Below are 55639 nucleotides of genomic sequence, written 5' to 3'. Positions count from 1 at the left end.
GACCGAGGTCGCCAGCGTGTTGCCGATCACGTTGGTGGCGCTGCGGCCCATGTCGAGGAAAGTGTCGATGCCCATGATCATCAACAGGCCCGCCTCCGGGATGTTGAACTGCGCCAAGGTCGAGGCGATCACGACGAGGGAGGCACGCGGCACGCCGGCGACGCCCTTGGAGGTGATCATCAGCGTCGCCAGCATCGCGAGCTGGGTGCCGAGCGGCATGTCGATGTGATAGCTCTGCGCGATGAAGATGCTCGCGAAGGTGCAGTACATCATCGTGCCGTCGAGGTTGAAGGAATAGCCCAGCGGCAGCACGAAGCTCGAGATCCGTGACGAGGCGCCGAAGCGGTTCAGCCCCTCCAGCGTCTTCGGATAGGCCGCCTCCGAACTCGCAGTCGAGAACGCGATCATCAAGGGTTCGCGGATCAGCTTCAGGAGATGGCTGTAGCGCGGCCCGATCACGATGAAGCCGACGATAACCAGAATGGCCCACAGGATCATCAGCGAGAGATAGAAGCCGCCCATGAAGACGACGAGCTTCCAGAGCACGGCGAGGCCGTTCTTGGCGACGGTGGCGGTGATCGCAGCCCACACCGCGAGCGGTGCGAACAGCATCACGTAGCTCGTCACCTTCAGCATGATGTGGCCGACGTCGTCGATCATCGCGAGGATCGACTTGGAACGCTCCGGCATCGCGCCCATCGCCACCGAGAAGAACACGGCGAAGATCACGATCTGCAGGATCTCGTTCTGCGCCATCGCGTCCGCGATCGAGGTCGGGATCAGATGGGTCAGGAATTTCTCGATCGAGAAGGCCGAGACGGGCAGGCCGGTCGATTGCCCCGCCGCGGGCAGAGTGCCCGGGAAGTTCGCGCCAGGCTGCAGCAGATTGACCATGATCAGGCCGAGCAGCAGCGAGATGAAAGACGCGCTGACGAACCAGCCCATGGTCTTGGCGAAGATGCGGCCGAGCTTGGCGCCGGAGCCCATATGGGCGATGCCGCCGACCAGCGTCGCGAACACCAGGGGCGCGATGATCATCTTGATCAGGCGCAGGAACATCATGGCGATCAGGTTGATGGCGGAGGCCCACTCGGCGCGCGTATCGGGCAGGAAGTTGTAGATCGCCGATCCCATGACGATGCCGAGCACCATCGCTGCCAGAATGTATTGCGTGAACCTGTTCGACATCGCTTACTCCCACGTACACCGGCGCTTCATGATGTCGCAGATATCAAAGCGACGCAACACGCTTTGCGTGTGGTCGCGTTGACTGGATGTTCCCTTGTGAAATGCAACGCCGCGATCTAGCCTTCATGCAGCGCACAACACATGCGGCCTGCCCGTTTTGTTTGCGGCGGCTGCATCAATAATCGTCAAGACAATCAAGGAGGGAATGCCATGAGCGGCAGCATCAATCGCCAAATCCTGCTGGTCGAGAAGCCCAGCGGCAAGCTCGGCCCCGAGCATTTCAAGATGGTGGACGGCACAATGCCGGAACCGAAGGACGGCGAGGCCCTGCTGCGCGTGCGGTACATTTCACTGGATGCCGCCAACCGCGCCTGGATGCACGGCGCGACCTATCGCTCCGCGGTGGAGGCCAACAGCGTGATGGCCGGCGGCGCCATCGCCGAGGTCGTCAGCTCGAAGGCGCCTGAACTCGCTCCCGGCGACATCGTGTTCGGCGACACCGGCTGGCAGGAATATGCGGCGGTGGCCGCAAAGCATCTCACCAAGATGCCGAGGCTCGAGCCGATGACGCATCTGCTCAGCGTGTTCGGCATCGCCGGCCTCACCGCCTATTTCGGCCTGCTCGAGATCGGCAAGCCCAGGGAGGGCGAGACCGTCGTGGTCTCCGCGGCTGCAGGCTCGGTCGGCTCGATCGTCGGGCAGATCGCGAAGATCAAAGGGTGCCGGGTGGTCGGCATTGCCGGCGGCGCGGACAAGTGCAACTGGCTGACCTCCGAGCTCGGCTTCGATGCCGCGGTGGACTACAAGGACGGCGCGCTGTTCAAGGCGCTGCGCGCCGCAGCTCCCAAAGGCATCGACGTCTATTTCGACAATGTCGGCGGCGATATTCTCGAAGCCTGCCTGCCGCAGATGAACAATTACGGCCGCATCGCCTGCTGCGGCGCGATCTCGCAGTATGATAGCGCGCCTGCCGCGCACGGCCCGCGCGGCGTGCCTGGCCTGATCGTGGTGAAGCGGCTGGTCATGCAGGGCTTCATCGTGATGGACTACATGAAGGAGAGCCAGCGCGCGCTCGCCGATCTCCAGGCATGGGTCAAATCCGGCAGGCTGAAGGTGCAGGAAGACATCATCGACGGCCTCGCCAACACGCCGAAGGCGCTGATCGGATTGCTCGCCGGCGAGAACCGCGGCAAGCGCATGGTCAGGCTCTGACGACGTACGTCAAGATTGCGCCGGCAATATTGACTTGCGGTCGACGCGGAAGCGGCCAAAGATGCCGCTCCGCGAGCTGCCGCTCGCGACGATTATTTGCATCACTTTTGATAAAGCGTCGGCGTTACCGACAGGGCAGGAATTGATTCAGATGTTCAACACGTTGAAACACGCCTCAGCGCGCAGCGCATTGCTCGCCGCAGCGCTCTTCGCAACTGCAACAGGCGCCTTCGCGCAAGCGCCCACGGAGGCCCAGAAGAGCGCCGTCCGGTCCGCGTGCCGCTCGGACTTCATGGCGCATTGCGCGAGCGTGACACCCGGCGGCACGGAAGCGTTTCAATGCCTCGCCAAGAACATGTCGAGCCTGTCGTCAGGGTGCCAGGCCGCGGTTCGCGCGCTCGAGCCGGCGACGGCGCCGAAGACCGAAGCCGCGCCCGCCGCTCCGAAGACCGAAGCTGCCCCCAAAGCTGAGCCGGCGCCGGCACCTCCCGCGCCGAAGGCTGAATCCGCTCCCGCTGCGAAGCCGGCCGCCGCACCGGCGCCGAAGGCTGCTGCGCCCAAGCAGCCAAGCAGCACGCAACTTGCTGCAATCAAGAGCGCGTGCCGCGGCGACTATCCCAAGGTCTGCGCCGGCGTGCCGCCGGGCGGCGCGCCCGCGCTCGAATGCCTGGAGAAAAACAAGGCCAAGGTCTCGCCCGCCTGCGAGAAGGCCGTGAGCGCCGCAAGCGGTGGCGGCGCACCGGCCGCAGCGCCGGCTGCAGGGGCCGCTCCTGCGGCGGCAGCACCCGCAGCCGCGCCGGCCGCGATCGTGCTGCGACCCTTACGGCCGCGCGAAGAGCTGTTCATCGTCCGCTCGGCCTGCAGCGCGGACATCCGCACGCTCTGCGCCGGGGTCGCGCCCGGCGGCGGCCGCATCATCCAATGCATCTCCAGCAACGCCGCCTCGCTGTCGCCGGCCTGCAAGGACGTGCTCGCCCCGTTCGCCGCGCGGTAGATTTGCAAATCGACATTTGGCGTGCGAGCGAATTTTCGCGCGCCTGCTCCGACAAACCTTTGCAGATATCGATTTTGATCACGACTAGCCGGGAGGACACCATGCGTACATTGCTACTCGTTGCTTCTGCACTCCTTGCCTTCGGAGCGACCATGACCGTCGCGGCCACTGATGCCAATGCGGTGGTGTGCGCCCGCGGGGTCTATCGCGCCGGCTGCGCCGGGCCGAACGCGGCGGTCGTGGTTCGCAAGCCGGTTCCGGTCGTCCGCTGCACCAGGGTGCTGGTGAACGGGGTCTACGTGAAGCGCTGCGTCTGACGCGCGAATAGCCAAGCCGGCGCGGTTTGGCTATGTTTCGGACCTGACGGGTTCGGAACGCGCGCAAAACGCGGGTCCGAGGATGCGTTTCGGCGCGCCTTCGCTTGGCCGATAATTCTGCTGGCGCCGGGCACCGGAGCACATTAGTCTACCCCTAGATAGTAAGTATACTGTCAATTAGGGAGGCAGACGTTGCGGATCGCCGTGATTGGCGGGGGGCCCGGAGGGCTCTATTTCGCCTATCTCTGGAAGAAGCGTCACCCCGAGGATCAGGTCGACCTGTTCGAGCAGAACCCGGCCGACGCGACCTGGGGCTTTGGCGTCGTGTTCTCCGACCAGGCGCTGGAATTCCTGCGGGCTGACGACCCCGAGACGGTCGATGCCATCGCGCCGCATATGGAGAGCTGGGAGAACATCACGCTCAACCTCCACGGCGACAGTGTCGCCATCGACGGCGTCGGCTTCTCCTCGATCGGGCGGCTGGAACTGCTGAGATTCCTGCAGCAGCGCGCAATCGACGCCGGCGTCACGCCGCGGTTCGACACGCAGATCCAGACAATCGACCAGCTCAACGGCCACGATTTGATCGTCGCCGCCGACGGGCTCAACTCGCTGGTGCGCCGCGCCTATGAGGGCGATTTCGGCACCTCGCTGTCCTACTCCTCCAACAAGTTCGTCTGGTACGGCACCTCGAAGCGCTTCGACACGCTGTCGCAGACCTTCGTGAAGACCGACCGCGGCGCCTTCAACGCACATCACTACCGCTACTCGCCGACCATGAGCACCTTCCTGGTCGAATGCGACCACGCGACATGGCAGGCCTATGGCTTCGCCTACAAGGACGTCGAGCAGTCCAAGGGCGTCTGCGAGGAGGTGTTCGCCGACACGCTCGGTGGCCGCTCGCTGGTCTCCAACAAATCGGTCTGGCGCAATTTCCCCTGGGTCTGGAACGAGCACTGGTCGTTCAAGAACATGGTGCTGCTCGGCGACGCGCTGCATTCGGCGCATTTCTCGATCGGCTCGGGCACACGGCTGGCCATCGAGGATGCGATTGCGCTGGTCAAGGCGCTGGAATCGGATGCGCATCTTGCGACTGCCCTGCACCGCTACCAGGCCGCGCGAAAACCGGTGGTGCAGAAGCTCGTCAATGCCGCGCGCACCTCGGCGTTCTGGTACGAGCACTTTGCCGAGCACATGAAACTCGACCTGATGGACTTCGCCTACAGCTACATCACCCGCTCCGGCCGCATCGACGATGCACGCCTGCGCCACATGTCGCCGGCCTTCATGGCCCGCTACGAGGCCGCCAAGAACGGTAAAGACACTGGCGGGGATGCCAGCGACGAGGCGACGGCATGAGCAACGAAATTCGCGACCAGGTGCCCCCCGACAGCGCAGGAGCCCGCGAGATCGGCTTCGCCGTTCCTGACATCTACAACGCCAGCCGCCTCCTGTTCGACAACCTCGGCAAGAGCCGCGGAGACAAGCTCGCGCTGATCGGCCCGGCGGGCACGCGCACCTACGCGGAGCTCTGCGCGGAAGCCTGCCGCTGGGGCAATGGCTTCGCCTCGCTCGGCCTGAAGCGCGGCGATCGCGTGCTGCTGTTCCTCGACGACACGCCCGCTTACCCGGCCGCGTTTTTCGGCGCGGTGCGCGCCGGTTTCGTGCCGCTTCTGATCAACACGCTGACGCCGCCGGACCTCCTGCAATTCTATCTCGCCGATTCCGGCGCGAGTGTTGCGGTGGCGGATGCCGAATTCTGCGCGCGCTTCAATGCGGAGGCCTGCAAGGATACCGGCCTGCGCACGCTGATCACCGTCAACGGCGCGGCGGGCGATCACGCCGCGCCGCGCGCGATCGCGGCGGAAAGCTGGCTGGCGCAATTCTCCACCGAGCTGGCCGAAGCGGACACGCATCGCAACGAGATGGCGTTCTGGATGTATTCGTCCGGCTCGACAGGCCGGCCCAAGGGCATCGTGCACCTTCAGCACGACATGGCCTATAGCGATCTCGCCTTCGCGCGGAACATCCTGAAGCTGACGCCCGACGACATCTGCTTCTCGGTGCCGAAGATTTTCTTCGCCTATGGCTTTGGCAATTCCATCACCTTCCCGTTCTCGGCGGGAGCTGCAACGCTGCTGCTGCCGGGCCAGCCGAAACCCGCCGCGATCTTCTCGGCGATCGAGCGCTACAGGCCGACGCTGTTCTTCGGCCTGCCCACGCTCTACACGGCACTGACCAAGGCCGAGGGTGCAGAGAACACGAATTTCTCATCGCTGCGCATGTCGCTCTCCGCAGCCGAAGTGCTGTCGGCGGAGGTCTTCAACGGCTGGAAGACACTGACCGGCCTCGAGATCGTCGAGGGCCTCGGCTCGACCGAGGTGCTGCACATCTATCTCTCCAACCGGCCCGAGCAGAAGAAGCTCGGCGCCGCCGGCCTGCGCGTGCCCGGCTACGAGATCGCGCTGCGCGACAAGGACGGCCGCGACGTGGGCGACAACGAGGAAGGCATCTTGTGGGTGCGCGGCGATTCCAACACGCCGCTGTACTGGAACCGGCCGGACAAATCCGCCGAGACGATCCGCGACGAGGGGTGGATCTACACCGGCGACCGCTTCGTGAGGGATGCCGACGGCTTCCATTTCTTCCGCGGCCGCGCCGATGATCTCATTAAGATCTCGGGCCAGTGGGTCTATCCGCTCGAGGTCGAGCTGTGCCTCGCCGACCATCCTGACATTCGCGAATGTGCGGTGTTCGCCGCCGAGCTGCCGGACCGCCGCATGACGCTGAAGGCGGTGGTGGTGATGAACAACCGCACCGCCGACCAACGTGACGCGACGCGGCGATTGCAGGATTACGTCAAGGGCAGGCTGCTGCCCTACAAATATCCGCGCGAGGTGATTTTCATCGACGAGCTGCCGAAGACGGGCACGGGGAAGATCGATCGGCAGGCGCTTCTGAGGATGTAGACACTGGCGCCGCCAAATTCTCGCTGTCGTCCCTGCGAACGCAGGGACCCATACGCCGCAGCAGGAGTTGTTGTGCGAGCTCGTCATTGCCTGTCCCTCGCCAAATTACTGCTGCGGAGTATGGGTCCCGGATCTGCGCTACGCTTGTCCGGGACGACGGCGTGTGTGGAGCGCGATCATCGCCGCACCCCCCTCACCCGCCCTTGCCCAGATGCTCCAGCGCATCTTCGGCCCGCAGCGGCACCCGTGAGGCCTCGTTGTTGAGGTCCACGAGCTGTGACAACAGCCCCATCAGCGTCTTGCGATCGGCGGGCTTGAGCGGCTCCAGCATCCGGACCTGGGCACGCTCCACGGCGGGGATGATCTCGCGCAGGATCGCAGCGCCCGACTTGGTCAGATAGAGCAGCTTGATGCGCTTGTCCTCGGGCGCGGGCTTGCGCTCGATATAGGCCTTGGCCTGCAGCCGCTCGATCACGCTGCCGAGCGTGGAGCGGTCGAACGCGATCACCGCCGACAGCCGTGTGGCGTCGATGCCGGGATGGGTGTGGATCGCAATCAGCGCAGCATATTGCACCGGGGTGAGGTCGAACGCCTTGCACTCCTCCATGAAGATCGAGACCGCGATCTGCTGCATGCGCCGGAACAGATAGCCCGGCGCGGCATAGACAGCGTCGATCGTGATCGGAGCGGGCGACCTACTCGGCATCGGGCTGCTTCTCTGGTGCGGCTTCAGTGAAGGCCGGCAGCGCCTTGGCTGCGGCTTCCGCCTTTAGCAGGCGCGGATAGGCGGAGACGTCGACGCCGAAGCGGCGCGCATTGGCGAGCTGCGGCACGAGGCAGAGATCGGCCAGCGTCGGCGCATTGCCGAAGCAGAACGGACCCGGTTCGTCCTTGATCAGCGTCTCGCAGGCCGACAGTCCTTCGCGGTTGACCCAGGCGGCCCAATCCTGGACCTTGTCCTCGGGCAGGCCGAGCTCGCGCAGCCGCGCCAGCACTTTCAGGTTCTGCACCGGATGGGTGTCGCAGGCGATCGCCAGCGCAAACGCGCGCACCTTGGCGCGCTGCAACGGGTCCTTCGGCAGCAGCGGCGGATTGGGGTGCGTCTCATCCAGCCATTCGATGATCGCGACCGATTGGGTCAGCACCGCACCGGCATCGTTCTCCAGCGCCGGAACGAGGCCTTGCGGGTTGATGGCGAGATAAGCGGGCGCACATTGCTCGCCCTTGCGCAAATGATGCGGCAGATGCGCGGCCTTCAGGCCCTTCAGATTCAGCGCGATCCGCACCCGATAGGCGGCGCTGGAGCGGAAATAGCCGTGCAGCTTCATTCAGACCTCCCATTTGTCATTCCGGGGCGATGCGTGAGCATCGAACCCGGAATCTCGAGGTTCCGGGTTGACGCTTCGCGTGCCCCGGAACGACACCTTAGACGTTTGCTCGTCACATTGACGCTACCTAGATCCTCAGTATACTGTCAATCAACAAACGAACGGGAGCGCACCATGGAAGCCGTGACCAAGACGCCGGAACGCGAGGCGTTCTACCGGAAGATCGACGGCGAAAATCTCACCGCGCTGTGGACGGTGATGAGCGACCTGATCACGCCGGAGCCGAAAAGCGCGTGCCGGCCGCACCTGTGGAAATTCGACGTCATCCGCGACTACATGACGGAGGCCGGCAAGCTCATCACCGCCAAGGAGGCCGAGCGGCGGGTGCTGGTGCTGGAGAATCCCGGTCTGCGCGGCCAGTCCAAGATCACGACCTCGCTCTATGCCGGCGTGCAGATGGTGGTACCCGGCGACGTGGCGCCCGCACATCGCCACAGCCAGTCGGCACTGCGCTTCGTGCTCGAGGGCAAGGGCGCCCACACCGCCGTGGACGGCGAGCGTACCGCGATGGAGCCGGGCGACTTCATCATCACGCCGTCGATGACCTGGCACGACCATTCGAATGAGACCGACCAGCCGATGTTCTGGCTCGACGGCCTCGACATCCCGCTGGTGCAGTTCTTCGACTGCTCTTTTGCGGAGGGATCGAAGGAAGACCAGCAGAAAATCACCAAGCCAGCCGGCGACAGCTTTGCGCGCTACGGCCACAACCTCCTGCCCGTCGACGTGAAGCGGAGCTCGAAGACCTCGCCGATCTTCAGCTATCCCTATGTCTACACCCGCGAAGCGCTGGAGAAAGCCAGGACGGGCCAGGAATGGGACGCCTGCCACGGCCTCAAGCTGAAGTTCAGCAACCCCGAGACCGGCGATTTCGCGATGCCGACCATCGGCACTTTCATCCAGCTGCTGCCCAAAGGCTTCAAGACCGCGCGCTATCGTTCGACCGATGCCACCGTGTTCTGCCCGATCGAAGGCCGCGGCCGCAGCCGGATCGGCGACACTGTGTTCGAATGGGGGCCGCGCGATCTGTTCGTGGTGCCGAGCTGGCACTGGGTCACGCACGAGGCGGATGAGGATGCCGTGCTGTTCAGCTTCTCGGACCGTCCGGTGCAGCAGAAGCTGGATCTGTTTCGCGAGGATCGCGGCAACGCGTGACGGTCTGGTGCTAGCCACGTCGTCATTGCGAGGAGCCCTTGCGACGAAGCAATCCAGACCGCCTCCATGGAAGGATTCTGGATTGCTTCGCTGCGCTCGCAATGACGGAGTACCTAGCGCCAGTGCAGCAGCCGCGTCTCCAGCCAGCCGATCACCTTGCCGACGGCAAGCCCGAATACCGACAGGATCACCACGCCCGCGAGCAGTTGATCCGTCTGCATCAGATTGCCGGCCTGGAGCACGAAGGCGCCGATGCCGTATTGGGCGCCGATCATCTCGGCGCTGACAACGAGGAGCAGCGCGACGGACGCCGTGATACGGAAGCCGGCGAGGATGGCAGGCAGCGCGCCCGGCCAGATCACCTTGCGCACGATGGTCGCAAAGGGAACGTTGAAGCTCTGCGCCATGCGGATCAAGTTGCGCGGCACGGCGTCGACGCCGCTATAGACCGAGATCGCGGTCGAGAAGAACACGCCCAAAGCAATGGTCGCGATCTTCGGCTCTTCGCCGATGCCGAGCCAGAGGATCAGGAGCGGCAGCAGCGCGATCTTCGGGATCGGGAACAGCGCCGAGATGAAGGTGATGCCGACGCTGCGCGCGAGCCGCGACAGGCCGATGGCAAAGCCGACGGCGACGCCGGCTGCGGTCCCGAGCAGCCAGCCGACGCCGATGCGCAGCAGCGAGGCCGAGAGATGCTGCCAGAGTGCGCCGGAGATCGCGAGCTGATAGATCGCGCGGACGATTGCAGACGGCGTCGGCAGAAACAGCGCATTGACGAGGCCGGCACCGCCCGCCGCCTGCCAGATCGCGATGACGAGGGCGAGCGCGATCCAGCCGCCGTACCGGCTCGAGGCAGGCACGAAGCCGGCACCACGGAAGCGGACGCGCCGCGTCGCTTCATCTTTCGGGGTTACGTCGCTCGCCGCGCGGTCAAGCATGCTGGACCTCGCGCTCGGCATCGATCGCCTCGTTGCGGATCAGCGACCAGATCTGGTTCTGCAGCGCCAGCAGCTTTTCGCGCGCAACCGCTTCGCCGCGCGCCGCGCGCGTCATCGGCACGGCGACGACCTCGCGGATACGGCCGGGACGCCGCGACAGCACCACGATGCGGTCGGCGAGCCGCGCGGCCTCTTCGAGATTATGGGTGACATAGACCGCGCCCATGCCGCCATCGGCGAGCAGACGGACAAAATCCTCCATCAGCAGCTCGCGGGTCTGCGAATCCAGCGCCGAGAGCGGCTCGTCCATCAGCAGCATGGCGGGCTTGACCGCGAGCGCGCGCGAGATGCCGACGCGCTGGCGCATGCCGCCGGAGAGCTGCTTGGGATAGGTCTTGCGAAAATCGGTCAGCCCGGTGCGGCGCAGGGCGTCGTCGACCAGCGCGCGGCGCTGCGTCGCCGAGAGCTGGGTGTGCAGCAGCGGGAATTCGACGTTCTCCTCGACCGTCGCCCAGGGCAGCAGCGCAAAATCCTGGAACACGAAGGTGAGCGGATTGAGACTGTCGGCCGGCGGCGCTCCGCGCAGCTCGGGCGCGCCGGAGGTCGGCTGCAGGAGGCCGCCGAGGATCGACAGCAGCGTGCTCTTGCCACAGCCGGACGGCCCGACGATCGCCACCACCTCGCCGGCGCCGACGGTGAAGGAAACGTCGTCGAGCACGGCGAGATCGCCGAAGTTGTGGGAGATGTGGTTGGCGATCAGGTCCATGAGGCACCTTTGCTTGCTCCGTCATTCCGGGGCGGCTCGAAGAGCCGAACCCGGAACCTCGAGATTCCGGGTCTGGTCCTTCGGACCATCCCGGAATGACAGCGACGATCAATCCGCCTTCACATAGTCCTTGGCGATGATCGCATTCGCGTCAAAGCCCTTGTCGGCAAAGCCCTGCTCCTGCAGCCATTTGATCTGGTTGTCGACGTTCTTCACATCTAACTTGCCGTCTGGATCGATATAGGCGCAGTTGCCGACCACCTGTTCGACCGGCAGGTTGGTGTACTTCGCGATGATCTCCAGCAGCGGTTTTGTCTTCTCATTGATGGGCGCAACGCCGTCCTTCATGGAAGCCAGGATCACGTCGTGATATTCGCGGTCGGCCTTGGCCAAGGCACCGAGCAGCTTCGTCACCAGCGCCTTGTTGGTCAGCGTCTTCGGCGATGCGAACACCGCACCCAGCTGCCACGGCGTCTCGTCGCCGACCCAGCCTAGGAATTTAGCGCCGCCCTCGTCCATCAGCTTTCGCGCGGTCGAGATCGGCAGCAACGCCGCATCGACGGTCTCGCCCTTCAGCGCGGCCGCCGCATTCGACAGTGACTGCAGGGGCACGATCTTTACGTCCGCGAGCTTGAAGCCGTATTTGTCGGCGAGCAGGCCGAGCGAATAGTGAAAGCTCGATCCGACCTGGGTCATCGCCACGCGCTTGCCGGCGAGGTCCTTCGGCGTCTTCAGCCCGGCGGCATAGGCATTGTTGCTGGCGAAATAGCCGATCAGGGGATAGCCGGCCTTTTCGCGGCTCATGCCGCCAATCACCTTCAGCGTCCCTTTGCCGGCAAGATTGTAGAGGCCGGCGGTGAAGGCGGTGACGCCGAAATCGACGTCGCCCGACGTGGTCGCGACCGCGATCGGCTGCGCCGCATCGAAGAATTTCAGCTCGACGTCGAGGCCGGCCTCGCGAAAATAGCCCTTGTCCTGCGCGATGAAGACCGGCGCAGAGGACGACAGGCGAAGCACGCCGATCTTGGCCTTCAGCGCATCCTCGGCCCGGGCTGCACCCAGCGCCATGATCGCCAAGAGGCCGGCGGCCGCGAGCCGCGCTATCCCGATCATCCCGTTTCCTCCGTTGTGAGTCTCTTGGTCGTTCTGTCAGCAGTCCGTCACAGGCCCTCGGGCACCGGCTGGTCCCGTCCGATGAAGGCGCCCTGTTGTTTCAACGTTTCCTGCAATTTTTCAACGGGGATGTCACGCGGGATCCTGTTTCCGGCAAGCGCCAGCGCGGCCGCGGAACCGGCAGCCTCGCCCATCACGAAACAGGCACCGGAGACCCGCGCCGCCGACTGGCCGTCATGGGTCATCGAGGCACAGCGGCCGGCGACCAGCAGATTGTCGACGCCTTCGGGCACCAGCATCCGGTAAGGCAGCTCATTATAGCCGCGCGATTCCGGGATCGGCGGGAAGGTGAAGACGACATCACCGGGCACATGGGCCTCGATCGGCCAGCCATTGACGCCGATAGAATCCTCGAACGAGGCGCAGCCGAGCACGTCCTCGCCGCTGAGCTGGTAGCCGCCTTTGATGCGACGGGTTTCCCGGATGCCGAGCTGCGGCGGCAGATCGACGATGTACGACTTCTCGAACCCTGGCACAGTGCTGCGCAAAAACTCGTAGGCGGCGAGCGCCTGCTTACGGCCCTCGATCTCGCCGCGGGTGAGATCGTCGGGCTCGACGCCATTGATGGCGTGGCCGTCCTCGCGCGCCACTTGCGTGAAGTTCACCCGCCATTCGATGCCGGACTTCTGCGGCCGCACGATCGCGCTTTTCCGTGGAAATTTGTGCGTGCCGGCCGCGATGGCCTGTTCCATCAATTGCGGGATGGTGCGCCAGGCATCGCCCGCCCTCGCGGGATCGATTCCGTTGAGGCGGAGCATCATCGAAGGGTAAAGCGGATGGCCATGCGCGTCGCCGATCTCGAACGGCGCACCGGCCCAGACCGCGAGGTCGCCGTCGCCGGAGCAGTCGATGAAGATCTCCGCGCGCACCGCCTGCCGGCCGGCCTTGGTCTCGACCAGCAGCGCGTCGATGCGGCTATCTTCGCTCATCACGACGCCGGCGCCGAGCGCGTGGAACAGCATGCGCACCTTGTGGCTGGCGAGCAGCTCGTCGGCCGCGATCTTGTAGGCCGCGGTGTCATAGGCCTGGGCGAACACCTTGCCGAGGATCAGATGCGGCGTGTTAAGACCGCCCAGATGATCGATCCGCGCCAGCAGCTCCGACGCCATGCCCTGCACCAGCCGCCGGTGCTCGCCGTGGACGTTGCCGTGCAGACCGCAGAAATTGGTGACGCCAGCCGCCGTCCCCATGCCGCCGAGGAAGCCGTAGCGCTCGATCAGCAGCGTGCTCCGCCCGGCGCGCGCAGCGGAGGCCGCAGCGACGATGCCGGCCGGCCCGCCGCCGAGCACGACGACTTCGTATTCGCCATAGAGCGGCAGCTTTCGTGCCGGTTCTTCGATCGTCGTGGCCCGCATGGCGCGTCCCTTCCAGGATTCTCATGAATGGAATCACGCATTAGCCGGCAGACACAATCGTCGCAAGATCGCGGTTGCTCACCGTCCGTGAACCTGAGACAACCGCGATCATGGATTCGAACGCTGTCAGATATTCCTTCGTCGCCCTGCTCGCCCTTACGATCTCGGCTACCTCCGCCTCGGCTCTGGAGCAAAACTGCCGCTTGATCCAGGCCAAGCCTGAGCGGGAAACCTGCTACAAGCAGCAGGAGGTTGAGCTGGCGGCCAAGCGCAAACCGGCGCCAACCACTCAAGATAGCAACACGCTCGACACGCTCCGCCAGATGCGGCAGGAGGACGATGCCGTCTATCGCAGCATCAACAACATCTGCCGCGGCTGCTGACGATCAATCTTTTCCGCCGCCCCAATTCGCCGCCCGCTTCTCTGCGAACGAGGCCAGCCCTTCCGCAGCCTCGGCGCTCTGGCGCTTGAGCGAGTGCAGCTGCACGAGGCGGGTGTAGGCGGCATCGTCGACCGCCATGCCGCCGAACGAGCTTTCCAGCGCGAGGCGCTTGGTTTCGGCCATCGCTTCAGGGCCATTGGCGAGCAGCTGCTCGACCACCTTGGCGCCTGCGGCCTCGAGGTCGGCGAGCGGCACCACTTCGTGGACGAGACCGATGCGGCGGGCGTCCTCGGCGCCGAAGCGTTCGCCGGTCAGCGCATAGCGGCGGACTTGCCGTACACTAATGGCATCGCAGAGCTGCGGGATGATGATCGCGGCGGTCAGGCCCCAGCGCACCTCGGTGATCGAAAATAGCGCATTGTCGGCGGCAATGACGACGTCGCAGGCCGCGATGACGCCGGTGCCGCCGCCGAAGCAGCCGCCCTGCACCAGTGCGACGGTCGGGATCGGCAGCGTGTTGAGCCGCTGCACCGCTTCGAAGGTCGCCCGCGAGGCCGTCTCGTTCGCTTCGGCCGATTGCGGCCGCACGCCGTTGATCCATTTGAGATCGGCGCCAGCCTGGAAATGCTTGCCGTTGCCCTTGAGCACGACGACGCGCAAGGTCGGCTTTTTCGCCAGATCATCCATGGCCGCGAGCACGCCGGCGATCAACGCGCCATCATAGGCGTTGTTGACCTCCGGCCGGTTCAACGTGACGGTCGCAATCCCGCGTTCATCGAGGCTCCATAGGACGGGGTTGGCAGTCATCGGTGATCCTCCGGTCATTTGCTTGGCACGCACTATGGCCGAGGCGGCGCATCCCGATCCATATCTTTCCAGCGTGGGGCGGTCGCGCCCATCGCATGGCGGCTTGTGTCATGCTGCCGCCCGGTGGCACCAAGGGACAGGACGGAATCATCATGCGCATCTGCATTTTCGGCGCGGGCGCCGTCGGCAGCCACATCGCGGTGCGGCTGGCCCGCGCCGGCCATGACGTATCATGCGTGATGCGGGGTGCGCATCTGGAGGCGGCGCGCGCAGGCGGTCTCAAGCTGCGGGTCGCCGATTCCGAGGTCAGCGCCAAGGTGAACGCATCGGGCGATCCGGCGCAGATCGGCCCGCAGGATGTCGTGATCTCGACGCTGAAGGCGACCGCGCTGCCCGGGCTGGTGTCCAGCATCAAGCCGCTGCTCAAGGACGATACCGCCATCGTGTTCGCCCAGAACGGCATTCCCTGGTGGTACGGGATCGGCCTGCCGCCGCGGCACCCGACACCGCCGGACATTTCCTTCCTCGATCCCGGCGGGCGCCTGCGTGCCTGCATCCCGAAGGAGCGGATCATCGGCGGCGTGATCTTCTCCTCCAACGAGGTGATCGCGCCCGGCGTGGTGCAGAACCTCACCCCGGACCGCAACCGCCTCCTGATCGGCGAATGCGACGACCGCAATTGCGAGCGCATTACCCGGCTGCGCGGGATCTTCAACGATGCGCGGTTGGAATCGCCCCCCGTGGCCGAGATCCGCGAGGCGATCTGGTCAAAGCTGCTGACCAACATGTCGCTGTCCGTGCTGTGCCTGCTCACCGGCCAGACCGCGCGCGGCGTGCGTGACGATCCAGCTTTCACTGAGGTCATTCCGCGCATGCTGAACGAGGCCAATGACATCGCCCAGCACTTCATTCCCGAGGTCAAGCGCGTCACGCGCAGCGGCCCCGCCCCCAACCACAAGCCGTCGCTGCTGCAGGACTACGAGCTCGGCCGCGCCATGGAGATCGACGTACTGGTGAAGGCGCCCGCCGCCTTCGCGCGCGCCGCCGGCTTGTCAACGCCGACGCTCGATCTGATCGCCGCGCTGGCGATCCAGAAGGCGCGCGACAAGGGGCTGTATTCGGCGTGAGCTTCAGGCGATTCCGTCGATCCAGGCGGTGAGCGCGTCCAGCACCTCCGTGAGCGCCTCGTCATTGGTCCGGCCGGACTTCTTCAGCACCGCGAAGGAGTGATCGCCGCCTTCGACCTGATGGAGTGTCGCCTTCGGGCCGAGCTTCTCGACGACGGGCTTGAGATAGCTCAGATCGGCAAGCCCATCGCGGGTGCCTTGCAGGAACAGCATGGGGACCGTGATACCGGCGAGGTGCTCGGCGCGCTCGGACGACGGCTTCTTGTCCGCATGCAGGGGAAAGCCGAGGAAGGCGAGACCTCTTACGCCTGGCAGCGGAGATTTCGACTGCGCCTGCGAGGTCATGCGCCCGCCGAACGACTTTCCGCCCGCCACGAGCTTGAGACCGGGGCAGAGCCGCGCCGCCTTCGCGACCGCCGCGCGGATGGCGGCGTGCGCGACGGCGGGCTGGTCGGGGCGTCCCTTCTTCTCTTCCATGTAGGGAAAATTGAAGCGGAACGTCGCGATGCCGCGATCGCCGAGGCCCGCCGCGACCTTCTCCATGAACGCATGCCGCATGTCCGCGCCGGCGCCGTGCGCCAGTACGTAGCAGGCGCGCGCATCGGCCGGCTGCGTCAGGATCGCGGAGACCGCGCCAATGCGCTCGATGTCGAGCTTGAGCTCCCGCCCCTGGGCCAAGATTGGATGTTCCCGATGAGTCCCGCAAGAGATACTCGCGCGGCCGCGATCTGGAAACACCAATCTTCACGCGTCCTCGGCGCATGGCGTAATGCGCGGAAGCCCTCAGCTGACCCGCCGTTCCCGACCTTCCCAGAACGGTCGGCGCAGCTCGCGCTTCAGCACCTTGCCGGCGCCGGACAAAGGCAGCGGCGCCTCGGTGATCTCGATGCTGCGAGGACATTTGTAGCCGGCAATCAACGTCTTCGTGAACTCGATCAGTTCGTCGGCCGATATCTCTACGCCGCTGCGTTTGACCACGACGGCATGGACCTGCTCTCCCCATCGCTCATTGGGAATTCCGATGACCGCGCATTGCAGCACCGACGGATGCTGCGCCAGCGCGTTCTCGACCTCGACCGAGTATACGTTCTCGCCGCCGGAGATGATCATGTCCTTCACGCGGTCGACGACATAGATGAACCCATCATCGTCCATGTAGCCGCCGTCGCCCGTATGCATCCAGCCGTCGACGACGGCGCGCGCCGTCTCCTCCGGCCGCTCCCAATAGCCCATCATCACGGTGTCGCCGCGCACCACGATTTCGCCGACAGCGCCCGTCGGGGCGGGTTGATCGTCTTCGTCGACGATCCGCACCTCGCAACCGAGCGTGGCGCGGCCGGCACCGCGATGACGTCCCTTCCTGCGCCCCTCCCCGACATGCTCGTTCGCATGCAGCAGCGTCGCGATCGGCGACAATTCGGTCATGCCGTAGGCTTGGGTGAAACGCACATGCGGCAGTGCGCGCGCAGCGCGATCGAGCACTGCCTCGCTGATCGGCGAGGCCCCGTAGATGATGTGCTGAAGCGAAGACAGGTCGTAATTGCCGATCGCGGGATGATCGACCAGCATCTGGATCATCGTGGGCACCAGCAGCACGTCGGTAACCCGCTCGTTCTGCATCGCGGCCATCACGCCTTCGGGTGTGAAGCCCTGAACGATCACGTTCGAGCCGCCGGAGAGCAGCAGCGAATACATCGCAGCACCGTTGGCGAGGTGAAACATCGGCGCCGCATGCAGATACGTCGTGCTTGCCGGAAACAGCCCTTCGCCGAGCGCGTTGAGCGCATTGGCCATCAGGTTCTGGTGGCTGAGCATCACGCCCTTGGAACGTCCGGTGGTGCCGCCGGTGTAGAAGATGCCGGCGAGATCCTCGCCCTTGCGCATGGCATCCGCCACCGGAGCACTGCCGGTGATCAGATCCTCATAGCTCTCCATTCCGGCCGGCACCTCGCCGTCGTCGGCATAGATCAGCTTCAGCCCCGGAATGGCGCCCGCGAGCTGCGCACCAACGTGCGCAAAGGCCTTGTCGACCAGCAGAATCGAGGCGCGGCAGTCGCGCAGCGCATCCTCGTTCTCAAGGGCGCTCCAGCGGATATTGAGCGGCACGATCACGCCGCCCGCCCAGCCGGTCGCGAGATAAAGCTCGAGGTAGCGATCCGAGTTGAAGGACAGCACAGCGACGCGATCGCCGTTCTTGATCCCGCGCGCGCGCAGGCCGCCGGCCAGCCTCGCGACGCGTCCGCCGAGCTCGCCCCAGCTGCGGCGCCGCTGGCCATAGACGGTGGCGGGCCCGTTCGGGTTGATCTGCAGCGCGCGCCGCAGTCCGTGCGTGATATTCATCGCGTTCCTCCTCCTGTGCGCTTCTTCCCTGCTGTCTTGCGCCCTGAATTGCGCCGTTGCGGCGCCCTTGGCGTCTTCTTTGTCATCTGCTGCCGGCTCTCGGTCGCGAGGCCTTCCGTCAGCCGAACCGTGAACTCGTCGGCGATTTCGCTCGGAGAGAGCTCGCCGTCGCGTTGATACCAATGGCCGATCCAGTTGAGCGCGCCCGCGATCGCGAAGGCTGCAAGCTTGGGATCGCATGGCTTGATCGAGCCGTCGGCCGTGCCTGCGGCGATGTAGCGCCGAAAGGTGGTGTCGATGCGCTTCTTGGCGGCACGCGCGACGGCGGCGTTCCGCTCGGTCAGGTCGCGCAGATCGAAACGCACCAGGCTTGCGCCGAAATCGGTCGCCATCAGCGCCGCATAGGCGTGCACCAGCTTGCGCAGCTTGGCGAGACCCGAACCGCCGCCGGCGTTGATCTCCGTGATGACGGTGTCGACGAGCTCGGCGCCCATCGACCAGCACTCGAACAGGATCTCGTCCTTGCCGCGGAAATAATTGTACAGCGCGGGCTTGGTGATGTTCAGCCGCTCGGCGACCTCGTTCAGCGTCACGCGATGATAACCCTGCTCCAGGAACAGCTGCACGGCGGCACGAAGCACCGCCTCGCGCTTTTCGTCGCGGGCGCGGCGGCGACTCTCGAACGGCAGCCAGGGCGAAGACGACGGCAATGAGGGCGGAGCGGGCGGCGCTGAATCCATGCTCGGTCGGTTGACTCTCGTGGGCATCGACCGATATGTTACCCATGGGTAAGAAAAAGTCCAACGGGTAATTTATTTGGAGGAAAGCGATGTCTGAGGTCGTCCTCGCAGGGGTCGGCATGATCCCCTTCGCCAAGCCGGGAGCCAGCGCGCCCTATCACGAGATGGGGACGGAGGCGATCAAGCTGGCGCTCGCCGATGCGGGCCTCGGCTACGACAAGGTGCAGCAGGCCTATGCCGGATACGTCTACGGCGATTCCACCTGCGGGCAGCGCGCGCTGTACCATGTCGGGATGACCGGCATTCCCATCGTCAACGTCAACAACAATTGCTCGACCGGCTCCACCGCCCTGTTCATGGCGCGGCAGATGATCGCGAGCGGCGCGCTGGATTGCGTGCTGGCGGTCGGCTTCGAGCAAATGAAGCCCGGCGCGCTCGGCAGCGTCTATACCGATCGGCCGAGCGCATTCGAGGAATTCGACGCGGCTGCGGACCAGCTGATCGACGCTCCCGGCATTCCGCTGGCGCTGCGCTATTTCGGTGGCGCCGGGCTGAGCCACATGAAGAAATACGGCACCCCGCTCGACGCCTTCGCCAAGGTGCGCGCCAAGGCGAGCCGCCATGCCAAGAACAATCCGCTTGCACTCTTCCGCAAGGAAGTCACGGCGGACGACGTCATGAACGACCAGGTGATCTGGCCGGGCGTGATGACGCGCCTGATGGCGTGCCCGCCGACCTGCGGCGGCGCAGCTGCGGTGCTGGTCTCCGAGCGGTTTGCCGACAAGCATGGCATCGGCAAAGAGGTGCGCATTGCGGCGCAGGCCATGACCACCGACACGCCGTCGACCTTCAAGGCCGGGGACATGATGCAGCTGGTCGGCTACGACATGGCAAAAGAAGCGGCAAGCCGGGTCTATGAAAGCGCCGGCATCGGGCCGGACGACCTCGACGTGGTCGAGCTGCACGACTGCTTCGCTCACAACGAGCTGATCACCTACGAGGCGCTGGGCCTCTGCGGCGAAGGGGAAGCCGGCAAGTTCATCAATGACGGCGACAACACCTATGGCGGCCGGATCGTGACCAATCCGTCCGGCGGATTGCTGTCGAAGGGACACCCGCTCGGCGCCACCGGACTTGCGCAGTGCTACGAGCTGACACGGCAGTTGCGCGGCACGGCCGGCGCCACGCAGGTCGAAGGTGCCCAGGTCGCGCTCCAGCACAATCTCGGCCTCGGCGGCGCCTGCGTCGTCACGCTCTACAAGCGGCACTGACATTCATGGTCGATCAGTCAGCCGTAGGGCGCAGCTTCACGCCCGTTACCGCGCGCGTGGAGCCTGGCCGTCTCCGCTACTTCCTCAATACGCTGGGTGAGCAGAACCCGGTCTATCGTGACGCAGACGCCGCGCGTGCGGCCGGGTTCGCCGGCATGCCGGTGCCGCCGACCTATTTGTTTTGCCTGGAGATGATGGACGTCGACGAGCCCTTCGAGATGTTCACCGCGCTCGGCATCGACCTTCCCCGCGTGCTGCATGGCGAGCAGAGCTTCGAATATCACGCGCCGGTTCTGGTCGGCGATACCCTGACGTTCCGGCCGCGTGTGACCAGCGTGACGGACAAGAAGGGCGGTGCCATGACGCTGATCGGCATCCGATGCGAAGTAACCAACCAGGACGGCGTGCATGTCGCCGATACCGCGCGCACCATCGTCGTCCGTAACGAGGTGGCGTCGTGACGGCACCCGGAGACATCAAGGCCGGCGATCGTATCGTCCACAAGGTCTTTCCGCCGATCACCCGCCACACGCTCGCGCTCTATTGCGGCGCATCGGGCGATCACAATCCGATCCACGTCGATATCGACTTTGCCAAGGCGGCCGGATTTCCGGACGTGTTCGCGCACGGCATGCTGGCGATGGCCTGTCTCGGGCAGGCGCTGACGGATGCGGTGCCGCCGTCGAAGCTCCGCAGCTTTGCGACCCGGTTCGTCTCGATAACTCAGCTCGGCGCCAAGCTCATTTGCGAAGGCACGGTGACCGAGCTCTTCGCCGAGGATGGCGAGAATCGCGCAAGGCTCGCGCTCACCACCAGGGACGATCGCGGCGAGGTCAAGCTCGAAGGCAGCGCCGTCGTCGCGCTGTGACAGCAAGAGGACACATGCAAATGGCAAAGCTACAAGGAAAGGTCGCGCTCGTCACCGGCTCGGGCCGTGGCATCGGGCGCGCAATCGCACTCAAGCTCGCGCGCGAAGGCGCCAGGGTCGTCGTCAACGATCTCGATGCCGAGCCCGGCAATGCCGTGGTCGCGGAGATCAAGGCGCTCGGTGGCGACGCCGTTGCCGTGAACGGCAGCGTCTCGGAGGCGGGTTTCGCCGACCGCTTCGTCGGCGCCGCGCTGGACAGTTTCGGTGGGCTCGACATCGTCGTCAACAATGCCGGCTACACCTGGGACTCCACCATCCAGAAGATGACGGATGAGCAGTTTCAGGCCATGCTCGATGTCCATCTGGTCGCCCCGTTCCGCATCCTGCGTGCGGCCGCCGAGCCGATCCGCGTCTTCGCCAGGAAGGAAGCCGAGGAGGGCCGCGAGGTGTTCCGCAAGGTCGTGAACATCTCCTCGATCGCGGGCCTCTACGGCAATGCCGGGCAGGCGAGTTATTCCTCGGCCAAGGCGTCGCTGATCGGACTGACGCGGACCATGTGCAAGGAGTGGGGCCGTTACAAGGTCAACGTCAATTGCGTCGCCTTCGGTCTCATCAACACCCGCCTGACCCAGCCGATCGAGGCCCAGCAGAAGACCATCGACGTCGCTGGCCGCGACATCAAGGTGGGCGTGCAGCCGCACATGCTTGAGGCGATGTCGCGGATGATCCCGCTCGGCCGCGGCGGCACACCGGAAGAAGCGGCTGACGCCGTCTATCTGTTCTGCAGCCCGGAATCCAATTATATCAGCGGCCAGGTGGTCGTCGCCGGCGGCGGCCTGATTGTCTGAGAGCGAGGCCCTGATGCAATACCGTTCCTCCTGGATGACCGAAGAGCTCGACGTCTTCCGCGACCAGTTCCGGAAATATCTCGCCAAGGACCTGGCGCCGCATGCCGAGAAATGGCGTGCGCAGAAGATGGTCGACCGCTTCGCCTGGCGCGGTCTCGGCGAAATGGGCGCCCTGCTCGCAAGCGTGCCTGAGGAATATGGCGGTCTGGGCGCGACCTTCGCCTATGACGCGGCGGTGCTCGACGATCTTGAAAGCACGGTGCCTGAGCTGACCACCGGCGTCTCCGTGCACAGCGCCATCGTCGCGCATTACATCCTCAACTACGGCTCGGAGGAGCAGAAGAAGCGCTGGCTGCCGAAGATGGCCTCGGGCGAGATGGTCGGCGCCATCGCCATGACCGAGCCCGGCACCGGCTCGGACCTGCAGGCCGTCAAGACCACGGCGAAGAAGCAGGGCAATTCCTACGTCATCAACGGCCAGAAGACCTTCATCACCAACGGCCAGGCCGCGGATCTCGTCATCGTCGTCGCACGCACCGGCGAAGCGGGCGCCAAGGGCATTTCGCTGATCGTGGTCGAGACCGCGGGCGCGGACGGCTACAAGCGCGGACGCAACCTCGACAAGATTGGCCTGCACGCCTCCGACACGTCGGAGCTGTTCTTCGATAATGTGCAGGTGCCGCCGGAAAACCTGCTCGGCAAGGAGGAAGGCCAGGGCTTCGTCCAGCTGATGCAGCAATTGCCGCAGGAGCGGCTTGCGCTCGCGGTCGGCGCCGTGGCCGCGATGGAGCGGGCGGTCAAGCTCACCGCCGACTACACCAAGGAGCGGAAGGCGTTCGGCAAGCCGCTGCTGGATTTCCAGAACACCGCCTTCAAGCTCGCCGAGCGCAAGACCGAGGCGATGATCGCACGCGTCTTCGTCGACTGGTGCATCGAGCGCCTGATCGCCAAGGACCTCGACACCGTGACGGCGTCTATGGCGAAATATTGGTGTTCGGAGAAGCAGGTCGAGACCGCCGACGAATGCCTGCAGCTATTCGGCGGCTACGGCTACATGCAGGAATATCCGATCTCGCGCATCTTCATCGATTCCCGCATCCAGAAGATCTATGGCGGCACCAACGAGATCATGAAGCTCTTGATCGCCAGATCCTTATAGATCAGGTCGCTGTAGGAGGCGCGCTCACTTCGGATGCCACCAGCGGCCGCCGATGACGACGCCTTCGGACACGATCTTGCGATCGCCGATCAGGTGTTCGCCGACCACGTCCTCGTAGTCGAACTGGCCGCGGCTGACCGAGATCAGCGTGGCGTCGCCGACGCTGCCGGGCTTGAGGCTGCCGAGCTCGGGGCGGCGCAGCGCCATCGCCGCGTTCACCGTCGAGGCCGCGACCACGTCGGACAGCTCCATGCCCATGCACAGGAACTTCGACATGGTCGTGACTTGGTCGAAGGCGGGGCCGTCGATGCAGAGCTGGTGGATGTCGGAGGAGATCGTGTCGGGATAGAAGCCGTTGGCGAGCATCGCGCGCGCGGTCTTGAAGGCGAACGAGCCTTTGCCGTGGCCGATGTCGAACAGCACGCCGCGCTCGCGCGCATCCAGCACCGCCTTCTTCACCGTGCCTTGTGCAGTCGCCGGCGTGTTCGGGAAGGGGCGGAACGCATGGGTCAGCACGTCGCCGGGACGCAGACGTGCCAGTACCTCCTCATAGCTCGGCGGCGGATGGTCGATATGCGCCATCAGGGGCATGCCGACCTCGTTGGCGACCTCGAGCGCGATGTCGAGCGGCACGGCCCCCGAGGTGCCTGAGGAGTGCAGGCCGACACGCACCTTTATGCCGACGATGAGATCACGGTTGGCATCGGCCACCTTCGCGGCCTCGATCGGATTCATCAGCCGCAGCTCCTCGCTCTCGCCGACCATGATCCGGTGCGAGAAGCCGAAGATGCCGGCATGCGAGACGTGCAGATAAGCGAGGATGCGGACCTGGCTCGGCTCGATCACATGCTTGCGGAAACCGGCGAAATTGCCGGGGCCGGCGCTGCCGGTGTCGACCGCCGTGGTGACGCCGGACAGACGGCAGAACTCCTCGGCGTCGATGCCGAGCGAGGTGCCGCCCCAATAGACATGGGTGTGCAGATCGATCAATCCCGGCGTCACGATGTATTTCGAAACGTCTCGCACCTCCGTGCCCGGGTCCGCCTTGAGCGCGCTGCCGACCGCCGCCACCTTGCCGCCGGCAAAGGCGACGTCGGTCACGGCATCGAGCTTCTGCGAGGGGTCGATCACGCGGCCCCCGCGCAGGATCAGATCAAAAGGCATCATGGTCTCCGGGATTTGGTCAGGGAGGCGGCTGAAGTCCGCCAAGGAAGGAGCCTGCTTCTAGCAAGTTTTGCGCCGGGAGCTTGTCGTGCAGGCGCGACGGTGGTGCGAGGCTGGCGATCCCGGGAAGACTCGAACTTCCGACCTACGGTTTAGGAAACCGTCGCTCTATCCGGCTGAGCTACGGGACCGCGGAACCCGCGTCTGGCGGGTTGCCTGGGGTGTACATATCAAAGCGGCGCCGCGACCGGAAGCCCTCGCCCGAACCAACGTGCAAGGATCTCCGGCCCTAGGCCCTGATATTGTTGTCCTTCACCACCTTGCCCCAGGTGGCGACCTGCTTGTCGAAGAAGGTCTTGAAGGCGGCACCGTCCTGGAGCAGCAGCGTCATGTGCTGCGTCTCCTTCAATTGGGCGGCGGTCGCAGGCTCGCTCAGGATCTCCCTGGACGCCGCCGCGAAGGCGGCGACGATTTCGGGCGGCGTCCCTGCGGGCGCGAAGATGCCCCACCAGGCCAGCGTCTCGAAATCGGGGAAGCCTGCTTCGATCGCGGTCTGCGTGTCCGGCAGCGCCGGCAGCCGCTCGCGGCCGAGCTGCAGGATCGGACGCAGCATGTTGGTGCCGAGTTGGGCGGCGACCAGCGCCGCCGATCCCGCGATGAGATCGACATGGCCGCCGAGCACGTCGTTCATGGCCGGGCCGCCACCGCGATAGGGCACATGCACGATCTCGACGCCGGCCTTGCTGCCGAGCACGGTCATGGCGAGATGGCCGAGCGTGCCGATGCCGACCGAGGCGTATTTCACCGCACCCGGGGTCGCCTTGCAGGCCGCCACCACGTCGGCGAAGCTCTTGTAGGGACGGCCGGCCCCGGCCGCGATCACATAGGGCGCGGTGCCGATCAACAGCACCGGCATCAGCTCGCGCTCGACATCGACCGGCGGCTTGTCGAGGATCGACGGGATCACCGCATGGGAATCGAAGGTAACCAGGAACGTCGAGCCGTCTGCCGGGCTCTTGGCGACCTGCGCTGCGCCGAGCGCGCCAGCGGCGCCCGACTTGTTCTCGACCACGACGATGCGACCAAGCTTTGTCTGCAGGCTGCTCTGCAGCAGCCGGGCCATCGCGTCGGTCGAGCCACCCGGCGGAAACGGCACCACCAGCGTGATCTTGCCGGCCTGCGCCATCGCCGGCGCCATTGCGAGAATAGCCGGTGCGGCCAGGAGCGCGCGTCGTGTGATCGTCATGGTCCCCTCCCTCTTGATACTTGCGCTCTTGCTTTTGTTCTTGAGCGCTTCAGGTCGTCCCGAAACCGGACCCCGCTTTCTTGTATTCTGGACGCGGCGGGCTGAAGATGTCCAGCACGCGGGCCCCATCGGGGCCGGCGCGCATGGTGTGCGGCACGTTGCCGGGGGTGCGCCAGAAATCGCCCTTCTTCACGGCAATCTCCTCATCGCCCTGGACGCGGATCGCGGAGCCGTCGAGCAGCACGCCCCATTGCTCCTCGGGGTGATGGTGCAGCGTGCCCTGCGCATGCGGCGCCAGCGTCACCACGGACAGCATCGCCTGCTCGCCGGAGAAGATGCGCGTGGTCACGCCCGCGGCGAGTTCGCGGAAGAGGCCGTCGTCGGGATTGTCGATGTTGTGGAATTCGTCCTTCTGGCTCACGTCATTTGTCCCTTCTACGTTTCATCTCGCTACCGACTGACGCACGGCGGCCAACAGCCGGTCCTTGAATTCGCCCCTCAAGGTCACGAACAAGCTCGACCATGTCCGGCTCTTGAACTCGCAGCCGCCGCGTGGACAATATTCCGTGTCGTGATAGTCCCCGAAAACCACGCCAAGCAGGGTCATTCGACGGCCCCACTGGCGAAAGAGAGCGCTCCCTGACGCCCCGAACTCGAACTCGCAGTTCGTTTCAATTGTCTGCCAATCCCTCACGTCGCGTATTTGGCACTCCTGGATCGTCTTGTTGAACGGCCCGTCCTTGTCGGTCTTTCCTGCGGCTTCGATATCGTAACCGACAACCGCCAGAACACGCTCCAGCTCCACCAGGGTTTCGGGCTGCTCATGAATTTCGTAGGGCGTCACGTCTGCTGGAAACGCAAGTCTTGCGACGGCCCAATCGACCTCGCCCTGTCTCGGTTCAGCATCAACGCAGGGGCCCATCCAGAGAGCTGCCGACAAGGGGATGATCCGCTTCTCTGCTCCCAAATAGTACTCGAATGTGCACGTGTCAGGTGACGTATGAGGCTTGCAAGCGTCCCGAAACGCGTGGGCCACCGTCGTGATCACGTCGCGCGCCCCGGTGACTTGAGCGCTGCTGGCTCCGCCGGGGCATCGTAAGACTCCGCTTGCCGCGAAGCGCTTTCCCACCTCACCTCGGGACAGCCCCTTCACCTTCGCGTAAGCCTCTTCCGTCATCCGCCGTTCTGCATCCATCAAAGCGACAGGACCTGTCGCCGGCTTGGGATGATCGTTGGCGGCCTTGCGCATGGCCCCCGATCCGACCTCGTTGCTTGCGAACATCCACAAAAGGAGCAAGCCAGGCACGACGACCGCGCAGTTCCTCGTCATTGAAAGTAACCTCAGCATCAAGAGGCATGAGAGAACTTTGGCAGAAACAAAGGTCGTGAAATCACTTTCGAAAATGGCAATGGCCGACGTCGGCTTTCGATCCGTTCAGCCATTGCCTTGACTTAAGCCCGGCCTGCTCAAGTCTTGCCATAGGAGCCCTGGTAGCGACCCTCGCGGATCGCCTTCAATGTCTCCTCCTCGCGCGCGACCTGGGCGCGCACCGCTTCGAGCAACGCCGCTGCTCCCGTGGCGGGAAAGGACACCACGCCATCCTCGTCGCCGACGACGATGTCGCCGGGCGCAATCACGCTGCCGCCGATCGTCACCGGCACGTTGATCTCGCCGGGCCCGTTCTTGTAGGGGCCGCGATGGATCACGGCCCGGGCGTAGCAGGGAAAATCGTCGGCGGCGAAGGCGGCGACATCGCGGATCGCGCCGTCGATCACATAGCCTTCGGCTTTACGCCATTGCGCGATGTTCTTCATGATCTCGCCGACCAGCGCCCGCGTCTCGTCGCCGCCGCCGTCGACCACGATGACGTCGCCGGGACCGACCAGCTCCAGCGCACGGTGGATGGCGAGATTGTCGCCGGGCCGGGTGCGCACCGTGAAGGCCGTGCCCACCAGCTTGGCCCCGCGATGATAGGGTTTGAGCCCGACCGCGCCGGGCAGCCGGGCGAGATTGTCTGAAATCACCGAGGTCGGCGCGTTCCGAAAGCCCTCGATGAGCTCGGCCGCCGGCTTCGGCACGCTGTTCGCTGCGATGGTGATCGTCATGTCAGTTCTTCCCCGTTTGTCCTACTCGGCGTGCGCCCGCGCCTTCGCCGGCCAGATCCGGAAGGCACGCCCTTCCTTCATCCACGCCGCGCGCTCGTCGCGCAACAATGTTCTGCGGACCTTGCCGGAATCGTCGCGCGGCGGGACGCTGACGAATTCGAAGCTTTCAGGGTGCTTGTAGCGGCTCAGCCGATCCTTGAGAAAGTCCGCCATGCCGTCGGCGATCGCCTGGCCGTCGGCATCGCCGTCCGGCTCGATGATGGCATGCACGCGCTGGCCCAATTCCGGATCGGGCAAACCGACCACCACGCAGGAGCGCACGCCGGGCGCTTCGGAGACCGCGGCCTCGACCTCGGCCGGATAGATGTTGGCGCCGCCGCGCAGCACCATGTCGGCGAGGCGATCGCCGAGATAGAGATAGCCTTCCGCATCCAGCCTGCCGATATCGCCGAGCGATTCCCAGCCATCGCTGCGGCGCTTCGGCTCGGCACCGAGATAGTGATAGGTGGCGTCCTTGCCATCATTGTTCAGGAAATAGATCTCGCCGGTCTCGCCCGGCGCGACGTCGTTGCCGTCCTCGCCGATGATGCGAAGCTTCGCCATCTCGCCGATCTTGCCGACCGAGCCCTTATGCGTCAGCCATTCCGTGCCCGAGATGATGCAGGCGCCCTGCCGCTCGGTGCCGCCATAGAGCTCCCAGATCCGCTCGGGTCCGAGCCAGGCGATCCAGTTCTCCTTCAGCCACGGCGGCATCGGCGCGGCCATGTGGAAGACGGTCTGCAGGCTGGACAGATCATAGGCATTTCGCACGTGCTCCGGCAGCGCCCAGATCCGGTGCATCATGGTCGGCACGAAATTGACCCATTGCACGCGCTCGCGTTCGATCTGCCGCAGCGTCTCCTCGGCATCGAACTTGGTGAGGCCGGTGAGCTTGCCGCCGCTGAACAGCGCATAGTGCGACACGATGAACGGCGCATTGTGATAGAGCGGCCCGGGATTGAGCAGCGAGACGCCGAAGGGAATATTGAGCGGCGGCGCCGCGACGGTGTCGGTCACGGCCGGATGGTGATCGAGGATGACTTTCGGGCGGCCGGTCGAGCCGCCGGAGGTCATGGCTTTCCAGTAGCGTGCGACCGGCGGGGTGAGCGGCGCGTCCGAGAACCCTTCCGGAACGAAATCCGCCGGCAGGCGATTTGGCGCGTTCCAGTCGGCCTCGCCGCCGACCACCAGCGCCGGCTTCAGAATGTCGAGCACGGCGGCGGCCTCGCCGCGCGGCAATCGCCACGACAGCGAGGTCGGCGTCGCGCCGCACTTCCACACCGCGAAGGAGGTCTCGAAGAATGTGTTGCCGTTGGGCAATCCGATCGCAACGAAGTCGCCGGGCTTGACGCCCTTGGCCGCAAACGCCCGCGCGCGCCGGTTGGCGCCGCGCTCGAGCTCGTCCCATGTCAACGTATCCTGCCCGTGACGGACGGCGATCGTGCCATGTGGTTTGCGTTCAGCGTACCAGCGCGGCACGTCGGAGAGGGGCAGCAGCATCAGGCGTTTCCATTTCGTTTCTTGATGTATTTTTTGACGTATTCCGTGACGTATTTCTTGGCGTCGCCTCAGGTGAGGCGCGCGCAGGGCGAAGTGTAGCAGCCTACCGGCGCGGCGCTGTGACTCCTGCGCCACGTCAAGCACAAAATGTCAGCATCCCAGCCATGAAATTCCCGGGTTCCACGGGTGACAAGCCGGCGATAAAGAGGCAAAAATCCGGCTCGACTCAGTTCGGGTTGAGTTTTCCAGGGAATGCTCTCGTAGAATGTCGTCCGTGATTGCTTTGCGTCATGCAGCGCTGCTTCTCGTTGCCGCAGCAGGATTTTTTCTGCTGACGCATGCACATGCCCAGGCGCAATGGTGGAAACGCGCGCCCGTCGATTTCGAGGAATGCGCCGACGCCGCCGAGAAGGCCGCGACCAAGGCCGAAAAGACCTCCGCGCTGGCCGATTGCAACGCCAAGTTTGCCGGCCGCCGCAAGCCGGGCGGCGGCTACTCCTATTACGACTTCCTTCAGGATCGCACCTTCGACATCGCCGGCCCCAATCCGACGCCGGAAGAGCAGAAGAAGATCGACGAAGCCTATACCGCCTATCTCGCCAAGCAGCGCCGCAACAATGAAGCGGCCCAGGCCACGGCTCGCCAGCAGCGCGAGCAGCAGGAGCAGCAGGTCCAGCAGCTTCAACAAATCGCGCTGCGAACCGAGGCCGAGCGCGTACGCGTGCCCGTCCCGGTCGAGCGGCCGAAGGTGCAGCAGACCGTCGGCCAGCGACCGAAGGGCGCATGCGCCAAAGGCTCCTTCTCCTGCGAATGGCCGCGGCTGTCGGAAAGCTTGAACGACCTGAAGAAGCTGTTCAACCCGACCCCGAGCAAGCCGGCGAAGAAGGGCTGAAGCAGCGCCACACTCGGTGTCGTCCCGGACAAGCGTAAGCGCAGATCCGGGACGACAGCGGAGAATGCGGCGTCACTTAGTGCGCTTCTTCTTGTACTTCGGTTTCGCCACCGGCACATCCACTGGCGCTGTCGTCGTCGAACCACCCAATTGCGACCTGCTCTCCTGCAACCGCCTGTCATAGCCGGGCGAGTTCATGACCGTCGGCGGCCTTGCATGGGCGAGCGTCGATGCGCCGCAGAGCGCGGCAAGTGCGAGCCCGATCGTCAAGCGATGTTTCATCGCGTTTCTCCTAGTATTCATGCCGTCCCACGGATCTGCTGCGGCGTCAGCCGCGGCGGGCCGTTGCCGGCGGCTTCAGCCTCCCTGATCAGCGCAACGATGCGGCGCATCAGCGGCACCTCGATATGGTTCTGCTCGGCAAGCGCGATGACCGCGCCCTGCAGATAGTCGATCTCGGTCTTGCGGCCCTGCTTCAAATCCTGCCACATCGAGGAGCGCGCCTCCGGATCGATCTTCATCGTTCGTCCCAGGATGGCGTTGAAGATCATGTCGGGCAATCTGAGCAGCGTCGGCGTCCAACTCATCGGAATCGGCGTCGCCGAGACCGGCGTAATGCCGGCGGCCTGTAGCGCGGCAAGTCCTTCCGCCATCTGATCGGCGAACAGCCTTCGCCAGTCGCGGCTTGCCAGTTGCGCGGCGAGCGGCATGTCCGACAACGCGCTGAGCGCGTTGTTCAGATTGATGATCAGCTTGCCCCATTGCACGCCGGTGATGTCACGGCTTGCGCGCACGTTGAGGCCGGCCACCGAGAGCGCCGCGGCGGTGTTCTCGGCGTCCTCTCCGATATGGATATCGCCGGAGGTCGAGCGGTGGAAACGGCCCTCGCCCATCGCGATCACGTTGAACGGCACCATGCCGGCGAGCACGCGGCGGTTGCCGAGGCGCTCGCGCAGCACCGCGATATTGCCGACGCCGTTCTGAAGCGAGACGATGACGGCATCCTCAGGCGCGTGCTGCGCGATCTGATCCGCGACGGCGGCACTGTCCGCGCTCTTCACCGTGACCAGCACGATGCCGGCACTGTGGAAGATCGCGGGATCGTCCGAGAGCGCGAGCTGGCCCGCGCCGAGCCTCTTCTCGGAACCGTCGAAATCGGTCAGCCGCAAGCCGAAGCGCTCGATCTCGGTCTTTACCCGCGGCCGCACCAGCAGCGCGACACGGCGGCCGCCGGCCGCCAGCATGCCGCCGACGAAACAGCCGATGGCGCCGGCGCCGGCCACCACGATCGGTCGATCCGCAACCACTGAAATTGCTCCCTGAATGACTGGCCTTCGATAGCAGAGGCGAGGCCGGCAACCAATCGCCGCGCATCCGACTTGTAACGGTCATGAGTGCCCCATATGTTTTCGCCCCGGGGGCAGTCAGCGGCGAGCGCTCGCCGAACGAGACGCCAAAGGAGAGCACCATGGGTCTACTCGACGTCCTCAACGGCATGCAGAACGGCCCGCGCGGCCCCAGCGCACCGAGCTCCGAGAAATCCTCCGGCGGCATGTCGCCGATGACCATGGCGCTGCTCGGCCTGCTTGCCTGGAAGGCGTTCAAGCACATGACCGCAAACCAGTCCGGGACGGCGCCGCAACCGTCACCGACGCCGGCCCCTCCGCCGGTGAATGCCGGCGCGGGCGGCGGGCTGAGCGACATTCTCAAGGGCGGTCTCGGCGGCCTGCTCGCGGGCGGCGCGGCCGGCACCGTGCTCAGCGGAGGTCTCGGCGATCTCCTCAACCAACTCCAGCAGAGCGGCCACGGCGACGCCGCGAATTCCTGGGTCGGCAAGGGTGAGAACAAGCCGATCGCGCCGGGCGATCTCGCCAGCGCACTCGGTGCCGACCAGATCGAGAGCCTGTCCGCCCAGAGCGGCCTGTCGCGCGAAGAGCTGCTCAATGGCCTCAGCCAGTACCTGCCGAAGGTGGTCGACCATCTGACGCCGGACGGACGGCTGCCGACCGAGAACGAGCTCTCGGGCAGAATCTAGTCGGACCTTGATCGACACGCTTTCGGGAAGGGGAGCACAGTCATGAGCATGGGCGGCCTGTTGTGGATCATCGTCGTCGGCTTCATTGCCGGCCTCATCGCGCGCTGGCTCGCGCCGGGGCCGAACAATCCAAGCGGCTTCATCCTCACCACCATCCTCGGCATCGCCGGCGCGTTTCTGGCCACCTTCGTCGGCCAGGCCATCGGCCATTACAGCCCCGACCAGGGCGCCGGCTTCATCACCGCAACCATCGGCGCGGTCGTGGTGCTGTTCATCTGGCACCGGCTGGTGGCGAGCGGCGTGATCAAGGGGTAGCCACGAGTCGTTGCGTGAGGAGGCCCATCTGCCTCTCCATCGTCATTGCGAGGAGCTCTTGTGACGAAGCAATCCAGAATGTGCCTTAAAGGCAGTCTGGATTGCTTCGCTTCGCTCGCAATGACGAACTAGGCTATCAAATGCATCCCCGCATCCATGCGCACGACCTCGCCGGTCATGTTGCTGGAGGCCGGCATTGCCAGGAAGCAGACGAGTTGGGCAATGTCCTCCGCGGTTGACGCGACCTTGAGCGGCACCTTCGCCACCACGCTGTCGCGCACCTGCTTTGCCTGCGCCTCGCCGCGCCCCTTGGTGAACCAGGGCGTGTCGATATAGCCGGGGCATACGGTGTTGACGCGGATCAGCGGCGCCAGCGCGCGCGACAGCGACAGCGTCATGGTGTTGAGCGCGCCCTTGCTGGCGGCGTAGGCGATCGAGGAGCCGACGCCGCTGATGCCTGCGACCGACGACACATTCACGACCGCCGCCGGCCGCCCGGAGGCTTTCGCGGCGGCTTCGAGCAGGTTGCGCGCCGCGCGCACCATCTGGAACGGGCCGATGGTATTGACGCCATAGAGCCGCTGGAAGTCTTCAGCCGACAAGCCGTCGAGATCGGCGTGAGCGACATGCTTGGTGGTGCCGGCATTGTTGATCAGGATATCGAGCCGGCCCCAGCCGCTGGCGGCAGCGACGATCTTGCGGCAATCGTCGTCCTTTGAAACATCGCCCTGCACGACCAGCACCTCTGCGGCACCGGCCTTGCGGCACGCCTCAGCCGCGGCCTCGGCCTCCTTCTGGCTCGACGAATAGTTGATGACGAGCCGCGCTCCGCTCCGCGCGAGAATCTCGGCCGTCGCAGCGCCAAGGCCGGAGGCCGACCCCGTCACGATTGCGCACAGATTGTCCTTGGCCATCCTGATTTCCTTCCCCGTGGCTCTGATCTCCTGCGCCTTGTTTAACGAGTTTGCCGCGCCCTGCAAATCGAGCAAACTCCGCTAAGCGGAATTAACCTCCCGTCGGCCCTGCGCCCATGCCCGCGCCGCAGGTTGATCTGCGATCAACGCTTGTCAGGGCCATGGCTTTTTCGGATCATCGGGCGCAAGAAGAACCGCGCGCCGGCTGAGCTGACCGGACGCGCCAACGGTAAGACACGGGGAACGCTGTGGCGGAGAGTGACAACATCGTCGTCGAGACCGCGGAGAAGATCTTCGCCGATCTCGCCGATCCGCAAACCATCAACAACGACAAGAAGGGTGCATGGCAGGCGCCGCTGTGGCAGGCGCTGAGCGAGGCCGGCCTGCCATTGTCCTGGGTGCCCGATGATCTCGGCGGCTCCGGCGCAAGCCTTGCCGACGGCTTTGCGCTGCTGAACACCGCCGGTCGTTTCGCCGTCGCGGTTCCCCTCGCCGAGACTATGCTGGCCGGCTGGCTGCTGGCGCAGGCGAAGATCGCTTCGCCCGAGGGCGAGATGACGGTGCTGCCGGCGAGCCCGAAGGACCGGATCACCCTCGATACCGAGGGTTCGCTCTCCGGCCGCGCCCGCGGCGTACCTTTTGCCAAGACGGCAAAGCACTTTGCGGTGCTGGCGCACGGCAAGGACGGCGTCTCCATCGCTTTGATCGACGCGGCCAAGGCGCGGATCGAGGCCGGCCTCAATGTGGGCTACGACCACAGCGACACCGTGACGCTCGAGAAGGTCCAGCCCGTCGCGCTCAAGGCCGCGCCAAAGGGCCTTGACCAGACCACGATGATGCTGATGGGCGGCGTTGCACGCAGCCTGCAGATCGCGGGCGCGCTCGAATCGATGCTCGACATCTCCGTTCGCTACTCCAACGAACGCGTCGCCTTCGAAAAGAAGATCTCGAAATTCCAGGCCGTGCAACACAACCTCGCGCGCCTCGCCGGCGAATCCGCCGCGGCGCTCGCGGCCGCGACCTCCGCGGCCGACGCCATCGCCAATACCAAGGCGTTCGACGACGAGGTCTATCTCGAAGCGGCGTCCGCAAAGATCCGCTGCGCGGAAGCCGCGGAGAAAGGCGGCGCCATCGCCCACCAGGTGCACGGCGCGATCGGCTTCACCATGGAGCACATCCTGCACCGCTACTCGCTGCGGGCGCTGGCCTGGCGCGACGATTTCGGCTCGGAAAGCCATTGGGCCGTCGAGCTCGGCAAGCTGGTCGCCACCAGAGGCGCCGACGAATTGTGGCCGCTCGTCGCGTCGCGCTGATCGGGAGAGAACACATGACCGCTGCCCTTCGTTTCGATCCGATCCGCCTGCCCGAGAAGTGTGAGCAATTGCGCAAGGAGGTCCGCGCCTTCCTCGCCGAGGAAATCGCCGCCGGCACCTTCGACCCGCACAAGCCCAACCGCGAAGACACCGACGCGCCGGAATTTTCCCGCCGCGTCGGCGCCAAGGGCTGGCTCGGCATGACCTGGCCGAAGAAATATGGCGGCCAGGAGCGCTCGTTCCTGGAGCGCTACGTGGTGACCGAGGAGATGCGCGTAGCCAACGCACCGACACGGCGCTTCTTCGTCGCCGACCGCCAGAGCGGCCCGGTGCTGCTGAAATACGCACCTGAACATATCAAGATGGAGATCCTGCCGCGGATCTGCCGCGGCGAGATCTGCTTTGCCATCGGCATGAGCGAGCCGAACTCCGGCTCCGACCTGTTCGCCGCGAAGACGCGCGCGACCAAGACCGAGGGTGGCTATCTCATCAACGGCACCAAGATCTGGACCTCGTCGGCGCATATTGCCGACTACATGATCGCGATCTTCCGGACCTCACCTCCGACCAAGGAAAACCGCCGCCACGGTCTGACCCAGTTCCTGGTCAAGATGAAGCAGCCGGGCATCAAGGTGAACCCGATCGGCCAGATCACCGGCCAGTACGAGTTCAACGAGGTCGTCTTCACCGATCACTTCATCCCTGATGATCACGTGCTCGGCGAGGTCGACGGCGCCTGGAAGCAGGCGACCAGCGAGCTCGCCTATGAGCGTTCGGGCCCTGAGCGTTTCCTCGAGACCTATTACGTGCTGACCGAGCTGGTTCGCGCGGTCGGCCCCAACCCCGACACGCGCAGCGCCGAAGGCATCGGCCGCCTGGTGGCGCAGCTCCATACCATGCGGCGCATGTCGGTCTCGGTCGCCGGCATGCTCGAGGCCGGCAAGGAGCCGGTGGTCGAGGCCTCCATCGTCAAGGACATCGGCACGGTCTGGGAGCAGCAGCTTCCGCACCGCGTCCGCGATCTCGCCGCCTTCGTCGAGGAGACCGCGACCAACCGCGAGACCCTGGAGCGGCAGCTCGATTTCGCCATCAAGACTGCACCGAAGCTCACCATCCAGGGCGGCACCACCGAGGTGCTGCGCGGCATCATCGCCCGCGGGCTTGGATTACGTTAAATGGGATCGAAACCCTTGCCTCACGCTGCGTCCACCTCTCTCATCGGGAGAGGTCGATTTGCGTCCGCAAATCGGGTGAGGGTTTTGCTCTCATGAGGGACCGCAGCCCCTCACCCGGCGCTACGCGCCGACCTCTCCCGATGGGAGAGGTGGTTCTTCGCTACGGACGCATCGAGATGTTTGGAGACGATCTATGAGCAGCTATAAAGATATCGGCGTCGAGAAGGTCGGACATGTCGGCACCATCGAGATCCGCCGGCCCCCGCTCAACTTCTTTGACATTTCGCTGATCAATCAGATCGCGGACGCGCTCGACGAGTTCGACCGCGACATCGAGATCCGCAGCTCGGTTCTGTCGGCGCAGGGCAAGGCGTTCTGCGCCGGCGCCAATTTCGGCGACCCGGCCCGGCAGGCGCAGGAAGCGCGCGAGGCCGAGCGAGCCAAGAAGGGCGATCCCGCCGACAATCTCGGACCGATCAATCATCTCTATATCCAGGCGGTGCGCATCTTCCGGGCCAAGAAGCCGATCGTTGCCGCCGTACAGGGCGCGGCCATCGGCGGCGGCCTGGGCCTTGCGGTCTCCGCCGATTTCCGCGTCACCTGCCCGGAAGCGCGCTTCTCGGCGAACTTCACCAAGCTCGGCTTCCATCCGGGCTTCGGCCTCACCGTGACGCTGCCCGAGTTGATCGGCAAGAACAACGCCGAGCTGATGTTCTACACCAGCCGCCGCGTCACCGGCGAAGAGGCTTACAAATGGGGCCTCGCCAACGAGCTGGTGCCGCAGGATCAGGTCAAGGCGGCCGCGATGAAGCTCGCCGGCGAAATCGCCGAGTGCTCACCCCTCGGCCTGCTCTCCACCCGCGCGACCATGCGCAACGGCCTCGCTGACCGCGTGATGGCAGCGACCAACCACGAGCTCGCCGAACAGACCAAGCTGCGCGCGACGGAAGATTTCAAGGAAGGCGTGAAGGCCACGGAAGAGCGGCGCGTGGCGAATTTTAAAGGGCGATAGTCAACGGATCGCCCTGGCGCGCCATTCTCCGCTGTCGTCCCTGCGAAAGCAGGGATTTATAACCACGGCGAGAAGCTGTAGCGCGAGCTGGTCGCTCCTAGTCTTCGCCAAACTACTCCCTGTGAGTATGGGTCCCGGACCTGCGCTTCGCTTGTCCGGGACGACGGTGGTGGTTGTGGTTCGCTACTTCCGCCCCACCACCAGCGCATCGACGATCGTCACGCCCTGCCCCTCCGCGTGCACCAGCACGGGATTGAGCTCAATCTCCGCGATCTCGCCAGCGTGTCGCGCGGCGAGCACGGAAATATCGGCGATCAACTGCGCCAGCGCCGCAACATCTGCCTTTGCCGCTCCGCGAAATCCGTTCAGCAGCGGCGCGGCCTTCAGGCTCTTCAACATCTCGCCCGCCTCCTCCGCGCTCACCGGCGCGGGACGATAGACCACGTCGCGGAACAGCTCCGTCGTGATGCCGCCAAGGCCCACCATCACCATGGAGCCGAACGTCTCGTCCGTCATCGTGCCGACGATGATCTCGACGCCCTTCTTCGCCATCGGGCCGACCAGCACGCCCTGGATATCCGCCTGCGGCCGATGCGTGCGCGCATTGTTGAGCAGCGCTTCGAATGCGAGAAACGCCTCGCCCTTGGTGGTGATGTTGACGCGGACGCCGCCGACCTCGCTCTTGTGCGCGATATCGGGCGACTGGATCTTCATCACCAGCGGAAAGCCGGCATGGGCGACGGCGGTGTCGAGCCCGGCCTTGTCCGTCACCACCACTTCCTCCGGCAACGCAATGCCGGCGGCGCGCAGCAGCGCCTTGCTGTCGGCCTCGGACAGAGACGATGATTTCAGATGTGCGGAGAGATCGCGCGGTGGCAGCCGCGCCTCGTCCGCAGGCTGCGGCAGGCTGAACCGCGCGTAATCGACCAGCCGCCGCATCGCGACACCGACATGGGTGAGGCCCGAGAGCACCACAACGCCGGATTTGGCGAGCTCGCGCCGGGCGAAGTCGGACGGCACCGTGTAGGAATAGAACACCACCGGCTTGTGCTGGGCTGCCAGCACCGGCCGCAGCTCTTCCTCCCTGAACGGCTTGCGCACCTCGCTCGACAGCGACAGCACGACGAGGATCGCATCGACCTCGTCGGACACCGTGAGCAGATCGACGCTCTTCTGTAGACCGCCTGACGTTACGCCCTGCGCGGTGACGTCGATCGGGTTGCGCGCCGTGCCATAGGACGGCATCAACGCCTTGATGCCCGCCTGGATCGGTTCGGAGAGCTCCGGCACATGCAAGCCTTGCAGGGCGACGGCATCTGCACCCCAGATGCCGGCGCCGCCCGACACCGTCACCACTGCGACCCGGTCGCCCTTTGGTAGCGGATTGCTGGCAAGCACCGCCGCGATCGTCAGCGCCTCGTCGAGATCATTGGAGACGATGAAGCCGTATTTCGCGAACACCGCATCATACGCTGCCGACCAGCCGGCCATGCTCGCGGTATGCGAGGCCGCGGCGCGTTGACCTGCGCCGGAGCGGCCGACTTTGGTGACGATGACGGGCTTCCTGATCTCTGCGGCGCGCCGGGCGGCGGCAAGAAACTTGTCGACGTCGCGAATGCCCTCGATGAACAGCAGGATCACGTCGGTCGAGGCATCCTGCACCAGATAGTCCAGGAACTCGCCTGCTCCGAGATCAGCCTCATTGCCGGCGCTGACGACGTAGCTTACGGCGATTCCAAGTGCCGTGGCGCGGTGATAGTAGGCAAAGCCGATGCCGCCGCTTTGCGCGACGATGCCGATCCGCTTCGTCGTGGCAACGAGCGGCGCGACACCAGGCTTGACGTCCACGGCCGGACTGAACGTCGCGGCCACGCGCTGCACCTGGCTGAAGAAGCCCTCGGCGTTCGGACCGGAGATTCGCATGCCGGTGCGCTTCGCCAGCGCCGCAATCGCATCCTGCATCGCCGCGCTGTCGCCGCCCTCCTCGGCAAAGCCGGAGGAGATGATCACCGCGTTTTTCACGCCGGCGGCAGCGCACTGCTCGAGCGCGGCGAGCACTGCGCGGGCAGGGATGATGACGACGGCGAGGTCGATCGGCCCACCGATCTCCGCGATCGATTTGTAGCAGGTGAGCCCGTCGATGTCGGTGTAGTTCGGGTTCACCGGGTAGACCTTGCCGGGATACTCGTTCTTGCGCAGCATCGACAGCAGGCGGCCCGGGATCTTCTCGTGGTCGCGCGAAGCCCCGATCAGCGCGATGCTGGCGGGGGCGAAGAAGCTGTCGAGCGGATGCGGCATGAGATGTCCTTGTTCTTTTTCGGCCACCCCCTCCGTCATGGCCGAGCTTGCCGTCTTCGCCTAGGCTTCGCCGGCCCGGTGAGACTGTTTCGACAACTCAACTGACGCGGAACGTCACCCCGCCCAGCAAGAACTCGTTCCCCGCAACCGCATGCCCCTTCGCCTTGGCGGCATGCAGCACCCGCGCCACGTCGGTCACCCGAAACTCCAGCGCGCTCATGATCTCGCTCGCGCCCTTCACGAAGCGGAAAGTCGCATTGGGCAGCCTCAGTTCGGCGTCTCGAGCCGCAACCCCGATGATCCTGCCCCAATGCTCCGCCAGACCGTGCGGATCCGGGCTCTGCATCTCCACCGCCGTCAGGGCCTGCGTCACGTCCTTGCGGATGAACTTCTGCCAGTCCGGCCCCGCCGGCGGATAAGCCCCAAGGACGTCATCGCTGCCTTCGGTATGGTTGAACTCGATGAAGGCGGCCCGGCAATCGCGGGGATGGAGCTGGACGCCGTGATAGGGCGCGTGCTCGATGACGTTGGCGGTGCGCACGCCAAGCGCATTCGCGTGGCGTCCGCGCTCGTCGGGATCGTTGCAGCAGAAGATCGCCATATAGCCGCCGCGGCCGCCGGTCTTCGCGATGAAGCGGCCCGCCGTGGTGCCGTCCTTGAAGGGTGCGACCACCTCCAGCAGAATCGTGTCGACCGGGAGCAGCGCGTTCTCCAGGCCGTATTTCGCGACATTGCCGTCGCGGTAGCAGACGGCAAGGCCCATGATCTCCGCGATGTCGGAGATGACGGGCGCGAGCTGCGGCGCGACGAGGCAGATCTGCCGCAGGCGCAGATAGGGCGCCATGGTCACGCGCCCCTGAAGGTCGGCTTGCGCTTCTCTACGAAGGCCTTTGCGGCCTCCTTGTGATCCTCGGTCTCGCCGCAGCGGGTGTGGTGGATCGCCTCGCCATCGAAGCAATCCTCCAGCGCCAGATGCTCGGCATTGTTGATGTTGCGCTTGATGAAGCCGAGCGCGATCGACGGCCCTTGCGCCAGCGACAGTGCGAGCTCATGCGCGGCGGCGTCGATCTCGGCGTCGGGCACGACCTTGGTCACCATGCCGATCGCATGGGCTTCCCTCGCCGTGAGCACCGGTGACATCAGATAGAGCTCGCGCGCCCGGGCACTGCCGAGCAGCTGGGTGAGGAAGTAGGTGCCGCCGTAATCGCCGGAGAAGCCGACCTTGGCGAAGGCGGTGGTGATCTTGCAGGACTCGCTGGCGATGCGCAGATCGCAGGACAGCGCCATCGACAGGCCGGCGCCGGCCGCGGCACCGTCGAGCTGCGCCACCACGGGCTTCGGCATCTGGTGCAGGATGCGCGAGACCTCCATGCCGCGGCGGAGGTTTGAAAGCTTCTGCTCGAACGGCAGCGGCGCGCGGCCAGCCGCCATCGACTTGACGTCACCGCCGACACAGAACGAGCCGCCGGCGCCCTTGAACAGCACCGCCCGCACCTCGGGATCATCCGCCGCGCGCCGTGCCGCCTCGATCAGCCCGGAGACCATATCCGGGTTGAGCGCGTTCTTCCGCTCCGGGCGGTTCATCGTGATGGTGAGCAGCCCGCCTTCGAGCTTTTGCAGGACCATGTCGTTCATGGGGCGTCTCCCTTGTTGTTGTTTATCTCCGTCGTTCCGGGGCGATGCAAGGCATCGAACCCGGAACCTCGAGATCCCGGGTTCGCTTCGCGCCCCGGGATGACGTCGCGACTTACGTCACGCCGTCACTTCTTCACCAGCGGGCAGCGCGATTGCTCCAGCGACTGGAACGCTTCGGCACCGGGCACGGTGGCGAGCAGCTTGTAATCGTCCCAGCGGCCCTTCGATTCCGACGGCTTCTTCACCTCGAACAAATACATGTCGTGGATCATGCGGCCGTCCTCGCGGATCTTGCCGTTCTTGGCGAAGAAGTCGTTGATCGGCGTTTCCTTCATCACCTTCATGACGGCGGCAGCATCGGTGGTGCCGGCCGCCTTCACCGCCTTCAGATAATGCGTGACGGAGGAGTAGACGCCGGCCTGCGCCGAGGTCGGCGGCCGCTTCACGCGCTCCTGAAAGCGCTTGGAGAAGGCGCGCGTCTCGTCGTTCATGTCCCAATAGAACGCTTCCGCCAGCAACAGCCCCTGCGCCGTCTCCAGCCCGATCGAGTCGATGTCGGTGACGAAGGCGAGCAGCGGCGAGACTTTCTGGCCGCCCTTCATGATGCCGAACTCGGCCGCCTGCTTGATGGCGTTGACGGTGTCGCCGCCGGCATTCGCAAGCCCGATCACCTTAGCCTTGGAGGCCTGGGCCTGCAGCAGGAACGAGGAGAAGTCCGAGGTGTTGAGCGGATGGCGCACGCTGCCGAGCACCTTGCCGCCGGTCTTGGTGACGACGGCGCTGGTGTCCTTTTCCAGATCCTGGCCGAAGGCGTAGTCGGCGGTGAGGAAGAACCAGCTGTCGAGGCCTGTCTTCACGGCCGCAAGGCCGGTCACGTTGGCTTGGCCGTAGGTGTCGAACACGTAGTGGATGGTGTAGGGACCGCAGGCCTCGTTGGTGAGACGGATAGAGCCGGGACCATTGAACATGATGATCTTGTTGCGCGCCTTCGCGATCTCGCCGGCCGCAAGCGCGGTCGCGGAGGCCGCGACGTCGTAGATCATCTCGACGCCCTGATTGTCGAGCATGTCGCGAGCGATGTTGCCGGAGAGATCGGCCTTGTTTTGATGGTCGGCCGCGAGTACCTGGATCTTGCGCCCCAGCACTTCGCCGCCGAAATCCTCCACGGCCATCTTGGCCGCGGTCTCGCTGCCGGGACCGGTGATGTCGGCATAGAGGCTCGACATGTCGAGGATGCCGCCGATCTTGAGAGGTGGCTTGTCCTGGGCCTGAGCGGCGCTCGCACTGAGGGCAAACGCGGCGGCAAAAATGCCCGACAAAATATGCTTCATCGAAAAGACCTCCCTTTATCGCCTGACTCTGATGGCGGCTTGGTTATTGCTCTTGGCAATCGTTATTGGCAATCGCTGTTGCCGCAATCATGCCGCATGCGCAAGAGCGCAGCAAGCGCGAGGCGCGACGCGCAGATGATTGCCGCGCATGTTTTCCGCAAAGCGGAATGGTGAGGCGCGGCGAAATGTTTCCGCGTCATTACGAGCCAACGAGTCCGCGCGAAGCGCGGCCCGATGACAGGCTCCGCGAAGCAATCCAGCGTCTTTCCGCAGAGACAGTCTGGATTGCTTCGCTGCGCTCGCAATGACGGAGTATGGCGAAGCCTCTTCGCGACCCACTACGCATGAGGTATGGTTGCCGCGTAACACAGCCTCTCCGGGTCACGTGACGCGACTGCTTCATCTCATCGTCCTATATCTTCTCGTCGCGACTAACGCCGCGTCCGCGACTCCGTGTCAGTTCGAGCCCCAAGGCGAAGGCCGCGTTGCGGCCATCGTCGATGCGCGCAGCGTCCGTCTCGATGACGGCCGCGAGATCCGTCTCATCGGAATCGAAGCGACGCCATCCACCAAGCAGGCGCTGACTTCGCTGCTCGCCGGCCGCGACGTCACGCTCCGCGGCAGCGACGACACGCCTGACCGCTATGGCCGCCAGGGCGCGCTGGTCTTCGTGGGCGAGAACGACAGCTCCATTCAGGCCATGCTGCTCGCCCAGGGTGATGCCCTGGTCTCCGCTGAGATCACGGACAAGGACTGCGCGGCCGCCCTGATGGCGTCAGAAGCCGCAGCGCGGCGCCAAAAAAAGGGCAGCTGGGCTGACCCGTCGGCCATAAAAAACGCGGAAAGTCCGGACGATATTTTGGCGGGGATCGGGCGCTTTGTGGTGGTCGAGGGTAAAGTCCTGTCGGTCCGGCAAGCTGGGGCAATGACCTACCTCAACTTCGGACGAAACTGGACACGTGGCTTTGCCGCGACTATTTCAAAGCGCACGCTACCGGCGTTCGAAAACGCCGGAATTGCCCTTAAGTCCTTGGAAAACAAGCGTATTCGCGTGCGGGGCTGGGTCGAGGGCAATACGGGACCGCGGATCGAGGTGCGGCTCGTGGGACAGGTCGAGTTGCTGGGCGCAAACGAGCCGACAGGGGTACGGCCCTGACAAGGGCCAGGCACGGGTTAAGCGACGTGAATGGGGTGCTAGAAAGGCACGTACGGGCTGAATGCCGCCGCCTGCGGGCTGCGCCGGCCGTGCTATGCCTCGTGCTGGGCGCGACGCTCGCGGGTTGCGGCGACATGGGCCGGTTCCAGACCGCCGCCGCCCCGCCGGCCGTCGCCATGCCCAAGCCGAAGCCGGCCGTCGCGCAGACCCCCGCCACCGAGAAGGAGCACGAGCGCATCCTGGCGAGCTATGGCGGCACCTATGACGATCCCAAGCTCGAATCGCTCGTCAGCAAGACCGTCGACCGGCTCGTCGCGGCCTCCGACCGTCCCGACCAGGGCTACAAGGTCACCATTCTCAACTCCGGCGCGGTGAACGCCTTCGCGCTGCCGAACGGCCAGCTCTACGTCACGCGCGGCCTGCTTGCGCTTGCCAGCGACACCTCGGAATTGTCGTCCGTGCTCAGCCACGAGATGGCGCATGTGCTGTCCAAGCATGCCGCGATGCGCGAGGACCAAGCGCGCCAGGCCGCGATCGTCACCCGCGTCGTCACCGACATGAGCAACGATCCCGATCTCACCGCGCTCGCGTTGGCCAAGACCAAGCTCACCATGGCGAGCTTTTCGCGCAAGCAGGAGTTCGAGGCCGACGGCATCGGCGTCGGCATCTCCGCCAAGGCGCATTTCGATCCTTATGGCGCGGCCCGTTTTCTTTCCACGATGGAGCGCAATGCCGAGCTCAAGGCCGGCAAGAGCTCGCTCGATCCGCGCGCGCAGGATTTCACCTCGTCGCATCCGGCGACCCCTGAGCGCGTGCAGAACGCGCAAAATATCGCGCGGCAATACACCGCGCCCGAAGGCGCTGAGCGCGACCGCGAGAGCTATCTCGCCGCGATCGACAACCTCGTTTACGGCGAGGATCCCAGCGAAGGTTTCGTGCGCGGCCGCCGTTTCCTGCATCCGAAGCTCGGCTTTACTTTCCAGGCGCCGGAGAATTTCACGCTCGACAACACCGCCCAGGCGGTGATCGGCGTGCGCGAGGGCGGCGCCCAGGCGATGCGTTTCGACGTGGTGCGCGTCCCGGCCGAGCAGTCGCTCGGCGAGTATCTCAATTCCGGCTGGATGGAGGGCGTCGAGAAGGCGTCCACCGAAGACCTCACCATCAACGGCTTCCCTGCCGCGTCCGCCACCGCCAAGGGCGACCAATGGCAGTTCAAGGTCTATGCGCTGCGCTTCGGCAGCGACGTCTACCGCTTCATCTTCGCGACACGGCAGAAATCGACCGAGAGCGAGCGCAACGCGCGCGAGACCGTGAATTCGTTCCGCCGCCTGACGCTCGACGAGATCCAGGCCGCCCGTCCGCTGCGCATCAAGATCATCACCGTGCAGCCCGGTGACACCGTGGAGTCGCTGTCCCACCGCATGGCCGGCGTCGATCATCCCGCCGAGCGCTTCCGCGTGCTCAACGGCCTCGATCGCACCGCGCAGGTGAAGGTGCGCGATCGCGTGAAGATCGTTGCGGATTGACGTGCGCTAAGCGCACGTCATCCCGGGGCGCGCTTAGCGCGAACCCGGGATCTCCAGCTATAAATTTGCTGACTTAGGGCGAGCAAAGCGTAGCGTCCCCGCACTGCTCTATGCGATCGCTGAAAGATGGTGGGCACGGCGCGATGCGCCTTTGCCCACCCGACAGCTGTGATGCGACGGCGGCGCGAGCTTAGCGCCCCGCGTCCATGTCACCGGCCTCACGCTGGCCGCTGAGCCAGAGCGCCAGCAGGGTCCAGAACGCTCCCGACAGCAGATACGCGCCCGAGGCGATGACACCGAGATTGGTGGCGAGTAGCAACGCGACCAACGGTGCAAAGCCCGCGCCGAACAGCCAGGCCATGTCGGAGGTCAGCGCCGAGGCGGTGTAGCGATAGGCCTGCCGGAAGTTCGAGGCGATCGCACCGGAGGATTGGCCGAACGACAGACCGAGCAGGATGAAGCCGATCACCATGTAGATGGTCTCGCCGAACGCGCCGGCATCGAGCAACTGCGGGGCAAAGCCGCTGTAGATTGCGATCGCGATGGCCGATCCCATCAGCAATGATTTACGCCCCACGCGGTCGGCGATGATGCCGGAGACCACGATCGCGCCGACACCGAACACGGCGGCAACGATCTCGATGATCAGGAAGCGCACCGGGCTTTCGCGGGTGAACAGAAACACCCAGGACAGCGGAAACACCGTGACCATGTGAAACAGCGCGAAGCTCGCCAGCGGCGCGAAGGCGCCCAGCATGATGGTCTGGCCTTCGCGCGCGACGGTTTCGGAGATGCGCGCGGGCTGGAGTTCGCGGGTCTCGAACAGCGTGGCGTATTCTTCCGTCGTCACCATGCGCAGGCGCGCGAACAGCGCCACGACGTTGATGGCAAACGCAACGAAGAACGGATAGCGCCAGCCCCAGTCGAAGAAATCATCGGCCGACAGATTGCCGGCGAAGTAGGCGAACAGCGCGCTCGCCACAATCAGCCCCAGCGGGGCGCCGAGCTGCGGCACCATCGCGTACCAGCCGCGCTTGGACGGCGGCGCGTTCAGCGCCAGCAGCGAAGCCATGCCGTCCCAGGCGCCGCCCCAGGCCAGACCCTGCGCGATGCGCGCCAGCGCCAGCAGCCAGACCGCCGCAACGCCGATCTCGTGATAGCCGGGCAGGAACGCCAGCGCGACGGTGGCGGTGCCGAGCAGGAACAGCGCCGAGACAAGCTTGGCCGCCTTGCCGTATTCCCGGTCGATCGTCATGAAAATGACGGTGCCGATCGGCCTGGCCATGAAGGCCAGCGCGAACACCATGAAGGAATAAAGCGTGCCGGTCAGCTCGCTCGCGAACGGGAACACCAGGCGCGGAAACACGATCACCGAGGCGATCGCGAAGACGAAGAAGTCGAAGAATTCCGAGGTCCGGCCGATGATGACGCCGATGGCGATCTCGCCGGGACTGGCCTGGTCGTGGCCGTGCTCGCCCGAGTGGAGGTCTGCCATTGCGGGGGTCTGTGCCGTCGCCATTCGTGCGCCCTTAACGTCCTGAAAACCAAAGCCGACCGCCCGGCGGACGCCAGGCAATCTGGGCCTGTCTGACCCAACATCCCGCACTGCAACATTGGACAAATTGTCCAATGTCCGGATTGCTGCGCCGCAGCTACCCGTTGCTCCCGCAAAGGAAACTCATTCTCATAAGGCTCGGCCCGTGTCTCGTCTCAAGATCCTGGCGCTACTACCTCTGGCTGCTGCTCTGAGCGGCTGCGACTACGTCGTGCTGGCGCCAGCCGGCGATATCGCAGCGCAACAGCGCGACCTCGTCATCATCTCCACCGTCCTGATGCTCCTGATCGTCCTCCCCGTGATGGTGCTGACGGTGCTGTTCGCCTGGCGGTACCGCCAGTCCAACACCTCGGCCCGCTACGAGCCGGAATGGGATCACTCGACCAAGCTGGAGCTGGTGATCTGGTCGGCACCGCTCTTGATCATCGTCTGCCTGGGCGCGCTGACCTGGATGGGCACGCATCTGCTCGACCCCTATCGCACGCTCGGCCGCATCCATGCCGACCGCGCGCTGGATCAGTCCAAGGCTCCGCTCGAGGTCGATGTCGTCGCGCTCGACTGGAAATGGCTCTTCATCTACCCGGACTACGGCATCGCCACCGTCAACGATCTCGCAGCTCCCGTCGACCGTCCGATCACCTTCCGCATCACGGCGTCCTCCGTGATGAACTCGTTCTACATCCCGGCGCTCGCGGGCCAGATCTACGCGATGCCGGGCATGGAGACCAAGCTCCACGCCGTGGTCAACCACGCCGGCACCTACAAGGGTTTTTCGGCGAACTATAGCGGCGCCGGCTTCTCCGGCATGCATTTCAACTTCCAGGGCCTCGACGACAAGGGTTTTGACGCCTGGATCGCCAGCGCCAAGTCGGCCGGCGGCACGCTCGGCCGCGCCGAATATCTCCAGCTGGAGAAGCCCAGCCAGAACGAGCCGGTGCGGCGCTGGGGCACGATCGATTCCGATCTCTACCGCCTGATTCTCAACATGTGCGTCGAGACCGGCAAGATGTGCCAGAGCGAGATGATGGCGATCGACGCCAAGGGCGGCAACGGCCATCAGGGCCTGAACAACACCTTGCCGCTGGCCTACGACAAGTACGCCCGCCGCGGCACCGCATTTGGGCCCGAGCCGAGCTTCGTCGCCGGCACCTGCACGCCCGATGCGCCGCAGGGCAAGACCACCGCCTCGATCATGGCACCGGTCGACACCGCGCCGCTGCTCGGCGCCGGCCTGAAGCGGCCGTCGTTCACGCCGCTCAAGTCCTCGTCCTTCTTCCTCGGACAGCGTCCCAAGTCCGATTCCTGAAGTCAGACTCCTAAAGAGAGTTCGCATGTCTCCTGATCTTCTCAAGCTCATCTTCGGCCGGCTCGGCCTCGAATCGCTGCCGCTGCACGAGCCGATCGTCGTCGGCACCTTCGTGGTGGTCGCGCTCGGCGGCGCGGCGCTGCTCGGCGGCCTCACCTATTTCCGCCTCTGGGGCTATCTCTGGCGCGAATGGTTCACCACGGTGGACCACAAGCGCATCGGCATCATGTACATGATCCTCGGCATCGTGATGCTGCTGCGCGGCTTTGCCGACGCGCTGATGATGCGCGGCCAGCAGATGCTCGCGTTTGGCGGCTCCGAAGGCTATCTCAACGCCCATCACTACGACCAGGTCTTCACCGCCCACGGCGTGATCATGATCTTCTTCGTGGCGATGCCGCTGGTCACAGGCCTGATGAACTATGTCGTCCCGCTGCAGATCGGCGCGCGCGACGTCTCGTTCCCGTTCCTGAACAATTTCAGCTTCTGGATGACGGTCGGCGGCGCGGTGCTGGTGATGGCCTCGCTGTTCATCGGCGAATTCGCCCGCACCGGCTGGCTGGCTTATCCGCCGCTGTCGAACATCGGCTACAGTCCCGACGTCGGCGTCGACTACTACATCTGGGCGCTGCAGGTCGCCGGCGTCGGAACGACCTTGTCCGGCATCAATCTGATCTGCACCATCGTCAAGCTGCGCTGCCCCGGCATGACCATGATGAAGATGCCGGTGTTCACCTGGACCTCGCTCTGCACCAACGTCCTGATCGTCGCCTCCTTCCCGGTTCTGACCGTCGTGCTCGCGCTGCTGTCGCTCGACCGCTACGTCGGCACCAACTTCTTCACGAACGATTTCGGCGGCAGCCCGATGATGTACGTGAACCTGATCTGGATCTGGGGCCACCCCGAGGTCTACATCCTGGTTCTCCCAGCCTTCGGCATCTTCTCCGAGGTCACCTCGACCTTCTCGGGCAAGCGGCTGTTCGGCTACACCTCGATGGTCTACGCCACGGTCGTCATCACCATCCTGTCCTACCTGGTGTGGCTGCACCATTTCTTCACGATGGGCTCTGGCGCCAGCGTCAACTCGTTCTTCGGCATCACCACGATGATCATCTCGATCCCGACGGGCGCGAAGATGTTCAACTGGCTGTTCACGATGTATCGCGGCCGTATCCGCTACGAGCTGCCGATGATGTGGACGATCGCCTTCATGCTGACCTTCGTGATCGGCGGCATGACCGGCGTGCTGCTCGCGGTGCCGCCGGCCGACTTCGTCCTGCACAACAGCCTGTTCCTGATCGCGCACTTCCACAACGTGATCATCGGCGGCGTGGTGTTCGGCGCGTTCGCCGGCATCAACTACTGGTTCCCCAAGGCGTTCGGCTTCAAGCTCGATCCGTTCTGGGGCAAGATGTCGTTCTGGTTCTGGGTCACCGGCTTTTACCTGGCCTTCATGCCGCTCTACGTGCTCGGCCTGATGGGCGTGACCCGCCGCCTGCGCGTGTTCGACGATCCGTCCCTGCAGATCTGGTTCGTCATCGCCGCGATCGGCGCCGTGTTCGTCTTCATCGGCATCCTCTCGATGCTGATGCAGTTCGCGGTCAGCCTGCTCAAGCGCGAGCAGCTCAAGGACGTCACCGGCGATCCCTGGGATGCGCGCACGCTGGAATGGGCGACCTCCTCGCCGCCGCCGGACTACAACTTCGCCTTCACCCCCGTCGTTCACGACAATGACGCGTGGTGGGACATGAAGAAGCGCGGCTACCAGCGTCCTCTCACCGGCTTCAAGCCGATCCACATGCCCAGCAGCACCGGCACCGGCATCATTCTCGCCGGCTTCGCCACCGCGATGGGTTTCGGCCTGATCTGGTACATGTGGTGGCTGGCGGCCGTGAGCTTCATCGCGATGCTCGCCGTCGGCATCGGCCACACCTTCAACTATCACCGCGACTTCGACATCCCGGCTGAAGACGTCATCCGGACCGAGGACGCGCGCACCAAACTGCTCGCCGGAGCCAAGTAAATGACTGTCGCTGTCAATCCTGCGCAGACCGGCGAGCCGGTCTTCTATCTCGCCGACGAGCACCCGCATCCGGAAGGCTACAGCACCTCGCTCGGCTTCTGGATCTACCTGATGAGCGACTGTCTCATCTTCGCGATCCTGTTCGCCACCTTCGGCGTCCTCGGCGGCAACTACGCCGCCGGCCCCGCGCCGAAGGACCTGTTCGACCTCGACCTGGTCGCGGTGAACACGTCCATGCTGCTGCTGTCGTCGATCACCTACGGCTTTGCCATGCTGACGATGCAGCAGAACAAGATCGCCCAGACGCAACTCTGGCTGGCGATCACCGGCCTGTTCGGTCTTGCCTTCATCGGCATCGAGCTCACCGAGTTCGCCCACATGATCCACGAGGGCGCTACCCCTCAACGCAGCGCCTTCCTGTCCGCCTTCTTCACCCTGGTCGGGACTCACGGCCTGCACGTCTCCTGCGGCCTGATCTGGCTGGTGACGCTGATGGTGCAGGTCGGCAAGTTCGGCCTGATCGAGGCCAACCGCCGCCGCTTGATGTGCCTGTCGATGTTCTGGCACTTCCTCGACGTGGTCTGGATCGGCGTCTTCACCTTCGTCTATCTCCTGGGAGTTCTGCGATGAGCACCGATACCCATGCCGCCCACGCGGACGACCATCACCACGAGGGCGGCCACGCCCACGGCACGTTCTCGAGCTACATGCTCGGCTTCGTGCTCTCGGTCGTGCTGACCGCGATCCCGTTCTGGCTGGTGATGAGCGGCACGCTGCCGAGCAAACAGATCACCGCGCTGGTCATCATGGCCTTCGCGGTGGTGCAGATCGTCGTGCACATGATCTACTTCCTGCACATGAACACGACGTCCGAGAACGGCTGGAGCATGATGGCGCTGATCTTCACCATCGTCATGGTGGTGATCGCGCTGTCGGGTTCGCTGTGGGTGATGAACCATCTCAACAGCAACATGATGCCCATGCACCAGATGAGCGGCATGAAGTGAGCCAGAGCCGGATCGTGACAGACAAGGAAGGGGCGCCGCGCGGCAGAGCTGTGCGGACCCCTGCCCTGTGGCTCACGGTCCTCTCGCTTCTCGCCTTCGTCGTTCTGATCGCGCTCGGAGTCTGGCAGATCGAGCGCCGCGCCTGGAAGCTGGCGCTGATCGAGCGCGTCGAGCAACGTGTCCACGCCCCGGCGCAGCCGATCCCGGTGCCCGCGTCATGGCCCGTCGTCTCCGCCGCCAATGACGAATACAGGCATGTCAGCGTCACCGGCCGCTTCCTGCACGACCGCGAGACGCTGGTTCAGGCGGTCACCGAGGAAGGCCCGGGCTATTGGGTGCTGACGCCGCTTGCGCGCGGTGACGGCACGCTGGTTCTGATCAACCGCGGCTTCGTGCCGTCGGAGCGGCGCGACGCTTCGACGCGCCAAAGCGGCAATCCTGACGGTGAGGTCGAGGTCACCGGCCTGCTGCGCATCACGGAGCCGAAGGGCGGATTCCTGCGAAGCAACGTGCCCCAGCACAACCGCTGGTACTCGCGGGACGTCGCCGCGATTGCAGCGGCCCGCGGTCTTCACGACGTCGCGCCGTTCTTCGTCGATGCTGACGCCGGATCACAAATTGCGGGCGGGCCGATCGCCGGATTGACCGTGATCCGCTTTCCCAATAACCACCTGATCTACGCGCTGACGTGGTTTGCCCTGGCCTTGATGCTGGCCGGCAGGCTTTTCGTCACATTTGGCGGCGGGCTGTTCCGCCGCAGGCGCTTCGTCCATGAACCGGCCGGCGGCCCAGATGCCGCCGCGCGCAGGACGGGATCAGATGCTGGAACGATCGTCGAGCCGACCTGACGAGGGGAAGACGCTTTCCCAAACACTTGCTCATGGCGGGCTGACCGTCACGCTGCAATCGCAGGCGGACGCGCGCAGCGAGCTGATTGGTGCGGCGCCGACCGACGACGAGACCAACCGCAAGAACATGGCGCTGCTGATCCAGCTGCGCTGGACCGCGGTGGTCGGCCAGATCGTGACCATCGGCGCCGTGCATTTCGGCCTCGGCATCCCCCTGCCGCTGGAGCGGATGGGCGCGGTGATCGGCGCGCTGGTGCTGCTCAACGTCTCCAGCCTGATCTGGGTGCGCCATCGCGCCGCGATCAGCAACAACGAGCTGCTGGTCGCCTTGATGCTGGACGTCGCTGCGCTGACCGCGCAGCTCTACCTCTCCGGCGGCGCCACCAATCCCTTCACGTCGCTGTTCCTGCTGCAGGTGACGCTGGGCGCGGTGCTGCTCGATGCCCGCTCGACCTGGTCACTGGTCGCGCTGACCTGCGCGAGTTTCGTCTGGCTGACCCTGGCGTACCGGCCGCTCGACCTGCCGCCGAACCCGATCAGCGAGACCTACAGCCTCACTGTGGCCGGCATGCTGTTGGGTTTCGTGCTCAACGCCGTCCTGCTGGTCGTGTTCGTCACCCGCATCAACAGGAATCTGCGCGAGCGCGACGCGCATCTGGCGGCGTTGCGCCAGCATGCCGCCGAGCAGGACCACATCGTGCGCATGGGCCTGCTCGCCTCCGGCGCGGCCCATGAGCTCGGCACGCCGCTCGCCTCGCTCTCGGTGATCCTCAGCGATTGGCGCCGCATGCCGGATCTTGCTGCCGATCAGGAGCTCGCAGAGGACCTCGCGGAGATGGAAACCTCGCTGCAACGCTGCAAGTCGATCGTCACGGGCATCCTGGTGTCGGCCGGCGAAGCGCGCGGCGAAGGCTCGTCGCCGACGACGGTGACGGCATTCGTGACCGCCCTGGTCGACGAGTGGCGCGACGCGCGCTCCGCGCGCACGCTCTACTTCGTCAATACGTTCGGTGCGGATGTTGCGATCGTCTCCGACATCGCGCTGAAGCAGGTCATCTTCAACGTGCTCGACAATGCCTATGAGGTCTCGCGCGATTGGGTCGAGCTCGTGGCCGAGCGGGAGGGCGACAACCTCGTGCTGTCGATCAGCGACCGCGGACCGGGCTTTGCGCCGGAGATGCTGGCGCAGCTCGGGAAGCCCTATCAATCGAGCAAGGGCCGCGCCGGCGGCGGGCTCGGGTTGTTCCTGGTGGTGAACGTGGTGCGCAAGCTGGGCGGCACCGTCACTGCGGAAAATCACAGAAAGCGCGGCGCCACGGTACGCCTCACGCTGCCGCTCGCAACACTGGCGATCGGAGGGAATTTTGACGCCTGACCGCTCGCTCATCGTTGTCGAGGACGACGCCGGCTTTGCACGCACGCTGAAGCGCTCGTTCGAGCGCCGCGGCTATGATGTCGTGCTGGCCGCCTCGATCGAGGAGGTGCGCAAGGTGCTGGAGGACCGCTCCTTCGGCCATGCGGTGGTCGATCTCAAGCTCGGCGGCGCCTCGGGCCTCGCCTGCGTCGAGCTGCTGCACGCGCATGATGAGGACATGCTGATCGTGGTGCTGACCGGCTTTGCCAGCATCTCGACCGCCGTGGAGGCTATCAAGTTAGGGGCCTGCCACTATCTGGCAAAACCCTCGAACACCGACGATATCGAAGCCGCCTTCACCAAAGCCGAGGGCAACGCCGAGGTCGCACTCGACGCACGGCCGACCTCCATCAAGACCCTGGAATGGGAGCGCATCCACCAAACCCTCATCGAGACCGAGTTCAACATCTCGGAGGCGGCACGGCGATTGGGCATGCACCGGCGCACGCTGGCAAGGAAGCTCGAGAAGCGACCGGTGAAGTAGGACGTCCGCAACTCTCGCCTCCGTCATTCCGGGGCGTGCGAACCCGGAATCCCTCGTCCAACAGAGACAGTCGACGAATGGATTCTCAGGTGCGGAATTGCGCACCGTAGCTCTCGCTTCGCGAGCCCCGGAATGACCGCTGTGGCACCTCAAACAAGAAGCCCGGCCAGAGGGCCGGGCTTTTGATCTCTTGCGATCGACGCCCGCCGCTTACGCGGCCTCGTCGGCGACGGTGGTGTCGTCGCCATCGGTGTCGTCGGTATCGCCCTCGGCATCGGCCTCGCCCTCGGCGGCTTCCGCCTTGGCATTGCGGCGCGGGCTCTTGGCGAGCTGGGCCTCGATCTCCTTGACCGCTTCGGTCTCGGTCGAGTGCTGCACCACCGCGATCTCGCGGGACAGACGGTCGAGCGCCGCTTCATAGAGCTGGCGTTCCGAGTAGGACTGCTCCGGCTGCGATTCCGAGCGATAGAGGTCGCGCACGACTTCCGCGATCGCGACGATGTCGCCCGAGTTGATCTTCGCTTCGTATTCCTGGGCGCGGCGCGACCACATGGTGCGCTTGACGCGGGCGCGGCCCTTGAGGGTCTCCAGCGCCTTCTTGACCAGCGCGGGCTCGGACAGCTTGCGCATGCCGACATTGGCGACCTTGGCGGTCGGCACGCGCAGCGTCATCTTGTCCTTGATGAAGTTGATGACGAACAGCTCGAGCTTCGCACCGGCGATCTCCTGCTCCTCGATGGCGAGGATCTGGCCGACGCCGTGGGCGGGATAGACCACGAACTCGTTGGCCTTGAAGCCCTGACGCTGGGTCACGACCTTCTTTTCCTCGACCTTCGGCGCAGCGGCGGGCTTCGCGGCCGGCTTGGCAGCGACGGGAGCCTTGGCGGGAGCAGCAGCAACGGGAGCCTTCGGCGCGGCGGGCTTGGCAGCGGGAGCCTTGGCAGCTGCAGGCTTGGCAGTCACAGGCTTGGCAGCAGGCTTAGCAGCGGTCGCTTTCGCGGCCGGTTTGGCAGTCTTGTTAGGCATTGCGCTTCTTTTGTTCTTCGAGGACTTTGCAGCCGGCGCCTTCGTCGCGGTCCGACCCTTGGATGCGCTACGGCTGGCCGCGGCGACTTTTTTGGCCTCCTTATGGGAAGCCCTCGCTGAAGTACTCTTTTTACGCGTTTTCTGTGACACAGCCTGCGCGCGGAAACTGCCACGCCCCTGTTCGACATTTGGTTTCACGGGAACCCAGAGGGGCCAACGGGGCTGACGGGGTTCGGCTTAATGTGCCCAATATAGCACATTTCCCGCAAAAATCAATGATTTAGGGGTTCTGAGGGCTGGTTTTCGGCGAAAGCGCCGCTATTAGGGTTAAGTTTGGGCCCGAATTAGTCACCTGAGCCGGGGTTCGGAGAGAAAAATTTCTCGAACTTACCCTCCATGCCGTCGAATTCCTTGGCGTCGGCGGGTGATTCTTTCTTCTGGGTGATGTTCGGCCAGCTCTTGGCATATTCGGCGTTGACGCCGAGCCACTTTTCCAGGCCCGGTTCCGTGTCCGGCTTGATGGCGTCGGCGGGGCATTCCGGCTCGCACACGCCGCAATCAATGCACTCATCGGGGTGGATGACGAGCATGTTGTCACCCTCATAGAAGCAGTCGACCGGGCAGACCTCGACGCAGTCGGTGTACTTGCACTTGATGCAGTTTTCAGTGACGACGTAAGTCATCCAACGCTCCGAAAAGCTCTTTTAAAAGTCGCGGCTTGCCTAGCGCGGATGGCCCGGCGCCGCAAGGTCGGGAAGGCCCGATCATGACGGCTTTGTGTGATTGATCGACCAAGAAATGAATTTGAAGCGCAATTAATTGCGCTTCGCTTCGTTCAGCTCGACGTAGAGAACGCGCGCCGAGGCGGCATCGCCGCGGCGCTCGCTGAAGCTTGTCACCTTCAACACTCGCACGGTGCGATCGAGCGCGACGGTGATGACGTCGCCGAGCTTGATCGCGTGGCCGGGCGACTTTTCCCGCTCACCGTTGACGCGGACGTGGCCGGTCTCGACGAGCTCGGCCGCGGAGGTGCGCGCCTTCACCACCCGCGCGTGCCATAGCCATTTGTCGAGGCGCTGCCGCTCGGTCGTGGGATTACTCCTTCCGCCCTGACAGCTGCTCCTTCAGCGCGGCGAGCTTGGCGAAGGGCGAATTCGGATCGGCGGGACGATCGCGCTCGCGCGGGCTCGCGCTTGAGGCGTACGGCCGCAGCGAGGGACCGCCCTGGCGATCGCGGCCCTTGTCGCGGTCGCGGCCACGGTTGTCGCGGCCTTTGTCACGATCGCCGCCGAACTTCTTGTTGTCGCGGTTGCGATCGCGA

General features: G+C 64.9%; 57 protein-coding genes and 1 tRNA gene (2 of these 58 only partly in view). 28 read left to right on the top strand and 30 right to left on the bottom strand.

What is annotated here, in order from left to right:
* Positions 1-1188: the 5' portion of a dicarboxylate/amino acid:cation symporter gene (locus P6U31_RS03195; RefSeq protein ID WP_407186825.1), read on the bottom strand. It extends 111 nt beyond the left edge of the window; 1188 of the gene's 1299 nt are visible here — the first part of the coding sequence; its start codon is at positions 1186-1188; the stop codon falls past the left edge of the window.
* Positions 1189-1398: 210 nt separating this feature from the next.
* On the opposite strand from P6U31_RS03195, the gene P6U31_RS03190 reads away from it, so the two are divergent.
* The 5 genes from P6U31_RS03190 (at position 1399) to P6U31_RS03170 (ending at position 6680) form a co-directional block, all read left to right on the top strand.
* Positions 1399-2400: an NADP-dependent oxidoreductase gene (locus P6U31_RS03190; protein ID WP_407186824.1), complete on the top strand. Its 1002-nt coding sequence runs from the start codon at positions 1399-1401 to the stop codon at positions 2398-2400.
* A gap of 151 nt (positions 2401-2551) precedes the next feature.
* On the top strand, positions 2552-3394 hold the full coding sequence (locus tag P6U31_RS03185) for a hypothetical protein (RefSeq protein ID WP_407186823.1): 843 nt from the start codon (positions 2552-2554) through the stop codon (positions 3392-3394).
* 101 nt (positions 3395-3495) lie between these two features.
* On the top strand, positions 3496-3711 hold the full coding sequence (locus P6U31_RS03180) for a hypothetical protein (RefSeq protein WP_407186822.1): 216 nt from the start codon (positions 3496-3498) through the stop codon (positions 3709-3711).
* Positions 3712-3903: 192 nt separating this feature from the next.
* Entirely contained in the window at positions 3904-5070 is a 1167-nt protein-coding gene (locus tag P6U31_RS03175) for an FAD-dependent monooxygenase (RefSeq protein WP_407186821.1), read from the top strand.
* Positions 5067-6680, top strand: coding sequence for a benzoate-CoA ligase family protein (locus P6U31_RS03170; RefSeq protein WP_407186820.1), 1614 nt, complete (start codon positions 5067-5069; stop codon positions 6678-6680). Before P6U31_RS03175 ends, P6U31_RS03170 begins: the two co-directional genes overlap by 4 nt.
* 193 nt (positions 6681-6873) lie before the next feature.
* Here P6U31_RS03170 and P6U31_RS03165 read toward each other — a convergent pair whose 3' ends face one another.
* Complete coding sequence (locus P6U31_RS03165; RefSeq protein ID WP_407186819.1) at positions 6874-7386, bottom strand: MarR family winged helix-turn-helix transcriptional regulator; 513 nt, start codon at positions 7384-7386, stop codon at positions 6874-6876.
* Entirely contained in the window at positions 7376-8008 is a 633-nt protein-coding gene (gene maiA, locus P6U31_RS03160; RefSeq protein ID WP_407186818.1) for a maleylacetoacetate isomerase, read from the bottom strand. The genes P6U31_RS03165 and maiA overlap by 11 nt, the downstream gene beginning before the upstream one ends.
* Before the next feature lie 174 nt (positions 8009-8182).
* Here maiA and gtdA point away from each other — a divergent pair, with 174 nt between their 5' ends.
* Positions 8183-9223, top strand: coding sequence for a gentisate 1,2-dioxygenase (gene gtdA / locus P6U31_RS03155; RefSeq protein WP_407186817.1), 1041 nt, complete (start codon positions 8183-8185; stop codon positions 9221-9223).
* A 113-nt stretch (positions 9224-9336) separates the two neighbouring features.
* Here gtdA and P6U31_RS03150 read toward each other — a convergent pair whose 3' ends face one another.
* From P6U31_RS03150 to P6U31_RS03135, 4 genes are all read right to left on the bottom strand, one after another.
* Positions 9337-10161, bottom strand: coding sequence for an ABC transporter permease (locus P6U31_RS03150; RefSeq protein ID WP_407186816.1), 825 nt, complete (start codon positions 10159-10161; stop codon positions 9337-9339).
* Positions 10154-10927, bottom strand: coding sequence for an ABC transporter ATP-binding protein (locus tag P6U31_RS03145; RefSeq protein WP_407186815.1), 774 nt, complete (start codon positions 10925-10927; stop codon positions 10154-10156). Before P6U31_RS03145 ends, P6U31_RS03150 begins: the two co-directional genes overlap by 8 nt.
* A gap of 108 nt (positions 10928-11035) precedes the next feature.
* Positions 11036-12040: an ABC transporter substrate-binding protein gene (locus tag P6U31_RS03140; RefSeq protein WP_407186814.1), complete on the bottom strand. Its 1005-nt coding sequence runs from the start codon at positions 12038-12040 to the stop codon at positions 11036-11038.
* A gap of 47 nt (positions 12041-12087) precedes the next feature.
* A complete protein-coding gene (locus P6U31_RS03135) occupies positions 12088-13455 on the bottom strand; it encodes an FAD-dependent oxidoreductase (protein WP_407186813.1) in 1368 nt (455 codons plus the stop codon).
* 110 nt (positions 13456-13565) lie between these two features.
* On the opposite strand from P6U31_RS03135, the gene P6U31_RS03130 reads away from it, so the two are divergent.
* On the top strand, positions 13566-13838 hold the full coding sequence (locus P6U31_RS03130; RefSeq protein ID WP_407186812.1) for a hypothetical protein: 273 nt from the start codon (positions 13566-13568) through the stop codon (positions 13836-13838).
* Positions 13839-13841: 3 nt separating this feature from the next.
* On the opposite strand, the gene P6U31_RS03125 is transcribed toward P6U31_RS03130, so the two are convergent.
* The gene (locus tag P6U31_RS03125) at positions 13842-14645 is read right to left on the bottom strand and encodes an enoyl-CoA hydratase-related protein (RefSeq protein ID WP_407186811.1); all 804 of its coding nucleotides are present in this window, start codon (positions 14643-14645) and stop codon (positions 13842-13844) included.
* Between the two features lie 152 nt (positions 14646-14797).
* Between P6U31_RS03125 and P6U31_RS03120 the strand changes: the two genes are divergently transcribed.
* Entirely contained in the window at positions 14798-15772 is a 975-nt protein-coding gene (locus P6U31_RS03120; RefSeq protein WP_407190075.1) for a ketopantoate reductase family protein, read from the top strand.
* A gap of 3 nt (positions 15773-15775) precedes the next feature.
* Here the strand turns inward: P6U31_RS03120 and P6U31_RS03115 are convergent, their stop codons facing one another.
* From P6U31_RS03115 to P6U31_RS03105, 3 genes are all read right to left on the bottom strand, one after another.
* On the bottom strand, positions 15776-16450 hold the full coding sequence (locus P6U31_RS03115) for an alpha/beta family hydrolase (protein ID WP_407186810.1): 675 nt from the start codon (positions 16448-16450) through the stop codon (positions 15776-15778).
* A gap of 105 nt (positions 16451-16555) precedes the next feature.
* Positions 16556-18112, bottom strand: a complete 1557-nt coding sequence (locus P6U31_RS03110; protein WP_407186809.1) for an acyl-CoA synthetase — start codon at positions 18110-18112, stop codon at positions 16556-16558.
* Positions 18109-18852 carry a TetR/AcrR family transcriptional regulator gene (locus P6U31_RS03105; RefSeq protein ID WP_407186808.1) on the bottom strand — a complete coding sequence of 248 codons (744 nt, stop codon included), beginning with the start codon at positions 18850-18852 and terminating at the stop codon, positions 18109-18111. Before P6U31_RS03105 ends, P6U31_RS03110 begins: the two co-directional genes overlap by 4 nt.
* Before the next feature lie 89 nt (positions 18853-18941).
* Between P6U31_RS03105 and P6U31_RS03100 the strand changes: the two genes are divergently transcribed.
* Genes P6U31_RS03100 through P6U31_RS03080 form a run of 5 tightly spaced genes read left to right on the top strand, consistent with a single transcriptional unit; the run spans position 18942 to position 22998 of the window.
* Positions 18942-20123, top strand: coding sequence for a lipid-transfer protein (locus P6U31_RS03100; protein ID WP_407186807.1), 1182 nt, complete (start codon positions 18942-18944; stop codon positions 20121-20123).
* 5 nt (positions 20124-20128) lie between these two features.
* Complete coding sequence (locus P6U31_RS03095) at positions 20129-20584, top strand: MaoC family dehydratase N-terminal domain-containing protein (protein ID WP_407186806.1); 456 nt, start codon at positions 20129-20131, stop codon at positions 20582-20584.
* On the top strand, positions 20581-20991 hold the full coding sequence (locus P6U31_RS03090) for a MaoC family dehydratase (protein ID WP_407186805.1): 411 nt from the start codon (positions 20581-20583) through the stop codon (positions 20989-20991). The genes P6U31_RS03095 and P6U31_RS03090 overlap by 4 nt, the downstream gene beginning before the upstream one ends.
* A gap of 20 nt (positions 20992-21011) precedes the next feature.
* Entirely contained in the window at positions 21012-21839 is an 828-nt protein-coding gene (locus P6U31_RS03085) for an SDR family NAD(P)-dependent oxidoreductase (protein ID WP_407186804.1), read from the top strand.
* Positions 21840-21852: 13 nt separating this feature from the next.
* Complete coding sequence (locus tag P6U31_RS03080) at positions 21853-22998, top strand: acyl-CoA dehydrogenase family protein (protein ID WP_407186803.1); 1146 nt, start codon at positions 21853-21855, stop codon at positions 22996-22998.
* Between the two features lie 24 nt (positions 22999-23022).
* Here P6U31_RS03080 and P6U31_RS03075 read toward each other — a convergent pair whose 3' ends face one another.
* The 7 genes from P6U31_RS03075 to P6U31_RS03045 all read right to left on the bottom strand — a co-directional run bounded on the left by P6U31_RS03075 (position 23023) and on the right by P6U31_RS03045 (position 29053).
* Positions 23023-24162: an amidohydrolase/deacetylase family metallohydrolase gene (locus P6U31_RS03075; protein ID WP_407190074.1), complete on the bottom strand. Its 1140-nt coding sequence runs from the start codon at positions 24160-24162 to the stop codon at positions 23023-23025.
* A 114-nt stretch (positions 24163-24276) separates the two neighbouring features.
* Positions 24277-24353 (bottom strand) — tRNA-Arg (locus tag P6U31_RS03070).
* 98 nt (positions 24354-24451) lie between these two features.
* Positions 24452-25408 carry a tripartite tricarboxylate transporter substrate-binding protein gene (locus tag P6U31_RS03065; RefSeq protein ID WP_407186802.1) on the bottom strand — a complete coding sequence of 319 codons (957 nt, stop codon included), beginning with the start codon at positions 25406-25408 and terminating at the stop codon, positions 24452-24454.
* A gap of 49 nt (positions 25409-25457) precedes the next feature.
* Entirely contained in the window at positions 25458-25829 is a 372-nt protein-coding gene (locus P6U31_RS03060) for a cupin domain-containing protein (protein WP_128923132.1), read from the bottom strand.
* A 21-nt stretch (positions 25830-25850) separates the two neighbouring features.
* On the bottom strand, positions 25851-26657 hold the full coding sequence (locus tag P6U31_RS03055) for a hypothetical protein (RefSeq protein ID WP_407186801.1): 807 nt from the start codon (positions 26655-26657) through the stop codon (positions 25851-25853).
* 218 nt (positions 26658-26875) lie between these two features.
* A complete protein-coding gene (locus P6U31_RS03050; RefSeq protein WP_407186800.1) occupies positions 26876-27514 on the bottom strand; it encodes an RraA family protein in 639 nt (212 codons plus the stop codon).
* Positions 27515-27535: 21 nt separating this feature from the next.
* Positions 27536-29053: an AMP-binding protein gene (locus P6U31_RS03045; protein ID WP_407186799.1), complete on the bottom strand. Its 1518-nt coding sequence runs from the start codon at positions 29051-29053 to the stop codon at positions 27536-27538.
* A 265-nt stretch (positions 29054-29318) separates the two neighbouring features.
* Between P6U31_RS03045 and P6U31_RS03040 the strand changes: the two genes are divergently transcribed.
* Positions 29319-29945, top strand: coding sequence for a hypothetical protein (locus P6U31_RS03040; protein WP_407186798.1), 627 nt, complete (start codon positions 29319-29321; stop codon positions 29943-29945).
* Positions 29946-30017: 72 nt separating this feature from the next.
* On the opposite strand, the gene P6U31_RS03035 is transcribed toward P6U31_RS03040, so the two are convergent.
* Positions 30018-30227: a hypothetical protein gene (locus P6U31_RS03035; RefSeq protein WP_407186797.1), complete on the bottom strand. Its 210-nt coding sequence runs from the start codon at positions 30225-30227 to the stop codon at positions 30018-30020.
* 17 nt (positions 30228-30244) lie between these two features.
* Entirely contained in the window at positions 30245-31252 is a 1008-nt protein-coding gene (locus tag P6U31_RS03030; protein ID WP_407186796.1) for a 2-dehydropantoate 2-reductase, read from the bottom strand.
* 161 nt (positions 31253-31413) lie between these two features.
* Between P6U31_RS03030 and P6U31_RS03025 the strand changes: the two genes are divergently transcribed.
* Positions 31414-31980: a YidB family protein gene (locus tag P6U31_RS03025; RefSeq protein ID WP_407186795.1), complete on the top strand. Its 567-nt coding sequence runs from the start codon at positions 31414-31416 to the stop codon at positions 31978-31980.
* Positions 31981-32022: 42 nt separating this feature from the next.
* Positions 32023-32295, top strand: coding sequence for a GlsB/YeaQ/YmgE family stress response membrane protein (locus P6U31_RS03020; protein ID WP_172786583.1), 273 nt, complete (start codon positions 32023-32025; stop codon positions 32293-32295).
* Between the two features lie 128 nt (positions 32296-32423).
* Here the strand turns inward: P6U31_RS03020 and P6U31_RS03015 are convergent, their stop codons facing one another.
* Positions 32424-33209, bottom strand: coding sequence for an SDR family NAD(P)-dependent oxidoreductase (locus P6U31_RS03015; RefSeq protein WP_407186794.1), 786 nt, complete (start codon positions 33207-33209; stop codon positions 32424-32426).
* A 248-nt stretch (positions 33210-33457) separates the two neighbouring features.
* Between P6U31_RS03015 and P6U31_RS03010 the strand changes: the two genes are divergently transcribed.
* The 3 genes from P6U31_RS03010 (at position 33458) to P6U31_RS03000 (ending at position 36709) form a co-directional block, all read left to right on the top strand.
* On the top strand, positions 33458-34522 hold the full coding sequence (locus P6U31_RS03010) for an acyl-CoA dehydrogenase family protein (RefSeq protein WP_407186793.1): 1065 nt from the start codon (positions 33458-33460) through the stop codon (positions 34520-34522).
* A 14-nt stretch (positions 34523-34536) separates the two neighbouring features.
* Positions 34537-35697 (top strand): acyl-CoA dehydrogenase family protein, encoded by a 1161-nt coding sequence (locus P6U31_RS03005; RefSeq protein ID WP_036014568.1) that lies wholly within the window; start codon positions 34537-34539, stop codon positions 35695-35697.
* A gap of 193 nt (positions 35698-35890) precedes the next feature.
* The gene (locus P6U31_RS03000) at positions 35891-36709 is read left to right on the top strand and encodes an enoyl-CoA hydratase/isomerase family protein (RefSeq protein ID WP_407186792.1); all 819 of its coding nucleotides are present in this window, start codon (positions 35891-35893) and stop codon (positions 36707-36709) included.
* Between the two features lie 183 nt (positions 36710-36892).
* Here P6U31_RS03000 and P6U31_RS02995 read toward each other — a convergent pair whose 3' ends face one another.
* From P6U31_RS02995 to P6U31_RS02980, 4 genes are all read right to left on the bottom strand, one after another.
* Complete coding sequence (locus P6U31_RS02995; protein WP_407186791.1) at positions 36893-39007, bottom strand: acetate--CoA ligase family protein; 2115 nt, start codon at positions 39005-39007, stop codon at positions 36893-36895.
* Between the two features lie 97 nt (positions 39008-39104).
* Positions 39105-39851, bottom strand: coding sequence for a hypothetical protein (locus P6U31_RS02990; protein ID WP_407186790.1), 747 nt, complete (start codon positions 39849-39851; stop codon positions 39105-39107).
* 2 nt (positions 39852-39853) lie between these two features.
* On the bottom strand, positions 39854-40642 hold the full coding sequence (locus tag P6U31_RS02985; protein ID WP_407186789.1) for an enoyl-CoA hydratase: 789 nt from the start codon (positions 40640-40642) through the stop codon (positions 39854-39856).
* 125 nt (positions 40643-40767) lie between these two features.
* Positions 40768-41973 carry an ABC transporter substrate-binding protein gene (locus P6U31_RS02980; RefSeq protein ID WP_407186788.1) on the bottom strand — a complete coding sequence of 402 codons (1206 nt, stop codon included), beginning with the start codon at positions 41971-41973 and terminating at the stop codon, positions 40768-40770.
* Between the two features lie 304 nt (positions 41974-42277).
* Between P6U31_RS02980 and P6U31_RS02975 the strand changes: the two genes are divergently transcribed.
* Complete coding sequence (locus tag P6U31_RS02975) at positions 42278-43129, top strand: thermonuclease family protein (protein WP_407186787.1); 852 nt, start codon at positions 42278-42280, stop codon at positions 43127-43129.
* A gap of 134 nt (positions 43130-43263) precedes the next feature.
* Positions 43264-44655, top strand: a complete 1392-nt coding sequence (locus P6U31_RS02970; RefSeq protein WP_407190073.1) for a M48 family metalloprotease — start codon at positions 43264-43266, stop codon at positions 44653-44655.
* A gap of 190 nt (positions 44656-44845) precedes the next feature.
* On the opposite strand, the gene P6U31_RS02965 is transcribed toward P6U31_RS02970, so the two are convergent.
* Positions 44846-46174, bottom strand: a complete 1329-nt coding sequence (locus P6U31_RS02965) for an MFS transporter (RefSeq protein ID WP_407186786.1) — start codon at positions 46172-46174, stop codon at positions 44846-44848.
* Positions 46175-46355: 181 nt separating this feature from the next.
* Between P6U31_RS02965 and cyoA the strand changes: the two genes are divergently transcribed.
* From cyoA to P6U31_RS02930, 7 genes are read left to right on the top strand one after another with little or no spacing between them, the layout of a single operon-like run.
* Positions 46356-47516, top strand: a complete 1161-nt coding sequence (cyoA, locus tag P6U31_RS02960) for a ubiquinol oxidase subunit II (RefSeq protein WP_407186785.1) — start codon at positions 46356-46358, stop codon at positions 47514-47516.
* A 25-nt stretch (positions 47517-47541) separates the two neighbouring features.
* A complete protein-coding gene (cyoB, locus tag P6U31_RS02955; protein ID WP_407186784.1) occupies positions 47542-49539 on the top strand; it encodes a cytochrome o ubiquinol oxidase subunit I in 1998 nt (665 codons plus the stop codon).
* Positions 49540-50169 carry a cytochrome o ubiquinol oxidase subunit III gene (gene cyoC, locus P6U31_RS02950; RefSeq protein WP_407186783.1) on the top strand — a complete coding sequence of 210 codons (630 nt, stop codon included), beginning with the start codon at positions 49540-49542 and terminating at the stop codon, positions 50167-50169.
* Entirely contained in the window at positions 50166-50546 is a 381-nt protein-coding gene (gene cyoD, locus P6U31_RS02945; RefSeq protein WP_128923114.1) for a cytochrome o ubiquinol oxidase subunit IV, read from the top strand. Before cyoC ends, cyoD begins: the two co-directional genes overlap by 4 nt.
* Positions 50543-51394, top strand: a complete 852-nt coding sequence (locus P6U31_RS02940) for an SURF1 family protein (RefSeq protein ID WP_407186782.1) — start codon at positions 50543-50545, stop codon at positions 51392-51394. Before cyoD ends, P6U31_RS02940 begins: the two co-directional genes overlap by 4 nt.
* Entirely contained in the window at positions 51366-52769 is a 1404-nt protein-coding gene (locus P6U31_RS02935) for an ATP-binding protein (RefSeq protein WP_407186781.1), read from the top strand. The genes P6U31_RS02940 and P6U31_RS02935 overlap by 29 nt, the downstream gene beginning before the upstream one ends.
* Positions 52759-53292, top strand: a complete 534-nt coding sequence (locus P6U31_RS02930) for a response regulator transcription factor (RefSeq protein ID WP_407186780.1) — start codon at positions 52759-52761, stop codon at positions 53290-53292. The genes P6U31_RS02935 and P6U31_RS02930 overlap by 11 nt, the downstream gene beginning before the upstream one ends.
* 210 nt (positions 53293-53502) lie before the next feature.
* Here P6U31_RS02930 and P6U31_RS02925 read toward each other — a convergent pair whose 3' ends face one another.
* From P6U31_RS02925 to P6U31_RS02910, 4 genes are all read right to left on the bottom strand, one after another.
* Positions 53503-54318 carry a CarD family transcriptional regulator gene (locus tag P6U31_RS02925; protein ID WP_407186779.1) on the bottom strand — a complete coding sequence of 272 codons (816 nt, stop codon included), beginning with the start codon at positions 54316-54318 and terminating at the stop codon, positions 53503-53505.
* 344 nt (positions 54319-54662) lie between these two features.
* The gene (fdxA, locus tag P6U31_RS02920) at positions 54663-55001 is read right to left on the bottom strand and encodes a ferredoxin FdxA (RefSeq protein WP_407186778.1); all 339 of its coding nucleotides are present in this window, start codon (positions 54999-55001) and stop codon (positions 54663-54665) included.
* A gap of 132 nt (positions 55002-55133) precedes the next feature.
* A complete protein-coding gene (locus P6U31_RS02915) occupies positions 55134-55364 on the bottom strand; it encodes a S4 domain-containing protein (RefSeq protein WP_407186777.1) in 231 nt (76 codons plus the stop codon).
* A 49-nt stretch (positions 55365-55413) separates the two neighbouring features.
* Positions 55414-55639: the 3' portion of a helicase-related protein gene (locus P6U31_RS02910; RefSeq protein WP_407186776.1), read on the bottom strand. 3158 nt of this gene lie beyond the right edge of the window; 226 of the gene's 3384 nt are visible here — the last part of the coding sequence; the start codon falls outside the window, past its right edge; the stop codon is at positions 55414-55416.

This window comes from Bradyrhizobium centrosematis (genome assembly GCF_045571495.1).
GTDB lineage: Bacteria > Pseudomonadota > Alphaproteobacteria > Rhizobiales > Xanthobacteraceae > Bradyrhizobium > Bradyrhizobium centrosematis.
The sequence above is the reverse complement of the archived record's forward strand: the minus strand, read 5'-3'. Positions and strand labels throughout refer to the sequence as shown.

Excerpts from the sequence above, each read along its gene's own strand:
- P6U31_RS03190 (WP_407186824.1), top strand. The coding sequence starts at position 1,399 with ATGAGCGGCAGCATCAATCGCCAAATCCTGCTGGTCGAGAAGCCCAGC.
- P6U31_RS03185 (WP_407186823.1), top strand. The coding sequence starts at position 2,552 with ATGTTCAACACGTTGAAACACGCCTCAGCGCGCAGCGCATTGCTCGCC.
- P6U31_RS03180 (WP_407186822.1), top strand. The coding sequence starts at position 3,496 with ATGCGTACATTGCTACTCGTTGCTTCTGCACTCCTTGCCTTCGGAGCG.
- P6U31_RS03170 (WP_407186820.1), top strand. The coding sequence starts at position 5,067 with ATGAGCAACGAAATTCGCGACCAGGTGCCCCCCGACAGCGCAGGAGCC.
- P6U31_RS03165 (WP_407186819.1), bottom strand. The coding sequence starts at position 7,386 with ATGCCGAGTAGGTCGCCCGCTCCGATCACGATCGACGCTGTCTATGCC.
- maiA (WP_407186818.1), bottom strand. The coding sequence starts at position 8,008 with ATGAAGCTGCACGGCTATTTCCGCTCCAGCGCCGCCTATCGGGTGCGG.
- gtdA (WP_407186817.1), top strand. The coding sequence starts at position 8,183 with ATGGAAGCCGTGACCAAGACGCCGGAACGCGAGGCGTTCTACCGGAAG.
- P6U31_RS03150 (WP_407186816.1), bottom strand. The coding sequence starts at position 10,161 with ATGCTTGACCGCGCGGCGAGCGACGTAACCCCGAAAGATGAAGCGACG.
- P6U31_RS03145 (WP_407186815.1), bottom strand. The coding sequence starts at position 10,927 with ATGGACCTGATCGCCAACCACATCTCCCACAACTTCGGCGATCTCGCC.
- P6U31_RS03140 (WP_407186814.1), bottom strand. The coding sequence starts at position 12,040 with ATGATCGGGATAGCGCGGCTCGCGGCCGCCGGCCTCTTGGCGATCATG.
- P6U31_RS03135 (WP_407186813.1), bottom strand. The coding sequence starts at position 13,455 with ATGCGGGCCACGACGATCGAAGAACCGGCACGAAAGCTGCCGCTCTAT.
- P6U31_RS03130 (WP_407186812.1), top strand. The coding sequence starts at position 13,566 with ATGGATTCGAACGCTGTCAGATATTCCTTCGTCGCCCTGCTCGCCCTT.
- P6U31_RS03125 (WP_407186811.1), bottom strand. The coding sequence starts at position 14,645 with ATGACTGCCAACCCCGTCCTATGGAGCCTCGATGAACGCGGGATTGCG.
- P6U31_RS03120 (WP_407190075.1), top strand. The coding sequence starts at position 14,798 with ATGCGCATCTGCATTTTCGGCGCGGGCGCCGTCGGCAGCCACATCGCG.
- P6U31_RS03110 (WP_407186809.1), bottom strand. The coding sequence starts at position 18,112 with ATGAATATCACGCACGGACTGCGGCGCGCGCTGCAGATCAACCCGAAC.
- P6U31_RS03105 (WP_407186808.1), bottom strand. The coding sequence starts at position 18,852 with ATGGATTCAGCGCCGCCCGCTCCGCCCTCATTGCCGTCGTCTTCGCCC.
- P6U31_RS03100 (WP_407186807.1), top strand. The coding sequence starts at position 18,942 with ATGTCTGAGGTCGTCCTCGCAGGGGTCGGCATGATCCCCTTCGCCAAG.
- P6U31_RS03095 (WP_407186806.1), top strand. The coding sequence starts at position 20,129 with ATGGTCGATCAGTCAGCCGTAGGGCGCAGCTTCACGCCCGTTACCGCG.
- P6U31_RS03085 (WP_407186804.1), top strand. The coding sequence starts at position 21,012 with ATGGCAAAGCTACAAGGAAAGGTCGCGCTCGTCACCGGCTCGGGCCGT.
- P6U31_RS03080 (WP_407186803.1), top strand. The coding sequence starts at position 21,853 with ATGCAATACCGTTCCTCCTGGATGACCGAAGAGCTCGACGTCTTCCGC.
- P6U31_RS03075 (WP_407190074.1), bottom strand. The coding sequence starts at position 24,162 with ATGCCTTTTGATCTGATCCTGCGCGGGGGCCGCGTGATCGACCCCTCG.
- P6U31_RS03065 (WP_407186802.1), bottom strand. The coding sequence starts at position 25,408 with ATGACGATCACACGACGCGCGCTCCTGGCCGCACCGGCTATTCTCGCA.
- P6U31_RS03055 (WP_407186801.1), bottom strand. The coding sequence starts at position 26,657 with ATGCGCAAGGCCGCCAACGATCATCCCAAGCCGGCGACAGGTCCTGTC.
- P6U31_RS03050 (WP_407186800.1), bottom strand. The coding sequence starts at position 27,514 with ATGACGATCACCATCGCAGCGAACAGCGTGCCGAAGCCGGCGGCCGAG.
- P6U31_RS03045 (WP_407186799.1), bottom strand. The coding sequence starts at position 29,053 with ATGCTGCTGCCCCTCTCCGACGTGCCGCGCTGGTACGCTGAACGCAAA.
- P6U31_RS03040 (WP_407186798.1), top strand. The coding sequence starts at position 29,319 with ATGTCGTCCGTGATTGCTTTGCGTCATGCAGCGCTGCTTCTCGTTGCC.
- P6U31_RS03035 (WP_407186797.1), bottom strand. The coding sequence starts at position 30,227 with ATGAAACATCGCTTGACGATCGGGCTCGCACTTGCCGCGCTCTGCGGC.
- P6U31_RS03025 (WP_407186795.1), top strand. The coding sequence starts at position 31,414 with ATGGGTCTACTCGACGTCCTCAACGGCATGCAGAACGGCCCGCGCGGC.
- P6U31_RS03020 (WP_172786583.1), top strand. The coding sequence starts at position 32,023 with ATGAGCATGGGCGGCCTGTTGTGGATCATCGTCGTCGGCTTCATTGCC.
- P6U31_RS03015 (WP_407186794.1), bottom strand. The coding sequence starts at position 33,209 with ATGGCCAAGGACAATCTGTGCGCAATCGTGACGGGGTCGGCCTCCGGC.
- P6U31_RS03005 (WP_036014568.1), top strand. The coding sequence starts at position 34,537 with ATGACCGCTGCCCTTCGTTTCGATCCGATCCGCCTGCCCGAGAAGTGT.
- P6U31_RS03000 (WP_407186792.1), top strand. The coding sequence starts at position 35,891 with ATGAGCAGCTATAAAGATATCGGCGTCGAGAAGGTCGGACATGTCGGC.
- P6U31_RS02995 (WP_407186791.1), bottom strand. The coding sequence starts at position 39,007 with ATGCCGCATCCGCTCGACAGCTTCTTCGCCCCCGCCAGCATCGCGCTG.
- P6U31_RS02990 (WP_407186790.1), bottom strand. The coding sequence starts at position 39,851 with ATGGCGCCCTATCTGCGCCTGCGGCAGATCTGCCTCGTCGCGCCGCAG.
- P6U31_RS02985 (WP_407186789.1), bottom strand. The coding sequence starts at position 40,642 with ATGAACGACATGGTCCTGCAAAAGCTCGAAGGCGGGCTGCTCACCATC.
- P6U31_RS02980 (WP_407186788.1), bottom strand. The coding sequence starts at position 41,973 with ATGAAGCATATTTTGTCGGGCATTTTTGCCGCCGCGTTTGCCCTCAGT.
- P6U31_RS02975 (WP_407186787.1), top strand. The coding sequence starts at position 42,278 with ATGACGGAGTATGGCGAAGCCTCTTCGCGACCCACTACGCATGAGGTA.
- P6U31_RS02970 (WP_407190073.1), top strand. The coding sequence starts at position 43,264 with ATGGGCCGGTTCCAGACCGCCGCCGCCCCGCCGGCCGTCGCCATGCCC.
- P6U31_RS02965 (WP_407186786.1), bottom strand. The coding sequence starts at position 46,174 with ATGGCGACGGCACAGACCCCCGCAATGGCAGACCTCCACTCGGGCGAG.
- cyoB (WP_407186784.1), top strand. The coding sequence starts at position 47,542 with ATGTCTCCTGATCTTCTCAAGCTCATCTTCGGCCGGCTCGGCCTCGAA.
- cyoC (WP_407186783.1), top strand. The coding sequence starts at position 49,540 with ATGACTGTCGCTGTCAATCCTGCGCAGACCGGCGAGCCGGTCTTCTAT.
- cyoD (WP_128923114.1), top strand. The coding sequence starts at position 50,166 with ATGAGCACCGATACCCATGCCGCCCACGCGGACGACCATCACCACGAG.
- P6U31_RS02935 (WP_407186781.1), top strand. The coding sequence starts at position 51,366 with ATGCTGGAACGATCGTCGAGCCGACCTGACGAGGGGAAGACGCTTTCC.
- P6U31_RS02925 (WP_407186779.1), bottom strand. The coding sequence starts at position 54,318 with ATGCCTAACAAGACTGCCAAACCGGCCGCGAAAGCGACCGCTGCTAAG.
- fdxA (WP_407186778.1), bottom strand. The coding sequence starts at position 55,001 with ATGACTTACGTCGTCACTGAAAACTGCATCAAGTGCAAGTACACCGAC.